We start from the raw sequence: 51,860 nt of genomic DNA, 5'->3' as shown, positions 1-51,860 counted from the left end.
GGGTGGGGGCCCTTCCCGTTTGCGTACGTCAGTGGCCCGCGGCGTGCGAGGCGGAGCCCGACGGGGAAGCGCCCGCGCTGCCCGAAGGGGACCCGGACGGGGAGCCCGAGGCGGAACCGGAGGCGCCGGCCGACGGGGAGCCCGACGGGGACCCGGACGGGGAGCCCGACGGCGTGCCCGAGGGGGAGCCGGACGGGGAGGCGCCCGTGGCGGGGGCCGCGGTCGGGCCGAACGGGGCCCACGCGCCGGTGGCGGGGACCACGAAGGCCTGCAGCTCGACGCCGCCCGTGCTGCTCAGCTGGAAGACGACGTCCTGCACTTCGCCGTCCCTGGCGGCCACGGAACCGTCCTCGATCACGGCGGAGGCGTTGCCCTTGCCGCCGATCACCACGTAGCCGAGGGCCGGCACGGTGATCTTGCCGGAGCCCTCTGCGGGCTTCAGCGCGACCTTGCCCTTGCCACCCGGGAGGGTGATGGCGTCCAGGGTCTGCGCCTTGGTGCCGTTGTTGAAGAGCGTCGCCGAGACGACCGCGGGGCCCTTCTCGCCCTTCTGGCCCTGGGTGATCACCAGTGCGTTCTGGACCTCGATGTCGCCCTTGGCGGCGGCGGCGTTGTCCGGCTTGATCTGGAGGGTCTGCGCGTCGTTGCCCGCACCGCATGCGGCCAGCGAGGCGATCGAGAACACGACGGCAGTGGCGGCGAGGGCGCCGCGTCGAAGGCTGCGGCTCACGGCGGCGGCAACTCCTTGGACGAACGGAAGGGGCGGGTGGTCGCTCGGAGCGGCCGAGGTAAAGCCGCTCTAAGGGTGTGTCAGCGCGCTTAGGTTACCGAGCCGCCGCCCCGCCCCCGCACCCGACCCTCCGCAGCGGAGCCGCCACCCTGGCAGCGCCCCGCGATCTTGCATTCCGCTCGCCGTTCACCATCCCGTCCACCATCTCGTCCACCGCGCCGATCTTGTGGCGCTCGCATATCGCGCGCCGGACCCCGTTGATCAATTTCGGGATTCCCTCGAACGCCTCTCCGTGATCAATTCGGGATTGGGCCGGAACCCGCCCGGCAGGGGCGGTCGCCAGTCGATCGGAGTAGTTCGGTTTCTCGACTCGGAAACCGGCAAAACGGGACGTACGTCACACGGATGGGGGTGCCGGGCAGGTGTGGCGTGGCCCTTTCGCCCGGTCCGCGCAGCGCCCCCGACCTGCGAATACCCCCTTCCGGAAGCCCTCCGCAGCACGTTCCTGTTGCTGTTGTCAAGCCCCGAGATGTGCCCTGACCTGCGAAAACGCCATTCATAACAGTCAGTTCTCGTGTTACCCTGGATAGCCACGGAAGGGGTACCTGTCACATGACGTTCAAGGTTGGCGACACCGTGGTCTATCCCCATCACGGGGCCGCGCTGATCGAGGCCATTGAGACTCGTCAGATCAAAGGCGTGGACAAGACCTACTTGGTGCTCAAGGTCGCCCAGGGCGACCTGACGGTTCGTGTGCCTGCGGACAATGCGGAGTTCGTCGGCGTTCGCGACGTAGTCGGCCAGGACGGGCTGGACCGGGTCTTCGAGGTGCTTCGTGCACCGTATGCCGAAGAGCCGACGAACTGGTCCCGGCGCTACAAGGCAAATCTGGAGAAGCTCGCTTCTGGCGATGTCATCAAGGTCGCCGAAGTGGTGCGTGACCTGTGGCGTCGTGAGCGCGAGCGCGGGCTTTCCGCGGGTGAGAAGCGCATGCTCGCGAAGGCACGCCAGATCCTGGTGAGCGAGCTCGCGCTCGCTGAGAACACGAACGAGGACAAGGCCGAGGCCCTCCTCGACGAGGTGCTCGCGTCCTGACGCGAGACCCCGTGCACAGCTTGCCGCGGTGCCCGATGACAAGGTCTCTCCTCCACGAGAGGCCTGTTGCCGGGCGCTGCGGCATGTCTGTATCCGTACCTCTTGTCCTTACTGCCTGACTGCCACCATCGCCGCCGTCGCGAGGGCGTGCCGGGCCCGGGCAGCCTGCTCGACCGGTCGTCACGGAAGGGGCGAGGGCGTCGCACCCGGCACCCTTCAGGCCATACCCATGACGGCCGAAGTCACAAACCTGGCTCGGAGCTACTGATGTCTGACGTAACGCGTCCCCACCGCACCGCCGCGGTGATCCCGGCCGCCGGCCGGGGGGTACGCCTCGGTCCGGGCGCCCCCAAGGCCCTGCGGGCCCTCGGCGGCACCCCGATGCTCATCCACGCCGTCCGCGCGATGGCCCGCTCCCGCGCGGTCTCCCTCGTGGTGGTCGTCGCCCCGCCCGCCGAGGCCGCCGAGGTGCGCCTGCTGCTCGGCGAGCACGCGCTGCCCGAGCGCACCGAGCTGCTGGTCGTCCCCGGCGGGGACACCCGCCAGGAGTCCGTACGCGCCGGACTGGACGCGCTGCCCGCGGACGTCACCTCCGTACTCATCCACGACGCGGCCCGCCCGCTCGTCCCCGTGGACACCGTGGACTCCGTCGTGGAGGCCGTGCGCGACGGAGCGCCCGCCGTGGTGCCCGCCCTGCCGCTGGCCGACACGGTCAAGGAGGTCGAACCCGGCAGGCCCGGCGAGGCGGAGCCGGTCCTCGGCACGCCCGAGCGGGCCCGGCTGCGCGCCGTCCAGACCCCGCAGGGCTTCGACCTCGCCACCCTCCTGCGTGCGCACGCCGAGATCGCCGTCGACGGCGAGGGCGCCACCGACGACGCGGGCATGGTGGAACGGCTCGGTGTCACCGTCGTGGTGATCCCCGGCCACGAAGAGGCCTTCAAGGTCACCCGTCCGCTCGACCTGGTCCTCGCCGAGGCCGTACTCGCCCGCAGGAGGGCCACCGATGGCTACTGAGCCGACCGCTTCGACCACTGCTGCCGCCCCGCTGATCCCGCTCGTCGGCATCGGCACCGACGTGCACGCCTTCGAGACCGGCCGCGAGCTGTGGTGCGCCGGCCTGCTCTGGGAGGGCGAGGACGGCCTCGCCGGCCACTCCGACGGTGACGTCGCCGCCCACGCGGCCTGCGACGCGCTCTTCTCCGCCGCCGGTGTCGGTGACCTCGGCGCGCACTTCGGCACCTCCCGCCCCGAGTGGTCCGGCGCCGCCGGCGTCACCCTTCTGGCGGAGGCGGCCCGTATCGTCCGCGCGGAGGGCTTCGAGATCGGCAACATCGCCATCCAGGTCATCGGTGTCCGCCCGAAGATCGGCAAGCGGCGCGAAGAAGCACAGAAGTCGCTCGCGGCCGCGGCGGGCGCCCCCGTCTCCGTTTCCGGCACCACCACCGACGGGTTGGGGCTCACCGGCCGCGCCGAGGGCCTCGCCGCCATCGCCACGGCCCTCGTGTACCGGACGAACCGGGCCTGAACCCCCGTAGCGGCCGCACATCTGCGCAACAAAGGTGCCCCGGGTCCCGAAAGGGTCGCGGGGCACTGCTACAGGGCCACTACCCTGGATGCCGTGACTATTCGCCTGTACGACACCAGCGCCCGGCAGATCCGCGACTTCACCCCGCTCACTGCGGGCTGTGTCTCGATCTACCTGTGTGGCGCCACGGTGCAGGCCGCCCCGCACATCGGGCACATCCGCTCGTACCTGAACTTCGACGTCATGCGCCGCTGGTTCGCCTACCGCGGCTACGACGTGACCTTCATCCGCAACGTCACCGACATCGACGACAAGATCATCGCGAAGGCGGCCGAACAGGGCCGCCCCTGGTGGTCCATCGGCTACGAGAACGAACTGGCCTTCAACTCCGGCTACGACGCGCTCGGCTGCCTGCGGCCGACCTACGAGCCGCGCGCCACCGGGCACGTCCCCGAGATGATCGAGATGATGCGCGGGCTCATCGAGCGCGGTCACGCGTACGAGTCCGAGGGCAACGTCTACTTCGACGTGAAGTCCTTCCCCGGCTACCTCTCGCTCTCCCGCCAGGAGCTCGACAACATCCGCCAGCCGGAGAGCACCGGCGAGACCGGCAAGCGCGACGCGCGCGACTTCGCCATGTGGAAGTCCGCGAAGCCCGGCGAGCCCTCCTGGGAGACCCCGTGGGGCCGCGGTCGCCCCGGCTGGCACCTGGAGTGCTCCGCCATGGCGCACAAGTACCTCGGCCAGGCCTTCGACATCCACGGCGGCGGGCTCGACCTGATCTTCCCGCACCACGAGAACGAGATCGCCCAGGCCCAGGCCTTCGGTGACGAGTTCGCCAAGTACTGGGTCCACAACGCCTGGGTCACCATGTCGGGCGAGAAGATGTCCAAGTCGCTCGGCAACTCGGTGCTCGTCTCCGAGATGGTCAAGCAGTGGCGCCCGATCGTCCTGCGCTACTACCTGGGCACCCCGCACTACCGGTCGATGATCGAGTACAGCGAGGAGGCCCTGCGCGAGGCGGAGTCGGCCTTCGCCCGGATCGAGGGCTTCTACCAGCGCGTCGTCGAGAAGGCCGGCGGTCCCGTCGAGCCGGCGGTCGAGGTCCCGCCCGCCTTCGCCGAGGCCATGGACGACGACCTGGGCGTCCCGCAGGCGCTCGCCATCGTCCACACCACCGTCCGCCAGGGCAACAGTGCGCTCGCCGCCGACGACAAGGACGCGGCCATCGCGCGCCTGTCCGAGGTGCGGGCCATGCTGGGCGTCCTCGGCCTCGACCCGCTCGACCCCCACTGGGACGGCGGGAACGGCTCCGACCGGGGCGAGGAGCTCCACGGCGCCGTGGACACCCTCGTACGGCTCGTCCTGGAGCAGCGCGAGTCCGCCCGCGGCCGCAAGGACTGGGCGACCGCCGATGCGATCCGCGACCAGCTCCAGCAGTCCGGGCTGGTCATCGAGGACAGCCCGACGGGCCCGCGCTGGACGCTCGGCCCCCGCTGAGCCCGGCCCCGGCCCGAGACCGGCCGACCGAGCTTGGTGTGCCGCCCGGCGCTCCGGGCGGCACACTCTTCATACGTACATACCGCAGCACCAACGAAAACAGGTAGAAGTCATGGCCGGGAACAGCCAGCGCAGGAACCGCCGCACGTCCAACAAGAAGGGCGCGACGGTCGGCAGCGGTGGCCAGCGGCGCAAGGGCCTGGAAGGCAAGGGCCCCACGCCCAAGGCCGAGGACCGCAAGAAGCACAAGGCGAACCGCATCAGCAACGCCATGGCCCGGCAGGCCGCCAAGCGCCGCCCGGCCCCCCGGCGCGGTGGCCCCAAGGGCACCAGCGAGATGGTCGTCGGCCGCAACCCGGTCTTCGAGGCGCTGCGCGACGGAGTTCCCGCCACCACGCTGTACGTCCAGCAGTTCATCGACAACGACGAGCGCGTCCGCGAGGCCCTCCAGCTCGCGGCCGAGCGCGGCAACATCAACCTGATGGAAGCCCCGCGCCCCGAGCTCGACCGGATGACGAACGGGCTCAACCACCAGGGCATGGTCCTCCAGGTCCCGCCCTACGAGTACGCGCACCCCGAGGACCTCACCGCGGCCGCCTACGACAACGGCGACGACCCGCTGATCGTGGCCCTCGACGGCGTCACCGACCCGCGCAACCTCGGCGCGATCGTCCGCTCCGTCTCCGCCTTCGGCGGCCACGGCGTGGTCATCCCCGAGCGCCGCGCCGCCGGCATGACCGCCGGTGCCTGGAAGACCTCGGCCGGCACCGCCGCCCGTACCCCGGTCTCGCGGGTCACCAACCTGACCCGTGCCCTCCAGGACTACAAGAAGGCCGGCATCACCATCGTCGGCCTCGCCGCCGAGGGCGAGCACTCGGTCAACGACCTGGAGGCGCTCGGCGGCCCGGTCGTCATCGTCGTCGGTTCCGAGGGCAAGGGTCTCGGCCGGCTCGTCGGCGAGAACTGCGACTACCTCGTGCGCATTCCGATGCCGGGCGGCGCCGAGTCGCTCAACGCCGGTGTCGCCGCGGGCGTCGTGCTGTACGAGGCGGCCCGCCGCCGCGCCGTCCGCGGCCGCGTCTGATCCACCCCCAACTGATCCACTTGGCTCAGGGAATGTGACCCGTGAGCGTGTCACCCCGCCCGATTCGGGCGGGGTGGCTTGATCTTGACGGGTCTCGGACACATCACTGACGTCAAGGCAGTGTCCTAAACACTGATCACTCGGTTAGATGAGTGTGGACACCAGAACGTCAGGGTTCGACGACCAGCCCGCGCTGAGCATGGTCAAGGTGCCGTGCGATCCCGCACAGGTCATCGTCAACCACGCCAGCTTCCGCGTGCGGCTCGCACCGAGCCCGAGCGCGCGTTCCAAGCCCGCGAAGGCCCCCGGCCGCGCACCCGTCCTGGGTGGCGCCGTGGTGGCGGCCGCCGGGGCCACCCGCCGCCGGGCCCCCGTGGTCTGGAGCGGCAAGTCCGACGCCGGCGACGCCGCGGCCATGGGCGGACTGCTCCAGGCCGTCCGCGAGGCCGGCCGGGGGCACGACGAGTACGACGGCGGCGCCACCCAGGTCATCCCGCGCATCGACCTGGCCCACGACCTGGCCGAGGACACCGTCGCCACGCCGACCGTCATCGGCCAGCGCAGCTACGGGGACCCGGCCGAGACGCGCCCGCTGACCGCCGTACGGGACCTGCCGTACCAGGAGCCGCCCGGCTCCGGGTCCGGCGCGGACTCCCGCCGGGCCGGCCCCGACACGCGCGGGCAGGCCTCGTACTATCCGGGCCGCCGGATGAACCTCGGCGTCGTGCTGCTCCCGCTGCGCGTCTTCCTCGGTTTCATCTCCATCTACGCCGGCATGGGCAAGCTGTGCGACCCCGTCTACTTCGACGGCGGCGAGCGCGGCTCCATGGTCACCTGGCTGCACACGCTGAACCCCTGGGCCCTCGCCGAGCCGCTGCGCGACTTCGCGCTGGCGCACCCGGTGGGCGCGGGCCTGAGCGTGGCCTTCGTCCAGGTCATCGTGGGCGTGCTGACGGTGTTCGGCCTGTGGCAGCGGTTCGCCGCCTGCTTCGGGGCGCTGCTGTCCGCCGCGCTGCTGATGACGGTGAGCTGGAAGACCGTCCCGGCCTACGACGCGCCCGACATCATCTACCTCGCCGCCTGGAGCCCGCTGATCATCGCGGGCGCCCCGGTCTACTCCCTCGACGGGAGGCTCGCCGGCGAGGCCTGGCGGACCCTCGGGCCGCGTTCCGAGATCTGGCGGCTGCGGCGGCGCGTGCTGCGCCGCGGGGCGGTCATGGCCAGCGTGGTGTGCGGGCTGACCCTGCTCATCGGCTCGCTCCTCGGCGGGGCCGTCCGTTCCTCCACCGTGGTCACCGTGCCCGGGCCGGGCGAGGCCCCCAGCAACTACCTGCCGGGCCGCCCGCTGCCGCAGGAGCCGGCCCGGCCGAAGCCGGGACAGCAGCAGTCCTCGCAGCCGCCGACCAAGTCGGCGTCGCCCTCGGCGAGCGCGACCGAGCCCGCCGCGAAGTCCGGGAAGACGGCCTCCGGCAGCCCCACCAGGGGGACTTCGGGGACGCGCTCCGAGTCGCCCGCCGCGACGCGGGGCACCACCGGCAAGCAGACCCCGCGCAGCGCCCCGCGGCAGTCCTCCTCGCCGCGGCAGCCGTCCTCCTCGGCGGGGAGCAGCACGGGTGGCGGGGCTCCGGCTCCGAAGCAGCCGGGACTGATCGGCGGCCTCATCGGCTGACGCCGGTACGGGAAGAGCGGGGCCCGGCACGCACGAGCGTGCCGGGCCCCTTCGCGTGTGCCGCGCGCTCCGCGTGTGCCGGGCCCTTTGCGTGTTCCGGGCCCGCGGAGCCGCGTACGGGCGGCGGGGTGGGGGCGGCGGGGTTGGTGGGGTGCGGGCCGGGAAGGGCTTCAGCGGCCCGTCTGCGCCGCCAACTCCCGTGCGGCCTCGGTGAGGTCCTTCGCCGTGTCGATCGCCCGCCAGTAGGCCCCCTGGGGCAGCGGGAAGCCCGCGAGGCGCCGCTCACGGGCCAGCCGCGGGAAGGTCGTACGCTCGTGGTCGCCCAAGTCCGGGAGCAGCGCCGCGAATTCGGCGCTGAAGACGTACACCCCGGCATTGACGAGGTACGGCGACGGCGGGGCCTCGATGAAGTCCAGTACGTGCCCGAACTCATTGGTCTCCACGACGCCCCACGGGATCCGCGGCCGGGCCAGCGCCAGCGTGGCCACCGCGTCCCGCTCGGCGTGGAAGGCGGCCATCTCGCGGAGCGAGAAGCGGGTCCACACGTCGCCGTTGGTCGCGTACCAGGGCCGGTCGGGGTGCGGGAGGCGGCGCGCGGCGTACTTGAGGCCGCCGCCGCGGCCCAGCGGCTCCTCCTCGACCACCGTGGTCACCCGGAGCGGCAACCGGGCCCCGGCCAGCCACTCCTGGAGCACTTCGGCGAGGTGTCCGCAGGAGACCACGGCGTCCGTGACTCCCTCGGAGGCCAGCCACGCCAGCTGGTGCCCGATGATCGGCACGCCCGTCCCGGGGATCTCGACCATCGGCTTCGGACGGTCGTCCGTGTACGGGCGCAGCCGCGAACCCTGGCCGCCCGCCAGGACGACGGCCTGGGTGGGGGCGGCGGGGAACGCGGCTGCGGAGGGGGCGGAAGAGTCGGATCGGTGGTCGTCGGTCATGGCGGCCAGCGTAGGGAGGTGGCGCGGGTCAGCCCATGGAGGCGACGCCGGAGGCGTACGAGGTGTCGCAGACGGGACGGGCGAAGGACTGGGCCTTCGTCGGGCCGTACGCGTCGACGGCGGCCCGCCCCAGCGCCCGCGCGATCCCCACGCAGTGCTCGGCGAGCGAGGGCCGCTTGTTCACCTCTTGCTGGAGGTGGGTGAGGACGTCGTCCGGCCGCCCGCCCTGCTGCAGTTCGCCGACGAGCTGCTCGCGCAGCACCTCGTGCGCGGCGCGCGGCTTCGCGGGGACGGAAACGTCCTCGGCGGCGGCGGTCAGGACCTGGGAGGACGAGGTGTCCGCCCAAGGGACCATGGTGACCGCGAGGGTCCCGGACAGCACCAGGACGACGGGCAGGACCAGGGCGAGGGAACGGCCGATACGGCGGGCAGTGTGGGTCACGAGGGCGAGAGTAGCGCTCGGTGAAGATTTGGCGACATTTAGTCACCCTGTCGGGGGATGGTTCGACGTGGTTTTTCGAATTAGGGGTTGACGGTTGGGGCCGAATGGCCCGGTCTGCCGGGGTTCCGGCCGCCACGGACCCCGGGCAACGGACGCCGGAGGGGCGCCCCTTGACGGGACGCCCCTCCAAACCTGCTGAACCGCGCGGGAGCTGCTACTTGGACAGCCGCTCGCCGGAGGAGGTCGAGAAGACGTGGATCTCGTCCGCGCGCGGCACCACGTGGAGGCTGGAGCCCTTCTCCGGGACCTGCCGGCCGCCCACGCGGACCACGAGGTCCTGCGAGCCCTCGGCGGTCGCGGTGGAGCCGTAGACGTAGCCGTCGGCGCCGAGTTCCTCGACGACGTTCACGACCATGGTCAGACCACCGGTCTCGGCGACGTCGAAGTGCTCGGGGCGGACGCCGACCGTGACGGTGCGGTCGCCCGCGTCGGCGGCGGCGGACAGCGCCTCGCGCGACACCGGGACGACGCTGTCGCCGAACTTCACGCCGCCGTCGGTGATCGGGACCTCGACCAGGTTCATGGCGGGGGAGCCGATGAAGCCGGCGACGAAGAGGTTGGCGGGGCGGTCGTACATGTTGCGCGGGGTGTCGACCTGCTGGAGCAGCCCGTCCTTGAGCACGGCCACGCGGTCGCCCATGGTCATGGCCTCGACCTGGTCGTGGGTGACGTAGACGGTGGTGATGCCGAGGTCGCGCTGGAGCGCGGCGATCTGGGTGCGGGTGGAGACCCGGAGCTTGGCGTCGAGGTTCGACAGCGGCTCGTCCATGAGGAACACCTGCGGCTTGCGCACGATGGCGCGGCCCATGGCGACGCGCTGGCGCTGACCGCCCGAGAGCGCCTTCGGCTTCCGGTCGAGGTACTGGGTGAGGTCGAGCATCTTCGCCGCGTCCTCCACCTTCTTGCGGATGGTGGCCTTGTCCTCACCGGCGATCTTGAGCGCGAAGCCCATGTTGTCGGCGACGGTCATGTGCGGGTACAGCGCGTAGTTCTGGAACACCATCGCGATGTCCCGGTCCTTGGGCGGCAGGTGCGTGACGTCGCGGTCACCGATGCGGATGGCGCCGCCGTTGACGTCCTCCAGGCCGGCGAGCATGCGCAGCGAGGTGGACTTGCCGCAGCCGGACGGGCCGACGAGGACGAGGAACTCGCCGTCGTGGATCTCCAGCTCCAGCTGGTCGACGGCGGGCTTGTCGCCGCCGGGGTACAGCCGGGTCGCCTTGTCGAAAGTGACAGAAGCCATGGTGATGAATCCCTTCTACCGGCAGGAACGTGCCGGACGATCCGAGTGGAAGGTCTAGTCCAGTAATCGGACTTCCGCCCGACGCTACCTGCCGGAACGGCTTCTGTCAGCACCTGGGGCGTGCGTCGGTGCTCACGTGGGCGCGTTCAATGCGATGGCCCGGGGATTCGCGTGCTGTGTAGAGTGATGGCGGCTTCGCGCGCAGTACACACGGGCAGGCCGTGCCTCCTTAGCTCAGTCCGGCCAGAGCAACGCACTTGTAATGCGTAGGTCGTCGGTTCGAATCCGACAGGGGGCCCCAGACAGCCCCAGGTCCCGATCTTCGTGACCTGGGGCTTTGCGTTTACCGGATCTTGCGACGGCGCCGTGCGCGGGCCGCTCGGGTCCTCTCGGTCTCAGTTCTGGTCTCAGACGTGGGGTCCGGGCCGGGCATGAAGGTCTCGCCCATCCGGCGCATGGCCTCGCGCGAGAGCTCCGATCGCCCCTTCACGTAGCGCCGCGTCTGACTGATCTGGGTGTGCCGAAGGATCTCCATGATCGTCGGCATGTCCACGCCCAACTCATTGAGGATCGTCCCGGCCGTGTGACGGCTCCCGTCGTGCTGGCGACGGTCACTGATGCCCGCCTCGTCGAGCAGCTCCTTGAACTCGGCCCAGTCGGCCCGAGGGTCGAGCGGCCGGCCGTCGGGCCGTGTGAACACCGCTCCGCACTCCTCCCACAGCTCCCCGGCGGCCCGGCGCTGCTCGTCCTGCTTCGCCTTGTGCTCCAAGAGGTACGGCAGGAAGGGCGGCGGGATCGGGACGGGGTTCTGGCTCTTCTTCGTCTTGGGCCGTGTGAAGGCGAGCCCTCCGCCCTTCCGGTCGGGGCAGGTGCTGGCGTGCCGGCGGCAGGTCTTGGGGCACGGCTGCGGGCAGCCGCGCTTGTACCCGTTGTGTGCCGAGCAGTCGGGCGGGCAGGCCTCGAACCGGTGGAGCCGGGCGCCGCAGCCGTGCGCGTCCTTGCAGCCGTGCTTCCAAGTGAGTCGCTGGAGCTGCCAGGCCGGGTGGAACAGCCCCTGCTCCAGGTCGACGTAGGGCCAGCGCAGCCCCAGAGCCTCGCCCTGCCGGAACCCCATGCCGACGCCGATCGCCCACCGCATGAACGTGGGCCGCTTCGCGGCGGCTGCGAGGAAGGCCTTGGACTCCTCCCGGGAGAACGGGTTGGCCTCGGTCTCATCGACGGACGGCGGGTCCACGAGCGTGGCGACGTTCTCGTTGATGATCCGGCGCCGGTGGGCGATCTTGAGGGCGCGGGACAGGATGCGGTGCACCTTGACCACGTGCGACGGGGCGTGGCCCTCGTCGAGCATGACCGCGTACATGGCCTCCAGATGCTCGGGCGCGAGCTTGTCGAGACGGTGCTTGCCGACCCCGGGGATGATGTCGTTGCGGGTCTTCGACCAGTAGTCGTCCAGCGACCGCGGCTTCAGCTTCAGGCTCGCAATTGTCGTCAGGTAGGTGTCCATCCACTGGGCGACGGTCGGCTTCCGACCTGCCTTCGTGGCCCGGCCCTCGTCGCGCTGCTTCTCCAACTCGCGGACCTTCCTGGCGACCTCGGTCTTGGTCCTGGCCCGGCGGTGCCGGCGGTCGGGCCCTCCGTCGGGCTTCACGCCCATCGTGACGCGGCCGTGCCACCACCCGTCGCTGCCCAGGTAGATGGACGACTCCATGTTCGGCTTGCGGGGACTCATGTGCTCCTCCATGCGGAAGGCGGCCCCCGGGGATGTCCCGGGGGCCGCCTCTGGCTGCGCTGAGATCAGATGGACTGCGGCTGGAGCTGGGCGGCGAAGGCGTCGAGGTCGGCTCGGCGGATGCGGCGGGCCCGGCCCAGCTTCACGAAGGGCAGCTCGCCCGTGGCCATCAACTCGTAGACGGTGGAGCGGCCGAGCGAGAGCAGCTCGGCGGCTGCCTCAACCTTGTAGAGCACCCGGTCGATGGGCTGTGCGGCGGTGGTCACTGCTCATGTCTCCTTGGTGATCGAGCGTGGGCCGTTCCCGGCCCCTGGGGATCCGCAACAGCCGCAACACCGCAACATGCCTGGTCAGAGGCTTGCGTTTGTTGCGGATCGCGGATTTGTTGCGGATGGGCGCCGCCACACGTCGGTGTGGCGGCGCCCGCGGGGCTGTGCTGGTCAGCCGGCGATGTGGAGCGGGAGTGTGGCGGTTTCCGGGGGCGTGTTGCGGATGCCGGTGGGGGTATCCGCAACGGATTCGCCCCCTGTGACCTGCGGTGTTGCGGATGTTTTGGATGTTGCGGACCTGAGCGGGGGCGAGGGGCAGTAGCGGGTCCAGGCGTCGGATAGGTCCTCGGCGAAGTAGCCCTTGGGCGTCCCGGAGGGCAGGCGGAAGGTCCGGGGCTTGATGGGCTTGTTCGCCGGGGTGACGTACTGGCCGAGCATCTTGGCCAGGGTCCGGGAGGTGATCGGCCGGTCGTCGACGTCGGCCCACGGGGAGTCGTCCAGGGCGAGGAGGCATTCGAGGATCACGGCGGTGGGCATGCGGTCGGCTCCGCAGAACACCTTGTCCCGCAGGTCGGTCAGCAGCCGGATCCCGAGGGATGCCTCCTCGCTGTCGTGGGCTGCGTTGATCAGCTCCACGCACGCGGCGCGGGCCCGCTCGGGCCAGGCGCCGCCGGCGGCGTCCGCGACGGCGAGGAGGGGCTCCCACACGTCGGCGGGGCGGTCGGTGACGCCGTCGGGCATCTCGGGCCAGGCGTCCGAGACCTGGTCGCGGACGGTGTCGGCCCACTGGGCGAGGCGGTCGCGCAGGGCGTGGCCCTGCTTCTCGTGGGTGCGCCGGCGGTAGGGCTCGCAGGTCTCGTTCGGGGCGCGCTTGCGCATGCGGATGATGACCGAGCGGGTCAGGATCGTGTCGGGCAGCGAGCCGAGCCCTGCCATGGCGACCGCGCAGAACGAGGAGAACCAGCCCGCGGTCTGGTTGGCGCCTTCCCCGACGCAGCGCAGGGAGTTCCCGCCCCGCCGGTAGCCGGAGTTCAGGAACCCCCGCACGGCTTCGTTGTCCCCGGCCTTGGGCCCGAAGACGGTGTCGATCTCGTCGAAGAGCAGCGTCGGGGGCCCTTCGGGAGCATCGACCAGGCGGAAGAGCGCGTTCGGGGACGCGTTCACCGTGGTCGCGGCCCGCGGGGTCAAGGTCTCGATGATCTCCAGTGCCCGGGACTTCCCCGACCCCGGCTCCGGGGACAGGAACGCGATGCGGGCGGTCCCGTCGAACGCGTCGATCAGGTGGGCGTGCGCGTCCCACAGCGCGACCGCGACGTAGGCGGCCTCCCTGGGGAAGACGTTGAAGCGCCGGTGGAAGGTCTCAACCTCGTCGAGCAGGGCGGCGCCGTTGATGGTGGGTCGGGGCTGGCCGTTGGTGGTGGTCATGGTGTCTCCTGCAGGGGCGGGGTCGGTGAAGCAGCCGCAGCCGCCCCAGTCGGTGGCCAGCGCATCGTGGTCTGCCTGGCCGCGGGTGATGCGGGCTTTGAGTTCGATCAGGGGCAGCGGGCGGGTGGTGCCGCCCGTGCGGTCGCGGAGGATGGCGACGTTTTTGCCCAGGTGGCTGCGGAGGGCCTGTTCCTGCTGAGCCTCGTCGTCGAACCGTTCGGGGTTCGTGGCCAGCAGTCGTGCCCATTGGGCTTGGCCTCCGCGTACGCAGGCGCCGCCGCAGTTCGCATGCGGGTATCCCTGCTCGTACATCCGTGGCGGGGCCAGCCCGCAAGCCTCGGCCTCGGCGATGAGTTGGTCCTTGTCGCGGTAGGGCGGCTCGCACAGCGGAGCCAGTGCGACCCAGGGCAGGTATGCCTTCTGTATGGCCGGCAGGCGGTGCGTTTCGGTCCAGTCGATCCCGACGTAGACCGTGGCCTGGGCGGGGTCGGTGTTCTCCTCCAGCCAGGTTCGGCAGGGGATCTGTTTGAGGAACTGGCTGCATGGCGCGATGCGGGTGTTGCCGATGATCCGTCGGTCGCGAAAGACTTCCCAGGGGGTGCGGCCGTCGGCGACTTTGACGATCCTGGCTCCGAGCTGGGCCACAGCGTCGTCGAGGAACCGGTAGACGTCGGGGTCTTCCACCTTGGTATCGGCGAACAGGAGGACCACCTCGTCCGGGCCGTGTTCGTCGATGACGCGCTTGGCAGTCGCCCATGAACCGATCCCGCCGCTCAGCATGACGACGTGCCGAATCGGGGCGCTCATGCACCTTCCCTCCGTCCGTCCAGGAAGGTGCAGGGGCCTCCGCGCGCGGGGTGGTCGCTCGGGTGCAAGTCAGGTCCAGAAGGGACGCCTTCGGCGACGCCCTTCGAGGCGCCCCCAGCAGTTCTCGGCGGGGCGTGCTCCGCGGCTCCGGGCCGGTGGGTGGTGGGGGTGGGGCTTTTCAGGTCGGAGGTTTCGGGGTGGTTCATGCGGCGGCCGGCCGCGGGCGTGCGGTTCGCAGGGACCAGTTGAGTGCGCTGCGGATCGTGGTGCGGCACTCGGCTGGCGGCAGATCCGCGGCCTCCCCTGCGACCTGAAAAGCCTCCTCAACCGTGTTCCGGGGGAGGTCTCCCCACGCGACGAACCGCCCCACGGCCCGTACGGACTTCAGGAGCTGGTCGTTCCTACCGCCCTCGGACGTGCTGGCCACGGCGGCCGTCTCGCGCTCCAGCACCACATCGGCCAGACGTCGGCCGCTGGTGTGCGCGGGGGTGAGGGCGGCCGGGACGGCAGCGGGCTGCGGGGCCAGGGCATCCAGAAGCCATTCCGGCAGCGCTGCGGGGGCGATGCTGTCGAGGACGATGTAGGCGCCGTCGGGGGTGTTGCTGCCTGGAGCGACGACATAGCCGCCCCAGCCCCGGGTGTCGATGTGCCTGCCGAGCCGTCCCCGGGTGCTGCCGAGACGGACGCCGTCGGGCTGGGTGAAGTACAGGTGCTGTCCGCCGCGGGCGGTCCGGACCCGGTAGGTGGTGGGGACAGCCTCTCCGGCGCGCTCGCAGAGCGCTTCAAAGAGGTCGACGCCGTCAGGCGTTCCCTTCTCGTCTTTGTCCTTGAGGGTGTCCAGGTCGACCACCAGCAGCCCGGACGGGCCGGTGGCGATCCCGATGTTGTAGGGGGCGTGGGTCCAGGCGGCGGCGATCAGGTCGTGATCGGTCGTGGCCCGCTGCTCAGGGGTGCGATGGCCGGTGGCGCAGCGGCCGGTGCCGGGGCAGGACCGTTCGGGGTGACCGGCGGGCCGCTTGTCGTCGGGCCGGAGAGGGAAGACGTGCCAGCCCCGTTCGGCGGCGCTGATCGCGTGGGCGAGCCTGTCCAGGCCCGCGAGGTCGACGAGTGGCGTAGGGGTGGCCGTCATGCCGACACCGCCGTGGTGTGAGTGAGGAAGGTATCGCCGAGCCACTCCGAGTAGGCCGACGGGTAGTGGTCGGATCCGTAGATGACGTCGATACCTGCGACCGTGAATCCGGCTCGGTGGTAGCCCACGGCGGCGCCTCCGCCGCATGAGTACGGGTCGAGGAGTAAGGGCTGGTCGTCGTTGTGGTCTCGCCGGGTGTCGGCGGTGTGGGGCATGCTGGATTCCTCCAGTTCGATGCAACGGCCTGGATGAGGGCGGCCCCGGTCATTGGCGTGAGGGGGCCGCCTTCGGCGTTCAGCGGTGGTTGACGGTGCCGTTGGCGCGGCCGAAGAGGCCAGTTGCCGTGACGTGTTGGGTGATGTGAGTCGTCGGGCGAGCGGCGCCGCGTCGCGGTCGGGCCACGGCGATGACGGCTCCGGCGGCGATGAGGGCGACTGCCGCCCAGAGGGCTTCGGTCAGGGCGATCAGTCCCGGTGCGGCGTAGGCGAGTCCGGCGGAGGCTGCCGCGATGCCTCCGCCGACGGTCGGCGCGAGCAGGGCGGTGGTCTTCGCCCACGCCGGTATCGGCCGCGCGGGCAGGGTCTCGGGGAGGGCGGTGTAGGCGAGGGTGCGGGTGCCGTCGGGGAGAGTGACGTACTGGACGCCGGGTGGTATTTCGGCGGGCAGCATCCGCGGTTCGGGGACGGCCGGCGGGTAGAGGATCGCGTCCCCGTATCGGAGCGGTTCGGGGACGGTCGGGTGGGTGGGTTCGTAGGTCATGGCGGACTCCAGGGGAAGACCAGCAGGGCCCGAGCCGAGGTGGCTTGGGCCCTGTGTGGGCAAGGTGTCTGGGGTGTCAGGGTGGGTGTCTGGTGGGGGTGTCTGACGCGTCAGACACCCGTCTGACACCCCTCGCGCGCACGTATGACCTGTGGATTGGGGCTGTTGGCCTGGCAGGGGTGTCGGACGCGTCTGACGCGTCAGGCCGCTACGTCGTAGGGGACGATCCGGTAGCGGCCGACCTCGCTGGTCTCGGCGAGACGGCCCGCGAGGACGAACTGGGCGACCTGTCCGGAGACCCAGGAACGGCCCCGTCCGTAGCGGTCGCAGTAGGCCATGAAGTCCGCCGGGCCGACCACGTCCCGGCCCTCTTCCTCGAACTCTTCGAGGACCTCCTCCATCGCCGCCCGCGCCTCTGCGGTGCTGATCTTCGGACGCGGTTCGTCGGCCGGCGGTCGGGCGGCGAATTGGACGACCTGCTCGACTTCGGGGAGTTCCTGCTCCGCGTCGATGAACTCCCCCTCCTCGTAGTCGTCCTCGTCCGCTCCGTTCGACGGGTGCCGGTCGTAGTCGTCTTCGCCGGGGTAGTAGCCGTCCTCGTACTCCTCGTCCTCTTCCGGGTCGTGGCCGTTGGGCATGGTGGTCTCCGGCTGATCGGTGGTGCCGGGCATCGGGTAGCGGGTGCGGCCGGTGAACGCGCGGTCGGCGGAGCGGGCAGCCGCCCCGGCGGTGACGGGGTCGATCGCGGCCCGGGCGTCGGCGAAGGTGACGACGACCCAGTTGAGGTAGTCGACGCTGGACAGGTAGTCCCGCATCGGGGTGGCCCACTGGTCGTCGGGGACGCCGTTGGCGACCAGGTAGGAGTAGCCGGGCTTCTTGTCCTTCCACACGTGCGGGGCGGCACCCGCGTCGAGGACCTCGTCGTCGAGGGCGAACCGGGCGTCCTGCTCGGTGCGGACGCCGTGGCACCAGGAGGAGCCGAGGGAGGCGCGGGTGTCGGTGGAGACCTGGTTGCCGGAGGCCCGCTGCATGGAGAGGACGAGGGAGACGCCGGCGGAGCGGGCTTCCTGGGCGAGGCCGGTGAACACGTCGTCGTCGATCTCACGGATCGTCTTCGCGGCCTCTTCGAACCAGGCGACGAGGTAGGGCATGCCGGGGGCGCCGTCGGCCTGGGTCTCGGCGCAGGCCGGAACCCACTGCTTGTAGCCGTACTTCGCGAGCCACGCGGTGCGGGCGGGGATGACGGCGGTGAGGGCTTTGATCATGGCTTTGGTGGAGGGCATGTCGAGGGCGGCCCAGTCGATCGCGGGCAGGAGCGGGCCGAGGGTCTGCTCCTTCTTCGCCGGGTCCGATGCCCACACGATCACGTCCCGCCGGGTCAGGATCTCCGCGAGCGCGGTCAGGCCGCCCTCGGACTTCCCGGAGCCGGTCATGCCCATGAGCAGCAGCATCATGGCGTTGCGGGCCTCGTCCGGGTCGCCGGGGAACCACATGTCCGCCGGGGTCCCGTCCTCGTAGATTCCGACGACGACGGGGTAGCTGATCGACTCGCCGGGGGCGCTGGGGCCGGGGCAGGGGACGGTGTTCTTGAGCAGGTCGAGCGGGACCACGGTCAGCATGACCCTGGACGCCGAGTCGGGGTTCTCCTGGATCCGGATGGCCGTCTTCGGCACGTCCAGGGCCCCGGCGATGCGGGTCAGGTTCTTCGAAACGTCGTCGGGGGTGAGTTCGCCGCGGGGGAGCTGGAGGTCGAAGGAGGCTTTGTTCGGGCCTACCTCCGTGCGGAGGACCTGGGCCTTGGCCAGGCCGACCTTCTCCAAGAACCCACCATCCGCCGACTGGCCCGCGCCTTCGACGTTCTTGCGGAGGATCTGCCGGATGTTCCACGACAGAGCCAGGGCCGGGGCGCCGATGAAATACAGCTCCCCCAGCGGCCCCGCCCCGGGTCCGGCGATCGCGGCCGCGGTGAACCAGGTGGATGCGGCGGCGACGGTGACGGCGGAGTGCAGGCGGCGCTGCTGGGTGGTGGACTTGCCCGCCCACCAGGTCAGGCCGGTCAGGGCGACAGAGGCAAGGGTGAGGCCGGCGGTGACGCCCGGCTCGCCCGACCAGAAGTAGTGGGCGGGCAGGGAGGCCAGGCCCGCCCCGGTACCGGCGAGCCACGGCGGCAGGTGGGGCTTGGCGCGGTGGAGCAGGTACTCGCCGATCCCGCCGCCCTCGCCGTGGGCGTCGTACTGCTGCTGCCGGGTGTCATCGGGTGAGGTGGTTCGGGGCATGCTCTGACCTCCCTGCGATCAGGTGTCGTTAGCCGTTGAAGTCGAAACGGCGGCCCTGGCGAGGCCGGCGGTTCGGCGCGAGCTGGGGATCGAACTCCCGCTGGAACGCCGCATAGGTCGCGGCGAGGTTCTTCGCGGTGCCGAGGGCGTCCTCGGCGGCCTTCTTCATCCGCCGCGACACCCTGCGGGCCCGCGCACGGGAGCCGAACGGGCGGCCCTCGGGGTCGGGGATCTCCTTCAGCACGGCGTTGAGCATCTCGGCGGCGTTGGCCAGCTCGAACGACATCTGCAGGAACAGCCCACGGCCGCCCTCGCAGTAGTTGCGGATGTCCACGTTGGAGAAGAACTCCGGGTCACCCAACGGGGAGTGCATCCGCCCGCCCCGCTGGCCCTGGCCGCCCTGCTGGCCACGGCCGTTGCGCGGGCCCCCGCCGCCGCTCTGCACGCCCGGGTCGCTGATGTGGAAGTGGTACTCCCGCGACTTGCTGCGGTTCGTCGTCCGGGACCGGTTCGTCCCGCCGGGGGCGCCGGCCGGGCCCGGCTGCTGCCACGGACCCTGCTGCTGGCCGCCGGCGGCGTTCTGCGGACGGCGGGGGCCGGGAGTGCTGCCGTTGTTGGGCATCCAGGTGTTGTTCGACATCAGCGGGTCCCCTCAGGAGCGGTGACGGCAGTGGTGGAGCGGCGGCTGATCAACCAGATGACCTGGGCGGCGAGCGTGGTCAGCGACCACAGCCCCATCAGCGCGGGCACGAACGGTCCGGCCCACAGGGCCAGGGAGAACCAGGTGAGTCCGGCCGTGGCGAGGGCGGCCAGGATGGTCAGCCACGAGGCCTCGGCGCGGGTCCGGCCGGGGCGGCCCTTGGCCTTCCACCCCAGGACCGCCAACGGGGCCGCGGCGGCCGGGGCCGCGACGAGAGCGGCCCACGGCGTGATCAGGTGAACGACGCCGGTCACGGGCAGTAGCAGGAGCGCGAGGCCGGTCGGGGCCCAGGTGCGGCGGTGCTTCCACACCCAGCGGCCCGTCGCAGCCGTGGCGCGGGCGGTCAGGGTGGGCTCCTCGGAGACGACCACGATGACCTGCGGCCCGTGGCGGTGGCCGCGCTGGCGGGGGATGTGCACGGTGGGCGCGGCGCCCTTGGCGGTGTGTGTGCGGGTACGGCGAGACACAGCAGAACTCCTTCAGGCAGCAGTCAGGGTTCGGGCGGCGCGCTGTTCAGGGAAGTCGTGGCAGGCGTTGCACATGCCGAGCGAGGTCGGGATCACGTACGGGAGGTGGTCGCGGCAGACGGGGCACCGGCGGCGGGCGGCATCCGCTTTGGCCAGGGCCGCCCACCGATTCGATGTCATCGGCCGGACCGGCTTCGCGAGGTCGATCCGGTAGAGGTAGGCGACCAGCGGGCCCCGCCGCCGGCGGGGCCGCTCCAGTTGGGCGACGACGTCCTGGCCGCCGGGCCGCAGCCCGGCGGCGCGGAGCTGACGGCGAGTGGCCAGCCCCTCAGGGGCGAGCCGCCAGCGGTAGACCGGAAGGGCGCTCATCAGCCGAGAGCCGGAGCGGCGGCGTTGCCGTCGCGGTGCTCCTGGTAGCGGGCCGAGGCCCAGCCCACCGACCAGCCGGACAGCTCCGCAGCGACCCGCACCGGCACCCCGGCCGCGAACGCGGCAGCCACGGTTGCGCGGGCCTGCTCCTCCGGCAGCTTCACCTGCGGCGGGCCCGCGGCGAGGAGGGCGGCGCGTTCACGCTCCATCCGCTCCTGTTCACGAGCCTGTTCACGGCGCTCACGCTCGGCCCGCTCCCGGGCCTCCAACTCGCGCTGCTGCAAGGCTTGGCGTTCAAGGCGTTCACGCTCGGCCTGCTGCTGTTCACGGATCTGTTCACGGCGTTCAGCCGCTTCCCGCTCCGCCCGCTCAGCAGCCTCCAGTCGTTCGGCTTCTTCGCGCCGGATGCGGTCCTGACGGGCGGCCTCCTCACGGGTCAGGTGGGCCTCGTGTTCACGCTGTTCACGGGCGATGGCTGCCTCGTGCTCGCGTTGTTCACGAGCGGCCCGGAGCCGGTTCTCCTCCCGCTCCGCCGCCGCCTCTTCCTGGGCGTCCTGCTCGGCGCGCTTGCGGGTTTCCACGGCCAGGACTGCGGCGGTCAGGGCCCGCCTGTAGGCGAGGCCAGCTTCCGCAGTGACGATCAGGAGGAGCGGTGCGACGGAGTGCACGGCGACCCCGACAAGGTCCCCGGCCAGCGCGGATACGCCTACGTTGAGGGCGAGGGTCATGGTGCCGGTCATCCACCGCAGGGCGACCGGCCAGGCACCGCCGTGCCCGCCGAGACGGGCGAGGACGGAGTCGAGCCGGACCACGATCACCACCGCCGCATCCACGACGAGCGGCAGGATCGGAGCCGTCCACCGCCATGCGGCCGGCGTGTGGGCGGCCATGAGCGGGGTGACGGTGAGGACGGAGTAGAGCATCGCTCCGCCGACGATCAGCCACGTCCCCACGGACAGCGCACGCTCGGATGAACGGATCTGAACACGGTTCACGACCCGACCTCCGCCTGTGAACGCACGTCATCCGGGGCGGGGATCGTGGTGAAGCAGATCAGCTTCACGGGGCCGCCGGAGTAGTTGGTCACGGCCTTCATGACGCTGGTGCGGCCGTCGCTGTGAACGCTGTGCTGCACCGCTCGGGGGCGAATCCGGAGTGCCTGACACCAGGTCTCGAACCCGTCGGCATCGTCGTGGAAGGACAGCTCCAGCAGGTCGGGGTAGACGGTGGAGATCGACACGCACGGCGCCGGCAGGTGCCGGTACTCGTCGGCGAAGATGCGCAGCGCCATCAGCGGCGCGGCCATGGACGAGAGGGGCATCGGTGTGTTCATGCGGCACCGCCCGCCATGCCCGCGGCGGCCACGGCCTGATTGGTCAGGTCCCGCCGGGCCGCGAGGACCTTGCGGCGGGCCCGACGGATCCGCCGCTCGTCCACCTCGGACGGCGTACGGTCCAGCACGGTGATCTCCGCGTCGAGGAGGTCGACCTCCGCCAGGATCAGCGGCAGCTCCCACTCAATCGCATCCAGCTCCGCGTCCAACGGCTCCAAACCGTCGGACCACGGCGTAACAGCGTCCTGAAGTGCAACGATGGACTTCATTGGGTCTAGCTCCTTCGGTAGAGGAACGGGCCCGAACAGCAGCCCCGGTGTTCCCGCACCGGGGCTGCACGTCGTTGTGGAACAGGAAGAACTCCGGCTCCCCTCAAACCCCGCCCGTACGGCGCTATGCACCGGACGGGCGGAGGAGGCAACCGGTCCGGCTGAGCCGGAAGGTCGAAGATCAATTTGGTGTCCACTGTTGAGTTCTTAAGGAACCGCCGCTTCCTTCGAGCTGGTCCTTTCGGAGCTCTCCGGGCGCCGAGAGCAGCCCAAAGAAGGCCCTCCCTGGTTCGCTGTCCTAGGACTGTGAACCGCTGTGGATGACTATGGACTCGCAGTCCCAGGACTGTCAACAGTCCTGGGACTGTGTTTGACTGGACCCATCGAAGGGAGTTCGCGTGGCACCCAAGTGGCGAGAGCTGGCCGACAAGCTGGCTGAACAGATCAGGCGAGGCGACTACGCCCCTGGCCAGCAGCTACCGCACATCCGAGACCTGGTGGATGCGGGCGAGGGCTCGAAGTCCACCGTCCACGCGGCGTACAAGGCCCTCGAAGCCGAAGGGCTGGTGACCTCTTCACGGGGCCACGGGACGGTCGTACGGGAGCAGGCGCCGCTGAAGCGACTCGGCATCGCTCGGTACGACAAGGCGAAGTGGCGAGATGGCGACGAGGTCGCGTTCATCGCCGACCGCGTCGCTTCGGGCCGGGCCTACAAGCGCGGCGAGCAGACGCAGAGCGTCAGCCGCGTGCCGGCGCCTTCGCTGGTGGCTGCGGCACACGGGCTTCCCGAGGGTGCTGAGGTGTACGCGCGAGCCAGGCTCGTGAAGGAAGGCGACCAGCCGACCCACACGCTGACCAGCTACTACCGGCCCGAACACGTCGAGGGAACGCGCATCGTTGACCCGAGCCCGGGCCCGGCCGGCCGGGGCGGCGGCTTCCGAGTTCTGTACGACGCCGGCTACGAGATCGACCACATGCGTGAGGAACTGTTTGCGAGGGTTGCGACACAGGAAGAGGCGGCCCTGCTCCAGCTGGCGCCCGGTGAATGGGTCGTTGAATTGCACCGGACCACGTACACAGCGGACGGCACGGTCGTGGAGTTCGCTGTCGGCACGCATGCTGCCACGCGGTTTGCATGGGCCTACGACTTCAAGGTTCCCGACTCGGCTCAGGAGGCAACACTATGATCTCCGCGCAGAACTGGGCCGACGCCGAGCAGCTGTGGGACTTCCAACAGATGCACCACGAGCCGCGGCCCTGCTCCGTGGCCATCGGCCTGGGTAGTCATGATCTCGGAGTCGCTGATGCCACGGTTGCCCTGTACCAACGGGACATGGCGCCGCTGATCGTCTTCACCGGAGCCACAAGCCGTACGACCCGCGAGCGGATGCCTCGGGGAGAGGCGGAGCACTACCGCGAGCGAGCTCTGCAGTTGGGCGTTCCTGACTCCGCGATCCTTGTGGAGCCAAAGGCGCGGAACACGGGAGAGAACATCCGCCTTTCCCGATCGCTACTTGTTGAGCGCGGAGTCCACGTTGAATCGGTGCTACTGGTCAGCAAGCCCTACGAGGAACGGCGATCCTATGCGACAGCCTGCAAGATCTGGCCAGAGGTAGGGATCGTCAGTGCGTCTACGACGATGACGCTCATTGAGTACGTTGACTCGATCCAGGATCCGCAATTGGTCTTTGACATGCTCGTTGGCGCGCTTCAGCGGCTGTTGATCTACCCACAGCAGGGATTCTTGATCCACCAAGACGTGCCGCCTGCTGTGTCCGCGGCGTACGACCGGCTCCGCTCCGACGGCTTCACCAGCCGTCTCATCACGGGACCTTGATCGAGATACGGGCGTCGGATCCAGTACAGACCTCCGACGCCCACTCGTATCGCTTCTTGACCCGGTTAGAACTGAACCGGCGCAGGGTTTGGTAGCGGAATTCGCGATTCAGCTCCTGCCCCCTCTCTCGATCAGGGAAAGGGTCAGTCCCGCACCGCTGACCAAGAGCCCAACCACGCTAGCTGTACCAGCGGCGAGTGTGAGGCTAGTTACGGCCAAACCTCCAGTTTTCCCGACGTCAACTCCGAGGCTTACCGTCGCGATTACGAGGACTGTCATTAGCATGAGGGCAGTGGCTAGGAGTGCTTTGCTGATTCCCACCCGTGCATCCGCCAGTGCGGTTTCTCGTGTTTGCTGCTCATGATTTTGTGTTGCGCGCGGGCCGAAGGCGGCAAGGATGGCGACTGCTGCCAGCGTGAAGCCCAGCAGTCCGCTGGACGAGCCAGTGAGTGAAGTGTAGATTTCCTTCCTCTTCTCCGCGGCAACCGCAGCGAGTAGGAAAGGTTCGCGCCTGACCAAATCTGTGACGATTAGCGCAAGTTCGACACCGATGAAAAAGAAAATCGGGACGAACCAGATGTGCCTATCGATCCACCGCAATGCCCCCATGGTCATGCCCCCCTGGCGTGTTTTCTCACTTACTGCGCATCTTCTCACCCTGCACTGCGGAGGCGAGCTTTCCGTCGCGCAGAAACTCCTTGTAGGCTTGGTCGAGCTCCAAGAAAACGTCGGCAGGCTCTGGCATGGACGAGACGGTGGCGCTCTGCCGGAATTCGACCGGGACTTGAAGCCGTTCGTGCAGCAGGTTGATGGTCTCAACGCGGCCAGAGGAGCGACTTTTACCCCGAATGACCATGTTGCTAACGAAATCGTCTGCCCTGTTCTGCGAGGGAGAAGACCTGCTCCTCTGTCTCGCCATCAAGGTAGCGGTCTCGAGGTCCATACCTGCCCATTCCCAGCGTGAATCGAATGGAAGGGGCCTTGTCTCCAAAATTCTCCGGAATTAGGGTGCCGAAAACACCGCCGCTGGACGCCTCTCCTCCCCTTCTGGTCATCGCCACTTCTACGGACCTCAGTTGTCCTTCCATTGCCTTGAGCTTTTCTCGGGTGTCTTCCCTGTAGAGGGCGTCGAATTTCACGTGAGAGTTCAGCTTTCGGCGCAAGAATGACGAGAGGCGTGAGATCCTCGGCACGTTTTTCGCGTAGTCATGGGCGCATGTTCCGTCCGGCCAAATGGACACATGGCTCACATCGGCCGGATATTCGCTATCCCTCAACGAGATCGGACTGACGCTTCCTTGGCTGTCCCACTTGAAGGGTCGATCGTCGGCGCCGCGCAGGGCAAAGAGCCTGAGATTTGTGGGGCTAGTCCCAAGGCCGACGTCCACGACCTCGACTGCAGTAACAGCGTCGCCAGAATCCAGGATGGCGAATTCACTGTCGGCGGAGATGGCAGCCGCCAGCGCAGTAGCGACGTCAGTCGGGATGAAATCGGGCTTGCCCGCGACAGAGCCCCAGCGATGGAATATGAGACTACGCTTCAACATGGCGTCATGCTAGCCCCCGAGTGAACTCCCGACTACCGATTGTTCTGCCTGGTCCCCCAGCGTGATGAGTTGGGCGGATCCAAGCGCGTCCTCTCCTCCCAAGTATGGGGTGAGGGTCTGACAACTCCTCGGGCCATCGCCACGGGCACAGGCTGGGTCTGTCCGGCGAGCATGGGGGCTCCGGACGTATCAAGATCAGTACGCTCTCAAGCTCTCAACCAGGTTCTCCCTGTGGTGAGTCCAAGCTGCAATGGATGGCGCCGTTCCCCGAGCGGGTCTCAGTCGCGGGCTCAGTTGGGACTTGATCCCTGACTATGCAGAGGAGTCCGCCTACGTACGCAATGGGGCCTGACCAGGGGCTTGGGTACCACTGGGACGCCTACGGATCGCGGTGGAAGGCGATCGGACAACTTGTAATGCGTAGGTCGTCGGTTCGAATCCGACAGGGGGCCCCATCGGAACCCCGGCTCAGATCCGTGAGCCGGGGTTTTCGCGTTTCCGGGGTCAGTGGCGGCCCGAGATGCGGTCGGCCAGGCGGGCCAGGGGGGCGGTCGTCGGGGTGTGGCCGGCGGTCTCGCGGCGGTCCGCCTCGCGGTAGGCGGCGTAGAGGGCCTGGACGCCGAGCCAGCGGAAGGGCTCCGGCTCCCAGCGGCGGACGCGGTGGTTCACCCAGGGGAGGGTGGTCAGTTCGGTGGACTCGCCGAGGACCAGGTCGCGCAGGGTGCGGGCCGCGAGGTTGGCGGTGGCGACGCCCGAGCCGACGTAGCCGCCGGCCCAGCCCAGGCCCGAGGTGCGGTCCAGGGTGACGGTGGCGCACCAGTCGCGGGGCACGCCGAGCACGCCGGACCAGGCGTGGCTGATCTCCGTACCGGCGAGCTGCGGGAAGAAGGAGGTCAGGAGGGTGGTCAGGGCGGAGACGGTGGCCGGCTGGGTGCGGCCGTCGTTGTCGGTACGGGAGCCGAAGCGGTACGGGACCCCGCGCCCGCCGATCGCGATCCGGTCGTCGGCGGTGCGCTGGGCGTACATGTACGCGTGGGCCATGTCGCCGAGCAGCGTGCTGTCCGACCAGCCCAGCCGGGACCAGGTCTCGGGCGGGAGGGGGGCCGTCACGATCATCGAGGAGTTCATCGGGAGCCAGGAGCGCTTCTGGCCCTTGAGGGCGGCGGTGAAGCCCTCGGTGCAGCGCAGTACGTAGGGGGCACGGACCGTGCCGTACGGGGTGACGGCGCGGCGCGGGGCGATCTCGGTGACCGGAGTGGACTCGTGGATGACCACCCCGAGGGCCTCGACGGCGGCGGCCAGGCCCTTGACGAGCTTCAGGGGGTGGATGCGGGCGCCGTGCGGGCTCCAGCTGGAGCCGACGGCGTCGGCGATGTCGATGCGGGCGCGGGTGGCGGGGGCGTCGAGGAGCTCGCGGTCGCTCTCGCCGAAGTCGACCTCGTGGGCGTGGAAGGCCTTCAGTCGGGCGAGTTGGGCGGGGGTACGGGCGACTTCGAGGACGCCGCCGCGGTGGATGTCGGCGTCGATGCCCTCCTTTGCGGCGACGCCGATGACCTCGGTGACGGTCTCGTTCATGGCGTGCTGGAGGCGACGGGCGGCGTCGGTGCCGTGGAGGGCGGCGTACCGGTCGCGGCCGGCGATGCCGTTGTAGAGCCAGCCGCCGTTGCGGCCGGAGGCGCCGTAGCCGCAGAACTTCTGCTCCAGCACGGTGACGCGGAGGTCGGGGGCGGCCCTCTTCAGGTAATAGGCCGTCCACAGGCCGGTGTAGCCGCCGCCGATGATGACGACGTCGGCGGTGGCGTCACCGGTGAGGGGCGCGCGGGGTGGGGCGGGCGCGGTGCCGGCTCGCTCGGACGCGTACCAGAAGGAAATACCGCCGTTGATCGTCATGGGGGAGTTGGTACACCTCGTTCCGGAAGGGTGTCCAGGGACGGGATGTCGCGGCTACGGGCCGTTTGGGTGGCGGGATGGTTGATGCGGTTCGGGCTGGCTCGCGCCGTGTGCCGGGCGCTGCCCGGACCCGCGCCTCAATCGCCGGCGAGGCTGGATGTGCGGGCCCGCACCTCAGTGGACGGCGTGGCTGGGGTGTGCGGCGGGGTCGGCTCGGGTCGGTGCGTGGTGCCGTGCCGGGGTGTCTCCTCGGCTCGGCGCGCGCGGGTGCCTCCCGGCATGACGGGGTGGTCGCGCCTCGTCCTGCGGGGACACCCCGGCACGTCCCCACTCCCCTCCGCCGTCCAAGCCGCCGGGAGCCATCCGCCCACGGGGTCGACCCGGTCGGGCGAGGTACGTAACGGGATGCCCGGCACGGTCGAAGTCGGCCGTGGGGCGGGGACACGCAGGAGGGTCCCCGCAGGACGAGGCGCGACCACCCCGTACGGCCGTGACGCTGCCGCGCGCGCCGAGCCGAGGAGACCCTCGTGCGGGGCCCCGACCCACACCAGGACACCGCCAAGCACCCCGCAGGGGACGGGCCGAGGAGACCCTCGTGCGGGGCGCCGACCCCCACCCGTACACCGCCGAGCACCCCGCAGGGGACGGGCCGAGGAGACCCTGGTGCGGGGCCCCGACCCACACCCGTACACCGCCGAGCACCCCGCAGGGGACGGGCCGAGGAGACCCTCGTGCGGGCCCCGACCCACACCCCGAGCCGCCCGCAGGGCACCCCGCGCCGGGGCGCCGGGCCGTACACCGCCGAGCAACCCCGCAGGGGCACCGCAGGGGCACGGCTACCGTCGGGGGATGGTCGAGATTCCGGATGGGTTCATCGAGGCGCAGATTCCGTACAACGGCGACGCCGGGCGGGAGTTCATCGCCGAGTTGCCCGCGCGGGCAGCGCGTTTTCTGGAGCAGTGGGGGCTGCGGCGCACCGGGCCCGCGATGCACGGGATGACGGCCCTGGTGCTGCCGGTGGTGCGGGCCGACGGGAGCGCGGCCGTGCTGAAGCTGGTGGCGGTGGACGAGGAGAGCGCGGGGGAGCCGGTCGCGCTGCGCGCGTGGGCCGGGCGGGGCTGCGTACGGCTGCTGGCGCACGACGCGGACACCGGCACCCTGCTGCTGGAACGGCTGGACGAGGGGCGGGACCTGGCGGCGCTCGCGCGGACCGACGCGCGGCGGGCGGTGACGGTGGTCGGGGAGTTGCTGGCGCGGCTGACGGCCGTGCCGGCCCCGGCCGGGCTGCGGGGGCTCGCGGAGATGGCCGCCGGGATGCTGGAGGAGGTGCCGCAGGCGCTGGGGCGGTTGGTCGAGGAGCGGGACCGGCGGTTGCTGGCGGACTGCGCGGCGGCGGTGGCGGAGGTCGCCGGGGAGCCGGGGGACCGGCTGCTGCACTGGGACCTGCACTACGGCAACGTGCTGGCGGGCGGCCGGGAACCGTGGCTGGCGATCGACCCGAAGCCGCTGGCGGGCGATCCGGGTTTCGAGCTGCTGCCGGCGATCGTCAACAACTTCCGGGCCGGGGACGTGCGGTGGCGGTTCGACCTGCTGACGGAGGCGGTCGGGCTGGAGCGGGACCGCGGACGGGCGCGGGCCTGGACGTTGGGCCGGGTGCTCCAGAACTGCCTGTGGGACGTGGCGGACGGTGAAGAACGTCTGGACGAGGACCAGTTGACGGTTGCCGAGGTGCTGCTGGAGCGCTGATCGGCCGCCGTTCTAGGCTGCGGGCATGATCCGTAGTGCTGAAGTCACCGACGTCCCCGCCCTTCAGACGATGATCCGCGAGCTCGCGGAGTACGAGAAGGTGCCGCACGAGGCGCGGGCCACCGAGGAGCAGCTGCGGGAGGCGCTGTTCGGGGTGCGCCCGGCGGTGTTCGCGCACGTCGCGGAGACGGAGGAGGGGGAGGTCGTCGGCTTCGCGGTGTGGTTCCTGTCCTTCTCGACGTGGCGCGGGGTGCACGGGATCTACCTGGAGGACCTGTACGTACGGCCGGGCGTGCGCGGCGGCGGTCACGGCAAGGCGCTGCTGCGGGAGCTGGCGCGCACCTGCGTGGAGCGGGGCTACGAGCGGCTGGAGTGGTCGGTCCTCGACTGGAATTTGTCTGCCATCGACTTCTATCGATCAGTTGGAGCGGTGTCAATGGACGAGTGGACCGTGAACCGCCTGACTGACGACGCGCTTCGCAAGCTGGGCGGGGCGGAGTAGCCGCCGGACGCCCGCCCGGGACCGTGAGAAGGCGGCACCGGGCGGGTTGGCTGTACGTCTATCCGACGGCCGGGACCGGGTGCTCCGGGGAGTCGAGCCAGGCCCAGGCGGTGCCGTCGGGTTTCACGGTGAGTCCGAACCGCTCGAAGTCCGCACGGCCCTGGTCGTCCCACCAGGCGTGGGCGGCCGTGAGTTCGCTCCACAGCTCCCGCGGACCGGACTGGTAGACCTCGAACTCCTCCGCGTCGGGTACGAAGTCGATCGACGCCCAGGAGGTCACCCGCGTGTCCCGGAGCCAGAGCGTGTAGCGCCCGCCGTCGAGTTTCTCCGGGTAGGGGAACATCCCCTGCGTTTGGAGCCCGATGGCGAACATGGGGAGCCAGTCGGCCGCGTCCTCCGGGGAGAGGGAGGTGGTCGTCCGGCGGCCATCGGCCGGCCACGGCTTGCCGCCCAGGTACGTCTTCACGTGCGTTCGGTAGGCGCGTTGCTGCCGGAGACGCATGAAGGCGGAGGAGCCGACGAACGGGCCGGACGCGCTTCCGTCCCCCTGGACGGTCAGGCGGACCACGGCCTCCCCGCCGTACTCCGTGGCGTACGGGGAGACGATGATCCCGCCGGGTCGGGTCTGCCGGATGATGTCCGCCGGGATCTCCCGGAGGGAGGCCGTGATCAGAACATGGTCGTACGGGGCGCCTGCGGGCCAGCCCTGGGAGCCGTCCCCGACGATGGCGACCGGGTTGTGGCCGGCGGCGTCCAATCGGGCTCGGGCCGTGGCCGCGTTCTCAGGGTCGAACTCGATGGTGGTGACGTGCTCCGAGCCGACCCGTTCGGAGAGCAGAGCCGCGTTCCAGCCGGTCCCAGTACCTACTTCCAGGACCGTGGAGCCCGGCTGGACGTCCAAGGCCGCCAGCATGGAGAACACCATGGCGGGCTGGGAGTTGCTGCACGTCGGGATGTTGCCCCGGTCGGTGCCTGTGTGGTTTCCGTCGTCCCACTGGGTGGTGAGGGAGGTGTCCGAGTAGACCGCGCGGAACCACGCCTCCGGGTCAGTGCGGCGGTCGATGCTCGCCACTGGTCCACCGTCGGCTGGGCCGACGCCGGGCCAGATCACATCCGGGACGAACGACTCCCGGAGCACGGCTTGGTAGGCGGGGAGCCAGTCGGAGGTCAGGGCACCGGCATCCGTGAGCCGGGAGGCCAACCCCTGGGGGCCGGCCTCCGGCGTGGCGCGTTCGGTCACTTGGTGCCGCTGCCCTTCGTGTCGCTGTGACCGGAGTCCTGGCCCTCGGAGCCGCCTCCGCCGTGCCCGGCGCCCGACTGGCTGTCGTCCTGCTGGCTTCCGCCCTGGCCCGAGCCAGTGCCTCCGCCGTGCTGTCCGCCCATGAACGTGCTCCTTCTCGTGATGGATGAGTGGTGCTGTGAGCCGCCCCGGCCGATCGGTGGATCGGTCACCGGGGCGGAGTCTGTGGGATGGGGTCAGTCGGACCCTGGGGTGAGGGCCCTGGGAGTGCGCTCCGGCCGGGCCTGAATCTGCCGTTCTCCGGCCTCTGCCAGGAACTCCAGAAGGGGGCTTCCGGAGTCAGGTGGCGGGAGAGCTGGGCGGCCCATGCGCCGCGCTCCCGGAGGTCATGGAGTTGGGCCGCTATGTCGTCCCAGGACTCGGGGGGCGGCTCCGGCAGGACGCTCACTGCGCCGTCCCCTGACTCCGCCGGTTCGCTTCGGCCACCTTGGCGTTCAGCCGCTGGGTGCTGCCGGTGGCTGGGCGGTACTCGGGACAGACCGGTCGGCCGCACTCGCACGGACGCCACTTCAAGGCGTTGCCGGGACTCGGGTCCGGGCCCTCGAACCGTGCCCCAACGGGTTCCGTACCGTCCGGATGGCTGTCGCGTGCGCTCATCCGTTCCCCCGCTTCACGACCTGCGCCAGCTTCATGGCGACGTCGGGGCGGACACTGCGCAGCCTCACCAGCCCCGGACCGGGCGGTGCCGGGTCGATGCCCAGCGAGGGGAGAACGATTCCAGCGGCCATCAGCGATTCGCGCAGCGACTCCACGACCGTGCTCGGGGTCACTGTCTCCAGTTCGTGCGAGCTGTCCATGAGAGGGACGCTAGGGCCGGTTGCCAGGCCCTGTGGGGGCTGATTCGCCGAGATTCTCGGGCCGGTCCGTGATCTTCCGGTGGATTCTCAGGCGGTGTCGAGAGCCCGCCGGGCGCGGGCGATCACGCGGTGGGCGTCGGCGCCGTAGACCGCGGAGTCGGAGAGTGCCTGCCAGACCTTCCGGTAGACGCCGACGCTGTCCGCGTCGTCCAGCCAGAGTTCCGCGTGCCAGTCCTCCGCGATCACCAGGCGGTCGTCGTACAGCCAGAAGCCGTTGGCCGGCGGGATCTTCAGGGAAGCGCCGAAGGGGACGATGCCCAGGGAGACGGTGTCCAGCCCGAGGACGCCCGTCAGGCGGTCGAGCTGGCCGGCCAGTACGGGAGGAGGGCATACGAGCGCCCGGAGCGCGGCCTCCCACATCACGATGTGGAACGTGCGCCCCGGCTCGTACAGCATCTCCTGACGCTTCACGCGGGCGCGTACGGCTTCCTCGGTGTCCCGGACGGACTGGTGGAGGTCGGCGTAGCGGGTGAAGACGTGGCGGGCGTACTCGGCGGTCTGGAGCATGCCCACGACCGTGGAGCTCTGCCAGACGTGGAACGTCCTCGTGCGTTCGTACTCCGCCGTGAGCGTGTCCTGTACCGGCTTGTGGCCCGCCGCGAGCTGTCTGCGCCACGCGCGGGACCGGGACTCCAGGCTCCCGAGCCGGGTGATCAGCTCCTCCGCCGCCTGCGGATGGCCGGTGGCGTCCGCCCACGCCAGCAGGTCGTCCGACGTCGCGGTCTGGCGGCCGGTCTCCAGCTTGCTGATCTTGGACTGGGTCCAGCCGAGCAGGACCGCCAACTGGCGGCCGGTGAGACGCCGATCGGTGCGCAGCTCGCGCAGCCGCGCACCGAGGGCAACCCTTGCTTGTTGGAAGTCGGTGCTCACTCGGCGGACGGCACCTGTTCCGCGAAGGTCTCGTACGGGACGGCGTGGTGCCACGCGGCGTCCCGGACCTGGCACGCGCGGGCCACCTCGACGGGGTTCGTGACCAGCTCGACGCCGGTCATCACGTCGTCGTCATCGAAGTGGAGCCGGACGATGACACGGGAGTCGAAGAGCCAGAAGTCCTCGTCGGGGAGTTGGAGCGCTTCGGCCTCGGAGCGCCACAGGTTGCGGATGTCTTCGCCCACCGCGCTGTTTCGACGGGCGTTGTCGAGCAGGTAGCGCTGACCGGGGGTGGGCGGGTCGTCGGCGATCCGTACCCGCTCGAAGCGCTTGCCCAGGGCGGACTGTTCACGCCGGGACACGCACCAGGGGTCGTTCAGGTCCCAGCCGGCGTCCTCGCCCCGGACGAACCGCTGGTAGGTCTCGGTCTCCTCGTCGGACTGGTAGCGGCGCCGGGTTTCGAGGCGCCAGGCCGTGTGCGAGAAGGTGCGGAACATCCCGGCGAACTCCTCGAAGCCGATCAGCACAGGCGTCCTTTCCGCGTCCCGGGGCGCGAAGTCGGCCAGGAGAACGCGCGGGACGACCACGAACCCCTCCCCATCCTTGACGTTCCGGAGCTGCGCCACGTCCTGGGGGTCGGTCACCGCGTCGCCCTGGACGAGGACCTCCCCGGTGTCCAGGTCCTCGTACAGGGTCGGGCATCCGTCGTTGCCGGAGTTGGTACCGATGAACCGGAGTCGCCGTGCCATTGCCGTTTCCCCTCCCACCAGCGGACAAGTCCCGACCAGGATGGGGCGGACGCATCTTCCCTGTCCTGCGTGATTCGCAATGATTCTCGGGGCTGACGCAAAAAGGCCCCAGCTCCCTGGCCTGGATGCCCCGGCGGAGGCTGGTGTCGAGGAGGTGGACACCGGCGGCGGCGACGGCGATGCGGACCTGGCCGGGGGCGGGAACGGGGATGTCCGTGTGCTCGTAGGAGAGGTTCTCGGCGGGGCCGAAGGCGTGGAGGCGGATGGCGCGCATGGTGGGCATGACGACCACGGTGCGACCTCGAGCGGGGTTGAGGTCAAGGGCCGCCGCTGTCGGCCGTTGTCAGTGGGCTGGTTCACGATGGGGGGATGGTGCGCAAAGGACAGCAGGGGCAGCAGCAGACGGTGAAGGCGGCGCGGCGGCCGGAGCTGCGGCTGCCGGAGCTGACCGGGTGGGGCGGGGGCGAGCTGGAGCCGGACGGGGACTACGACGGCCTGGAGTTCGCGGACCTGGACCTTGCGGGGCAGGAGGGGATCGGCGCCCGGTTCATGGACTGCGCGCTGCGGCGATGTGCGCTGGACGAGGCGGGGCTGGCGAAGGCGCGGATCCTGGATTCGGTGCTGGAGGGGGTCCGGGGGGTGGGGACCGACCTGTCGGGGGCCTCGTTGCGGGACGTGGAGCTGGTGGACGCGCGGATGGGCGGCGTGCAGATGCACGGGGCCGTGCTGGAGCGGGTGGTGGTGCGCGGGGGCAAGATCGACTACCTGAACCTGCGGAAGGCGCGGCTCAAGGACGTGGTCTTCGAGGGGTGCGTGCTGGTGGAGCCGGACTTCGCGGGGGCGGTCCTGGAGCGGGTGGAGTTCAGGGACTGCGGGCTGCGGGGGGTGGACTTCAGCGGGGTCCGGATGGCGGATGTGGACCTGCGGGGGGTTTCGGTGCTGGAGATCGCGCGGGGGGTGGAGGCGCTGGGCGGGGCGGTGATCAGTCCGGGCCAGCTGTTCGAGCTGGCTCCGGCGATGGCCGCGCAGCTGGGGGTGCGGGTGGTTCCGTAGCCTGCGGCGCCGTTGCCGAGGTGCCGCCCCGGGCCCGCCGGGGGCTGTCCGGACCCGCGCCTCGAACGGCCGGCGGGGCTGACAGAGCGGGCCGGGCGGAGGCGGGCGGCTGCGGCGAATGGCTGAGCATCCGGACAGCTCGACGGGCAGTCGTCGGACGAGGTGCCTAACGTCGCAGGCAGACACATCGGTGCACGAGCCTGTGGAGGTGTCATGTCCGATCGGGGCCGCTGGCTGGCGGGCGCCTGCGTGAGTACGGTCGCCGTCGGCCTGCTCCTCATGGGGGGCATCCTCGGCACACCGCCGTCGCGGGTCGTGGCCAGGGGCAGCGCAGGGACGGAGGTCGGCGAGCCCGGCGCGGTCGCCGTGGGCGCGTACCTCCACTACGGCTCGCCCGGCGTCGAGCGGATGGAGGAGCTCTCGCGCTGGCTCGGCGGTACCGAGCTGCGCGCCGGCCACACCTATCTGCCCGGCGACACCTGGGCGAACATCGAGGGGGCACCCGATTCCCTGCGCAGCTGGGCGCGGTGGCGCAACGAGAGGGCCGATCGGCTGTTCGTCCTGAACGTGCCCATGCAGGAGCGCAACGAGGCCGGTGTCCCCGACGGCCGGGTCGCCGAGCTGATCCGCGCCGGCGCCCAAGGGGCGAACGACCACCACTTCCGGCAGCTGGCCGGGCGTCTGGTCGACCTCGGGGTGCCGGACACGGTGATCGTGCTCGGCTGGGAGATGAACGGCTTCAACTACACCCACCGCTGTCGGCCCGACCCGGAGAACTGGAAGACGTACTGGCGGCGCATCGTGGCCGCCATGCGCTCGGTGGAGGGGCAGCGGTTCCGTTTCGACTACGCCCCCAACCGCGGTGGTGACGCGATCGCCTGGACCAGCTGCTATCCCGGCGACGACGTGGTCGACATCGTCGGGATGGATTCCTACGACCAGGAGCCCGGCCGTACTTTCGACGAGCAGGTCACGCAGCCCTACGGACTCCAGCAGCAGGTCGATTTCGCGAAGGCGCACGGCAAGCGGATCTCGTACCCCGAATGGGGGTTGTTCCGGCACGGCGACAATCCCGAGTACGTGCGGCACATGCTGGCCTGGTTCGCCGAGCACGAGCCGCTCTACCACAGCATCACCGACTACTGCCCGCACGGCGTGTGGCAGTGCGGGCAGAACCCGCGTTCCACGCAGGTGTTCCGGGAGTCCCTGTCCGCCGGACCGGGCACCTGAGCGGGCGGCGGGCCGGGCGGTGGGCCGGGCGCCGGGCCCGGCCGCCGGGCCGCGACCCTGAGCCGGTCTACGCCGGGACGCGGGGGAAGCGGGCCTGGAGGGTCCAGATGGCCGGGTTGTCGGCCAGGCCGTCGTGCATGTCGATCAGGTCCGCGATGAGGTCGTGCAGGAAGTCGCGGGCCTCGCGGCGCAGCAGGCGGTGGCTGAAGGTCAGCGGGGCCTCCTCGGCCGGCATCCAGTCGGCCTCGACGTCGACCCAGCCGAAGCGGCGTTCGAAGAGCATCCGGTCCGTGGACTCGGTGAAGTCGAGCTCGGCGTACTGCCGGTTGGCGGAGCGGTTGCCGCGGGGGTCCTTGTCGAGCTGTTCGACGATGTCGCACAGGGCCCAGGCGAAGTCCAGTACGGGCACCCATCCCCAGGCTGTGGACACTTCCCGGTCGGCGTTGGTGTCGGCGAGGTACACGTCCCCGCAGAACAGGTCGTGCCGCAGGGTGTGGACGTCCGCGGAGCGGTAGTCGGTCTGCGGGGGGTCGGGGAAGCGCCGGGAGAGGGAGTAGCCGATGTCGAGCACGTAGCTGATGGTGTCACGCGCGCCGGGGCCGCTCACCTCCGGTGTCAGGACAGCAGGCGCTGTTCCTTGGCGACCGAGACCGCGCCCGCGCGGGTGTCGACGCCGAGCTTGTCGTAGATCCGGCCCAGGTGGGTCTTGACCGTGGCCTCGCTGATGAAGAGGGCGCGGGCGATGTCGCGGTTGCCCAGGCCCCGGGCCAGCTGGCCGAGGATGTCCAGTTCGCGGTCGGTCAGGGTGGGGCGGGTGCCGCGCATGTGGGCCATCACCCGGCTGGCCACCGGCGCGGACAGGGTGGTGCGGCCCTGGGCGGCGGAGTGGATGGCGGCGAAGAGTTCCTCCGGGCGTTCGGCCTTGAGGAGGTAGCCGGTGGCGCCCGCGCCGATCGCCCGGGTGATGTCCGCGTCCGTGTCGTAGGTGGTGAGGACCAGGACGTGCGGGGGCCGGGGGAGGGCCGTGATGCGCCGGGTGGCTTCGACGCCGTCGATGCCCTCGCCCAGCTGGAGGTCCATCAGGACCACGTCGGGACGGAGCTTCGCGGCGAGGGCGACCGCCTCCTCACCGCTGCCCGCCTCGCCGAGGACCTCGATGTCCGGCTCGCTGCCGAGCAGGGCCAGCAGTCCGGCGCGCACCACGACGTGGTCGTCGCAGAGGAGGATCGTCGTCATGGGGCCGGCTCCAGGGGGATGGCCGCGGAGAGGACGGTGCCCTCGCCCGGCGTGGATTCGATCGTCAGGGTGCCGCCGAGCTGGCGGACGCGGGCCCGCATGGCCGGGAGCCCGTGCCCGCGCTCGGCGGCGTCGGTGCGGGGTGCGGTGAAGCCGTGGCCGTCGTCGGCGATGTCCAGGACGACCTGGTCGCCCAGGAAGCTCAGGGTGAGTGCGGCCGTACGGGCGCCGGAGTGCTCGCGGACGTTGGCCAGCGCGCCCTGGGCTATGCGCAGCAGCGCGGACTGGACGCGGTCGGGGAGCGGGACCGGCGTGCCTTCGAGGTGGAAGCGGACCTCGATGTCCGGGCCGGCGTCCAGGGAGCGCAGGGCGTCCGAAAGGCCGGCGCCGTCGGCGAGCTCGGGCGGGGCCAGGTCGTGGACGAGCCGGCGGGCCTCGGAGAGGCCGTGTGCGGCGATGCCGGTGGCGGTACGGACGTGCGCGCGGGCGGTGGCCGGGTCGGTCTCCCAGGTGCGGTCCGCGGCCTGGAGGAGCATCTGCTGGCTGGAGAGGTTCTGGGCGAGGGTGTCGTGGATCTCCATGGACAGCCGCTGCCGTTCGGCGAGCGTGCCTTCGCGGCGCTCGGTGGCGGCCAGCTCCCGGCGGGTGCGGATCAGGTCGTCGATCAGCGTGCGCTGGGCCCGGGCCTGGCGTTCCATGTGGACGAAGACGGCGGTGGCGAGGGCGGCGACGGCGGGCGGGGCCAGCAGGAGGTTGGGGTCGAAGGACTTGGCCAGCTGGAGCTGGGCGATCACCACGAAGGTGGTGAGGAGGGCCACGAGGACGACGGCGGCGCGCGGCGGCAGGGTGCGCAGGGCCGTGAAGAACAGCGGTACGGCGCACCAGGCGAAGCTCGGCGCGAGGACGACCAGGACCATCCAGGTGGTGACGACCAGGCCCAGCCACAGGAGCCGCCGGGCGGTGGGGGCGGCGCCGAGCGCGGGGCCGAGGACGTAGAGCAGGGCCAGGGTGATGCTGAGGGCGATGATCCACGGAGTCCGGGGTTCGCCGGGGTGGCGCAGCAGGAAGCGGACCACGGAGGCGCCGAGGAGCAGGAAGAAGGCGGTGTGGGCGACCGTGGCCAGTGTTCGGGTGTCCGGCCTGCTGGCGGGGTGGCTCACCGGTTGCTCCTGGTGTGCGAGGGGTGCGTTCATTGTCGCCCGCAGGCGCTGCCGCCGGGGCGCTGCCCCGGACCCGCGCCTCGAACGCCGGCGGGGCCGGAAGGGCCGAGGCTGAAGGAGCGGACGCCCGCGGGGCCGGAGAGCGGGTCCGGCGCTGTGGCCAGCCAATACCTCGCCGCAGGCGATGCGCATCGACCGATCGGATGACCCCCGGGTCAGCCGGTGCGGTGGGTGGGGCGAGCCGGTACGGGGACGGGGCGCGGGGGGTTTCGGACCGAGGCTTGGAGCAGTGCAGGAGCCGGTCGGACCGGCCCGGCCCCGACCGACTCGAAGCCGTCACCGCGGCACCGTTCTCAGGAGCAGAGATGAAGACCCGCACCCGCGTTCTCACCGGTACCGCCCTCGCCGTCGCCCTGGGCGCCGGAGCCTTCGGTGCCGTGAGCGCCAGCGCGACCCCCGCCGCCGAGACCGCCCAGGTCTCCGTGGCCGGGAAGAAGGACGGCCCGAGCGGCAAGAACTTCACCACGACGACGCACCTCACCGTCGACGCCGCGACCCGCGCCGCCCAGGCCGCGCTGAAGGCCGCCGAGTCCGAGAACCAGAAGGTGACCGTCGCCGTCGTCGACCGCAACGGCAACACCATCGTCACCCTCCGCGGCGACGGCGCCGGCCCGCAGTCCTACGAGTCGGCCCAGCGCAAGGCCTTCACCGCCGTGTCCTGGAACGCCCCGACCTCGGTGCTCGTGGGCCGGCTCGCCCAGACCCCGAACCTGAAGGACATCCCCGGCACCCTCTTCCTCGGTGGCGGCACCCCGGTCCAGGCGGACGGCGCGCCCGTCGCGGGCATCGGTGTGGCCGGCGCCCCGAGCGGTGACCTGGACGAGAAGTTCGCCAAGGCCGGTGTGGACGCGCTGAACAAGTAGGACGCGCGGTCGTCCGGCCCGGGGGGTGCCTTGCCCGGTCGTGCCCGGCTCGCGGTGCCCGGCAGGACCGGCAAGCCCCCGCCTAGGATCGAGTGCGTGGAACACCGTGCTCTCTCCCGCCTCGCCGCCCCCGCCGTTGCCGCCCTGCTCGCCCTCACCACGGCGTGTACGGGCGACACCGTGCAGGGGCGGCCGGGTGCGTCGGGGCTGCGCGATCCGTACTTCCCGCGGGCCGGGAACGGCGGCTACCAGGTCGACCACTACGCGCTGGACCTGGACTACGACCCCGCGGACGGCCGGCTGCACGGTACGGCCGTGATCACCGCCCGCGCCGAGCAGGGGCTCAGCTCCTTCAACCTGGACTTCAGCGGTCTGAAAGTCGAGGGCGTGACCGTCCAGGGGGAGGGGGCCCGGTACAACCGGACCGGCAACGAGCTGACCGTGCGCCCCGCCGAGGACCTGAAGAAGGGTGAGGTCTTCCGGACGGAGGTCGACTACAGCGGGAAGCCGAAGCCCCTCGTGGATGCGGACGGCTCCAGGGAGGGCTGGATCACCACCGAGGGCGGCGCCGTAGCCGTCGGCGAGCCGGTCGGTTCGATGACCTGGTTCCCCGGCAACCACCACCCCAGCGACAAGGCCGCGTACGACATCACCCTGACCGTTCCGCGCGGCTACGAGGCCGTGTCGAACGGCGAGCTGCGTTCCCGTACCGAGGACGCGGACGGGCGCACCGCCTTCGCGTGGCACAGCCCGGAGCCGATGGCGAGCTATCTGGCGACCGCGGTGATCGGGCCGTACAAGGTGACGACCGGCCGGACGCCCTCGGGGATCGGCCTCTACAGCGCCGTGGCGCCGGGGGAGGGGGCCGCCGGTTCGGGGCCGCTCGCGCGGCTGCCGGAGATGGTGGAGTGGGGCAGCGGCCGGTTCGGCCCGTACCCCTTCGCGAGCGCGGGCGCGATCGTGGTGCCCGCGGGGACCCTCGGCTACGCGCTGGAGACCCAGGGCCGGCCCGTCTTCCCCGGTGCGCCGACCGAGGAGGAGCTCGTCGTGCACGAGCTCGCTCACCAGTGGTTCGGCGACTCGGTGTCGCCGAAGTCCTGGAAGGACATGTGGCTCAACGAGGGGTTCGCGACCTACGCCGAGTGGCTGTGGGCCGAGGACCACAACGGGTCCACGGCGCAGGAGTACTTCGAGGCCTTCCGGACGGGTGACACGGACGTGGACCGGGACGCCGACGTCGACTGGCGGGCCTTCCCGCCGGCCGCTCCGCCCGGGCCCGAGGACATCTCGGCGGAGCCGGTGTACTACGGCGGCGCGATGGTCCTGCACCGGATCCGCCAGGAGGTCGGCGACGAGAAGTTCTTCGCCCTGGTGCGCGGCTGGGTCGCCGACCACCGGCACGGGAACGCGAGCACGGCCGACTTCACCGCCTACGCCGAGAAGAAGACGGGGCACGACCTGAAGAAGGTCTGGGACGCGTGGCTGTACGGGAAGGCCCGCCCCGAGTAGCCACGCCCCGCGCTGCGCTGCACTACGTCGCGCTGCTCCGCCCCGCCCCGCCCGCTCCGCCCCGCCCCGCTACGGGGCTTCGAGCGGCTTGCGCAGCACGGTGCAGTCGCGGCCCATCTCGCGGTCCTTGGCCCTGCGCAGCGGGACGTACCCCTGGGACTGCCAGAAGGCCAGGGCCTTGGGGTTGTTGTCCAGTACGGCGATCCGCACGCCCGCGCGCCCCGCGGTGCGGAAGCGGTCCTCGACCAGGGTGGCGACGGCGCGGCCGTACCCCTCGCGGTGGGCGGTGGCGTCGATGAGCAGCAGGCCGATCCACGGGTCCGGGTCGTCGGCGGCGGGTGCCTGCGCGAGGGTGGCGGCCAGGCCGACGAGGCGGCCGGCCGAGCGGGCGAGGAGTACCTCGGCGCTGTCGTGCGCCAGTTCGTCGGCGAGTGCGGCGGCGACCTGTTCGACCGTGATGCGGTCCGGGTCGGGGAAGTCGCCGCTGAGTTCGAAGAACGCGTGGTTCGTCGAGTAGAGGGCGGCGATCTCGGTGAGGACCGGGCCGGGGAGGGCGCCGTCGACGGGGACGAGCGGTTGCAGGATCACCCGTCGAACGGTAGCGAAGAAGCCCCCTCCCCGGACGGCCGGGAGGGGGCTTCGCCGGCGCCGGTGGCGGGCAGTTCCGGGACGTGCCGGACCTGCCCGACACGGCCGCGGACCGGCCGCGGGCTCAGCGCGGACTCACTGTGGAGTCGGGCTCGGAATCAGACGTTGACGCCGAAGTCCTGCGCGATGCCGGTGAGGCCGGAGGCGTAACCCTGGCCGACCGCGCGGAACTTCCACTCGGCGCCGTTGCGGTAGAGCTCGCCGAAGACCATGGCGGTCTCGGTCGCCGCGTCCTCGGAGAGGTCGTAGCGGGCGATCTCGGCGCCGCCGGCCTGGTTCACGACGCGGATGTACGCGTTGCGGACCTGGCCGAAGTTCTGGCTGCGCGCCTCGGCGTCGTAGATGGAGACCGGGAAGACGATCTTGTCCACGTCGGCCGGGAGGCCGGCGAGGTTGACGTTGATGGCCTCGTCGTCGCCCGCGCCCTCGCCGGTGCGGTTGTCACCGGTGTGGACGATGGTCTGGTCCGGGGTGGACTTGTTGTTGAAGAAGACGAAGTGGCCGTCGGAGACGACCTTGCCCGTCGGGTTGACCGCGATCGCCGAGGCGTCGAGGTCGAAGTCGACACCGGTCGTCGTACGGACGTCCCAGCCGAGGCCGACCGTGACGGCAGCGAGGCCCGGGGCCTCCTTCGTGAGCGAGACGTTGCCGCCCTTGGACAGGCTGACAGCCATGGGAATGTCCCTTTCCTCATCCAACATGCACGTACAGGCGGTCAAACTACCGCTGCCCCCTATAACGCGACGAGAGGCCGGTCGGGTTCCCGTCGTGAATTGTCCGTGACGGCGAATCTCCGCGAGCCGGAACGAGGGGCCGGTAAATGCGGGTGACGGCAGCGGTGCCGGGGGCGGATCATAGGGGCATGCCTGGTCCCTATGTCATCCGCGGTTCGGTCGTGCTCCCCGAGGGAGAGCTCGCCTGGCGGTTCTCGCGTTCCTCCGGACCGGGCGGTCAGCACGTGAACACCTCGGACTCGCGCGCGGAGCTGCTGTTCGACCTGGCGGCGACGAAGGCGCTGCCCGAGGTGTGGAAGGAGCGGGCGCTGGAGCGGCTCGCCGGGAGGCTGGTGGACGGGGTGGTGACCGTACGGGCCTCCGAGCACCGCTCGCAGCTGCGCAACCGGGAGATGGCGCTGGTACGGATGGCTTCGCTGCTGGCCGAGGCGACGGCGCCGCCGCCGAAGCAGCGCCGGGCGACGAAGATGCCGCGCGGGATCAACGAGCGCCGACTGCGCGAGAAGAAGGCGCGGGCCGAGACCAAGCGCGGCCGCACCGGCCGGGACTGGTAGCCCCGCCGTGTCCGCCCTGCCAGGCTTACGAGCCCTGCCCGCTCAACGAGCCACGCCCGCCTTACGAGCCCTGCCCGTTCTGCGCGCGCAACGCGTCCTACGCGCCCAGGTGCCGGTAGCGCCCGCGGAAGTACGTCAGCGGCGCCGAGTCCGGGGCGGGCAGGCCGGCCGTCAGGACCCGGCCGACGACCAGGGTGTGGTCGCCCGCCTCGACGCGGTTCTCCGTACGGCATTCCAGCGTCGCCAGGGCGCCGGTCAGCAGGGGCGCGCCGGAGGCCTCGCCGCGTACGTAGGGCAGGTCGGCGAAGAGGAGCCGGTCGCTGATGCGGCCCTTCATCGAGAAGCGGCCCGCGACCTGGAGCTGGTGGTCGGCGAGCACGGAGACCGCCCACAGCGGCTGTTCCGCCAGCAGGTCGTCCATCCGGGAGCCCTCGCGCAGGCTCACCAGGACCAGTGGCGGGTCCAGGGACACGGACATGAAGGCGGTCGCCGTCATGCCGACGTCCTCGCCGCGCGGGCCGTCCGCCGTCAGCGGGGGCTCGTGCGCCGTGATCAGGCACACGCCTGCCGCCAGCCGGGACATCGCGGCCCGGAACTCGTCATTGCTCACCCCCTCAGCATGGGGGGTTCCGTGGGACGCGGTGGGTACGGGGGTCGTCTTCAGCACGCTGAAACGCTAATCTCGCCCTTCCGCGCCGCACATCGGGCCCTGGTCCGAGTCGCGTCCCCGCCCCTTGGCCTAGGCCCCGGCGTATCGTTTGCTCTCGGGAATGTGAGGGAGCGCTCCCAGTCATGCACCGACCCACTGCGCACCGATATTCACCTGATGTGACTTGAGTCACAGAGGGCAAGATTTGTTGACCCTGTGTACCTGGCGCACAGCTCACTGTGATTCAGTGGACGGGACACCGCAACGAAACGCCGATGACAAACCTGGAGTTGCTGTCGAGGTCTCGGGGAGAGCGAGTAATGGAGACCGAGTCGGAGCCGTACGTCCGTCTTGCGACCCTGCGGCAGCTGCACCGGGTGGTGGCCGAGCTCAATACGGCCAGGAGCCTGGCGGACACTCTGCAGACCGTCGTGGACGGCATCGTCGTGGGCCTCGGCTACGAACTCGCCTGTGTCAACCTCGTTCGCCCGGACGGTGATCTCGTCGTCGCCGCCTTCGCCGGCGACCCCGCCGCGGAGGCCCTCATCACCGGCCGGGTCGGCTCCCGCGCCTCCTGGGAACGCCGCCTGACGATGGGTGAGAACTGGGACGGACTCAGGTTCATCCCGCACACCGAGGGCTGGGTCCTCATGGAGGACGACGTCCCCCAGTGGCACACCGACGGCCCCGATCCGCGCTTCGAGGACGAGTGGCACCCCGAGGACCGGCTCTACGCCCCCATGTATGCGTCCGGCGGGGAACTTCTGGGTGTCATTTCGGTGGACAGACCGCGCAACGGCCGCAGGCCCGGCGCCTGGGGCCGCGAGGCGCTCCAGATGTACGCCTTCCAGGCGGCGATTGCGATCAGCAATGCCAGGCTCCGTGCGAACATGCAGCGCGCCCTCGTCCGGCTGGAGCGCGAGCAGCAGGCGCTGCGGGCCAGTGAAGAGTCGTTCCGCCAGGCCTTCGAATACGCGCCCAGCGGTATGGCCATCGCCGAAATGGGCGGGGACCAGCACGGCCGGCTGCTGCGGACCAATGACGCGCTGTGCCGGCTGCTCGGCCGGCCCGCCTCCGTGCTGCGCCGCTACTCCTTCTCCGACCTGGTCCACCCCGAGGACATCGGGACGCTGCTGCGGACCTCCGCCGAGGGCGGCCGCGCCGAGCTGCGCCTGGGCCGCCGCGACGGCACGTATGTATGGGTCTCGCTGCGCAACTCGGTCGTCGCCGACGCCGCCGACGGGCCGCGGTTCCTGCTCACGCACGTCGAGGACATCGAGGAGCGCAAGCGGCACGAGCTCCAGCTCGCCCACCGCGCCAGCCACGACTCGCTGACCGGCCTGCCCAACAGCGCCGAGCTGCGGGCCCGGCTGGGCGCGCGGCTGTGCCGCAGGCCACAGTCCGTACGGGCGACCGCCGTCGAGGCCCTGGACGCGGCCTTCGAGGGGCGCGACGGCTACGACGGGCACACGGGGCACGACGGGCTCCCGGTGGGGGCGGAGGCGGGTGGTGCCGGTGAGCACGGGTTTCATCCCGACGGCCCCGACCGGTTTCCCGGGGCCGATCCCTTCGAGTTCCCGGGGGCGCCGCCCGCGCCGTCGGACGGACCGTACGACCACCACGTGCACACGGTGGCGCCCGCGACAGACATCGACGACGGCACGAAGGGGCTCGCGGTCCTCTTCTGCGATCTCGACGGGTTCAAGTCGATCAACGACCGGTTCGGGCACCACACGGGCGACGCGGTACTGATCGAGGTCGCCCGGCGGCTGACGACCGGCGTCAGGGACGGTGACACCGTCGCCCGGCTGGGTGGTGATGAATTCGTCGTTCTGGCGGACGGCCTGGGCGCGGCGGACGCCGCCGACCTCGCGGTCCGGCTGCGCAACGCGATCATCCCGCCGATCCGGGTGGACGGCCGTGCGGTGCGGGTCGGAGCCAGTTTCGGCATCGGTTGGGCGAGTTGCGGGATGTCCGCGGACGAGGTGCTGCGCTCCGCCGACCAGCGGATGTATATCGAGAAAAGGTCCCGGTCGAAGGCCCATCGCAGGGCCGGCTGAGGCGGTCTGCCGCCCGTGGGTGCACGTGTTCGGGGTAGGCTCCCGGGGGTCGAAAGGAGTGACCTGCGATGACGACGCCCGCGAACAACGGCCCGCACGGTGGGGCGAACAAGCCCGAGGACGACGATCCGTTCGGCTACCTCTACGAGGACGGCCAGGCGGCCGGCGCCACACCGCCCGGCCAGGGCGGCGCATACGGCTACCCGGGACCCGCGGCAGGCGGTCCTTCCGGCGCGCAGCCCGGGGTTCCCCGGACCTCCCACCACCAGGTGCGGACGGTCGGCGAGCGCCGCAACGCCGGCCAGCGCGGCCAGGTGCCCGCGCAGCAGCCCCCCGCGTACCCGCAGTACCAGGCCCCGGAAGCGCTCCAGGCGGGCGGCTACGGCGTCCCGCAGCAGGCGCAGCACCCGACCCAGACGGTCGACCGGCCGGGCGGCGGTCACGGTGGCGGTGGTTCCAGCCGCCGGGGTCTGCTGATCGCAGCGGTCGCGGTGGTCGCCGTGGTCGTGATCGGCATCGTCGCGGCGCTGCAGTTCGGCGACAAGGACAAGGGCAAGGACGACGCGGCCACGACGGGCGGCCAGCAGTCGGCGGCCCCGCAGGACCCGGCCAGCCCGACGCCGAGCTCGAAGCCGTCGCAGGCTCCGCTGCCGAAGGCCGACTTCGCCGGCAGCGGCATGTCCCTCACGGGCGGTGCCGTGCTGCAGAACACGGTGCCGGGCGCGAAGAGCGAGGGCGGCCAGTACGTGGGCGGCCTCAACGCGCAGGGTGCGGCGGCCACCTGGTCGCTGGACGTCCCCAAGGCGGGCAAGTACAAGCTGAAGATGACCTACGGGGTGCCGGGCAAGGACGCCAACACCACGCTGACCATCAACGGCGAGGCGCAGACCCGGCCGGTCAACATGGCGAACTTCTCCAAGGCCGCCGCGGGCGACTGGGCCAAGGGCTGGACCAACACCTACTCGCTGGTGGAGCTCAAGCAGGGCGCCAACACGATCAAGATCTCGTGCGAGGCGGGCAACCAGTGCGAGGTCGTCCTCGACCAGCTCTGGCTGGAGCAGGGCTGATCCGCCCCGCGTCCCCGCCGGCCCGCTAGGCCGTCGTGACCTTCACCGACCCCCGTACCTCCTCGTAGGTGCGGGGGTCGAATGCTCCCGCCACCGGGGCCAGGACGGTGGCCGCCGAGAGCGCGACCGCGCGGGTGAGGCGGGCGGGCCAGTCCAGGCCCTCGGCCACCGCCGACAGCAGGCCGGCGACCGCGGAGTCGCCTGCTCCGGTGGGATTGCCGGAGAGCGGGCGCGGCGGGGTCGCCTGCCAGGTGCCCTCGGCGGTGGCGGCCAGCAGGCCGGCCGGGCCGAGGGAGGTGACCACCGCGTGGGCGCCCCGGCGGCGGGCGTCGCGGGTGGCGGGGAGCGGGTCGCGGGATCCGGTGAGCTCGGCCAGTTCGGCGGCGTTGGGCTTGATGATCTCGGGGCGGGCGGCGACCCCGCGGCGCAGGGCCTCGCCGCTGGTGTCCAGGAGGACGGGGACCCCGGCCGCGCGGGCCGAGCGGACGAGCAGGGCGTACGCGCCCACCGGCACGCCCGGCGGGAGGCTGCCGCACAGGGCCACGGCGCGGGCGCCGTGCACGAGGTCCTCGTAGCGCGCGAGGAAGCGCGACCATTCGGCGGCGGTGATGTGCGGGCCCGGCTCGTTGAACTGGGTGGTGTCGCCGGAGGCCGCGTCGACCACGGCCACCGTGCGGCGGGTGTTGCCGGCGCAGGGCACCAGGCCGTCGACCACCCCGGGGGACTGCGCGAGGAGTCCGCGGACGACGGAGCCGACCGGGCCGCCCGCGAAGCCCGTCGCGGTCACCTCGTGGCCGAGGGCGGCCAGGACGTGCGCGACGTTGATCCCCTTGCCGCCCGGGCGTTCGGCGACGGCGGACACCCGGTGCGAGGCGTGCGGAAGCAGCCGCGGCACCTGGTACGTGACGTCGAGTGCGGTGTTGAGCGTCACGGTAAGGATCATGGGCACTCCCGGGTCTGTTGCTGCCGGGATCATGCCAAACACAAGGCGGTCGGCCCAGTCCTCGGGCCGGCCGTTTTCCCTGCGCACAGCCGCTTGGCCGTCAGATCGCCGGTCGTGCGGCCGGGCTGACGATCCATTCGCCGCGCCGCATGACGCCCTTGACGTCGAACGCGGCGTCCAGGACGACGAGGTCCGCGTACTTGCCGGGCTCCAGCGAGCCGATCTCGTCGTAGAGCCCGATCAGCTTGGCCGGGTTGGCGGAGATCGCCTGGACCACGGACTCCACCGGCAGCTTGTCGAGGGTCACCGAGCGCTTGAAGGCGGTGTCCAGGGTCAGCGTCGAGCCGGCGATCGAGCCGCCCTCCACCAGCCGGGCCACGCCGTGCTTGACCTCGACCTCCAGCGGGCCCAGGTGGTAGGTCCCGTCGCCGAAGCCGGCCGCGTCCATCGCGTCGGTGATGAGCGCCACGCGGTGCGCGCCCGCGTGGTGGAAGGCCAGTTCCAGGGCCGCCGGGTGCAGGTGGGTGCCGTCGTTGATCAGCTCGACGGTGATCCGCTCGTCCTCCAGCAGCGCGGCGATCGGGCCGGGTTCGCGGTGGGCGAGGGGCGGCATCGCGTTGAAGAGGTGGGTGGCCACGGTCGCGCCCGCGTCGATGGCGGCGCGCGTCTGCTCGTACGTGGCGTCCGTGTGGCCGATCGCGGCGATGACCCCGTGCTCGGCGAGCAGCCGTACGGAGTCCAGGCCGCCCGGCAGTTCGGTGGCGAGGGTGAACATGCGGGCGGCGCCGTGCGCGGCGTCGATCAGCTTGCGGACCTCGGCCGGGTCGGGGTCGCGGAGCAGGTCCTCCTTGTGCGCGCCCTTGCGGCAGGGGTTGATGAACGGCCCCTCGAAGTGGATGCCGGCGATCTCGCCCTGCTGGGTCAGCTCGGCGAGCAGGGCTGCGCGGCGGGCCAGCTCGTCCAGGTCCCCGGTGACGGTGGAGGCGACGAGGGTGGTGGTGCCGTGCTCACGGTGGGTGCGGACGCCCTTCAGGACGTCCTCGGCGGTTCCGGAGGTGAAGGAGGCGCCGCCGCCGCCGTGGTTGTGCATGTCGACGAAGCCGGGGACGATCCAGTGCCCGGTCAGGTCGACGGTCGTGGTGGCGTCGTGGGCGCTGCCCGCGATGCGGTCGCCGTCGACGATGACCCGGCCGCCCGCGACCGTGCCGGTGGGCAGCACCACCCTGGCGCCCGAAAGAACGGTGCTGTGTGCGCTTCCGGACATCAGGCCGGTACCTCCGTGGCGAGTAGGTCCCAGGCGAGCAGCCCTGCGCCCAGGCATCCGGCGGTGTCCCCGAGGGCCGCCGGCACGATGTGGGGGAGCCGCTGGAACGTCACGCGCTCCTCCACGGCCGTCCGTAGTGGTGTGAACAAGGTTTCCCCGGCCTCCGCCAGCCCGCCACCGATGATCAGCGTGCGCGGGTCCAGCAGGGTGATCGCGGTGACCAGTCCGTCGGCGAGGGCGCCGACGGCGGCCAGCCACACCTCCCGGGCACGCGCGTCGCCGGACTCGACGGCCTTGGCGCAGTCCGCCGCGTCGGCCTCGGGGTCGCCGGAGGCGGCCGCCCAGGCGCGGCTGACGGCCGCGGCGGAGGCGAGGGTCTCCAGGCAGCCGTGCTGGCCGCAGCCGCATGCGGGGCCGCCCGGGCGCACCACGATGTGCCCGATCTCGCCCGCGTAGCCGTGGGCGCCGGCCTCGATGCGGCCGGCGATGCCGATGGCTCCGGCGATGCCGGTGCCCAGCGGGACGAAGAGGAAGCGGTCGGCGCCCCGGCCGGCGCCGATGCGGCCCTCGGCGAGTCCGCCCGTGCGCACGTCGTGGCCGAGGGCCACCGGGATGCCGCCGAGGCGTCTGCTGAGCAGGCTCCGCATCGGTACGTCCCGCCAGCCCAGGTTCGCCGCGTAGACGGCGATCCCGTGCTCGGAGTCGACGATGCCCGGGACGGCGACGCCGGCGGCCGACGCGGGCCGTCCGAAACGTTCCCGGCCGGTGTCGAGCAGCTCGGCGGCGAAGTCCTGGATCGTCTCGACGACGGCGTCGGGGCCCCGGTCGCGGCCGGTGGCACGGCGCGCTTCGTGGAGCAGGGTGCCGTCCTCGGCGACGAGGGCAGCCTTCATCCCGGTGCCGCCCACATCGAGGGCGATGACGTGTTTCACGGGTTTCACAGAGACAGTCTCGCGTGCTCGGCGGGGAAAGGTCTAGTCCAATGAGGGAGATTGTTGAGCGGCCATACAAAATCGGGACTCCGGCCGGGAGTCCGATGTGGACGAGCCGCCAAAGTGGTGTAGACCTTACGTGGATCGTACGTACAACAAGGGGTGGATGGAGAACTGTGAAGGGCCGTTACCTGAGCCTGGCCGCGTCCGGCGCCGCGCTGTGCCTGACTGCCGTGACGCTGACGGGCTGCGGAGCCCTCGGCGGACTCACCGGAGACAACGAGGTGACCCTGCGGGTCGTGGCGGCCGACTACGGGGACAATCCGCAGAACTCCTCGGCGGCCTACTGGAAGGACCTCGCCGCGGGCTTCGAGAAGGCCAACCCGGGCACCAAGGTCGAGGTCAGCGTCTACTCCTGGTCCGAGGTCGACGCCAAGGTCGCCGAGATGGTCAAGGCCGGCAAGGCCCCCGACATAGCCCAGATCGGCGCCTACGCCGACTACGCGGCCGCCGACAAGCTGTACTCGACGGCCGAGCTGCTCTCCGTGAAGACCGAGGCCGACTTCCTGGGCCCGCTCGCGGACGCCGGCAAGGTCAAGCAGGTCCAGTACGGAATGCCCTTCGTGGCCAGCACCCGGCTGCTCTTCTACAACGAGAAGCTGCTGGCCGACGCAGGTGTGATCGGCAAGGACGCCAAGGGCTGGCAGCCGAAGAGCTGGGCGGACCTGGAGGCGGCCGCCAAGAAGCTCAAGGCCGCGGGCGTGCCCACCCCCTTCGCGCTGCCGCTGGGCCGCGAGGAGGCCCAGGCCGAGACGATGATGTGGATGCTCGCGGGCGGTGGCGGCTACACCGACAACGAGGAGCAGTACTCCATCGACTCCGCGGACAACGTCAAGGCGCTGGAGTTCCTGCGGGACAAGATGGTCGGCCAGGGGCTGACCGGCCCCGTGGAGCCCGGCAAGCTGGACCGGCAGGCCGCCTTCGAAGCCTTCACCAAGGGTGAGGTCGGCATGCTCAACGGGCACCCGACGCTGCTCAAGCAGGCCGAGGCCAAGGGTGTGAAGTACGGCATGGTGCCGCTGCCGACCGCCACCGGGTCCGAGGAGCCTTCCATGGGCGTCGCGGACTGGGTGATGGCCTTCAAGAACGGCCACCGCGAGCAGTCCGGCAAGTTCCTGGACTTCCTGTACCAGCCGAAGAACGTCTCGGCCTTCACCGAGAAGTACGACCTGCTGCCCGCCACCACCAGCGGCTACCAGGCCAAGCAGGCCGCGTCGGCCGGCAACGCCCCGCAGCTCAAGCCCTTCCTGACGGCGCTGCCCGGCTCGCGGCTCTACCCGGTCGGCAAGAAGTCCTGGGCGGGCGTGAGCGAGGACATCAAGCAGAACATCGGCAAGACCGTCCAGCCGGGCGGACAGCCGGCGAAGGTTCTGGAAGAGATCGCGACGGCCGCACGGGCGGCCGACCCGCGCTGACCCGAGCCGCGCCGCGCCCGCCCGCGCCCGCCGGAGCGGGTGGGCGCGCCGGGTGTCAGACGGCGGCGTTAATCTGGCGGTATGACGGACGAGGGGCAGCTGACGGCCACGGAGGCCGCGGTGCTCGCGTACGAGGGACGCACCTGGCCCGGGCCCGGAGCCAAGGAGCGGGCCATACGCGAGGGCCTGGGGATGACCCCCGTCCGCTACTACCAGCTGCTCAATGCGCTCATGGACGACCCCCGCGCGCTGGCCCACGCCCCGGGCACGGTCAACCGGCTGCGCAGGATCCGCGAGGCCCAGCGAGCCCGGCGATAGCCGTAGCCGTCGCACCGCTGGGCCGTTAGGGTCGTGCTTATGGGGAGCCATCCGCACGATCTGCCGATGCCCGTCACCGCAGCGGGACGCGAGGGACTCGAAGCCCTCCTCCGCACACCTCGCCGGTCCGTGGTCGCCCTGGACTTCGACGGCACCCTCGCCGACATCGTTCCGGACCCGGACCAGGCCAGAGCCCACCCGGGCGCCGTCCCGGCCCTGTCCGCACTCGCCCCCGAGGTCGACTCGGTAGCCGTGATCACCGGCCGCCCGGCGGGCGTCGCCGTCCGCTACGGGGGCTTCGCCGGGGTCCCCGGACTGGAGCACATGGTCGTCCTCGGTCACTACGGAGCCGAACGCTGGGACGCCGTCAGCGGCATCGTCCACGCCCCCGCCGAGCACCCCGGGGTGGCGGCGGTCCGGGCGGAGCTTCCGGGGTTCCTGGACTCGATCGGTGCCTGGCGCGGCACGTGGATCGAGGAGAAGGGCCGGGCGCTGGCCGTCCACACCCGCCGGGCGGAGAACCCGGCGGCGGCGTTCGCTGCGCTGCGGGAGCCGCTGGCCGATCTGGCGGCACGGCACGGGCTGATGGTCGAGCCGGGCCGGGCGGTGCTGGAGCTGCGGCCGCCGGGCATGGACAAGGGCGTCGCCCTGACCGAGTTCCTGGCGGAGCGGGACGCTGAGGCGGTGCTGTACGCGGGCGACGACCTGGGCGACCTCGCGGCGTACTCGGCGGTCGAGAAGCGCCGGGCCGACGGCCTGCCGGGGGTGCTGGTGTGCAGCGGCTCCGCGGAGGTGCCGGAACTGGCCTCCCGCGCCGACCTCGTCCTCCCGGGCCCGGCCTCGGTGGCCCAGTTCCTGGCCGACCTGGCCACAGCCATCCGTACCTGACTGTTCAGCCCCTCCGGCGTTTGAGGAGCGGGGTCCGGGGCGGAGCCCCGGCAGCGGCGCCGCACCCTCCCGGGGCCGCCCGCCCGCTCAGGCCGCCGAGA

The 51,860-nt window shown here is 71.2% G+C and carries 54 protein-coding genes, 1 tRNA gene and 2 pseudogenes; 21 read left to right on the top strand and 36 right to left on the bottom strand.

Annotated elements, in window-relative coordinates; genetic code table 11:
* Positions 1-28 precede the first annotated feature (28 nt).
* Positions 29-730 (bottom strand): DUF461 domain-containing protein, encoded by a 702-nt coding sequence (locus tag IE257_RS30815; protein ID WP_189973145.1) that lies wholly within the window; start codon positions 728-730, stop codon positions 29-31.
* Positions 731-1,342: 612 nt separating this feature from the next.
* Here IE257_RS30815 and IE257_RS30810 point away from each other — a divergent pair.
* The 6 genes from IE257_RS30810 to IE257_RS30785 all read left to right on the top strand — a co-directional run bounded on the left by IE257_RS30810 (position 1,343) and on the right by IE257_RS30785 (position 7,603).
* The gene (locus IE257_RS30810; RefSeq protein WP_003953493.1) at positions 1,343-1,825 is read left to right on the top strand and encodes a CarD family transcriptional regulator; all 483 of its coding nucleotides are present in this window, start codon (positions 1,343-1,345) and stop codon (positions 1,823-1,825) included.
* 267 nt (positions 1,826-2,092) lie between these two features.
* Entirely contained in the window at positions 2,093-2,839 is a 747-nt protein-coding gene (ispD, locus tag IE257_RS30805) for a 2-C-methyl-D-erythritol 4-phosphate cytidylyltransferase (protein ID WP_189973144.1), read from the top strand.
* On the top strand, positions 2,829-3,350 hold the full coding sequence (gene ispF / locus IE257_RS30800; protein ID WP_189973143.1) for a 2-C-methyl-D-erythritol 2,4-cyclodiphosphate synthase: 522 nt from the start codon (positions 2,829-2,831) through the stop codon (positions 3,348-3,350). Before ispD ends, ispF begins: the two co-directional genes overlap by 11 nt.
* 93 nt (positions 3,351-3,443) lie before the next feature.
* Positions 3,444-4,850, top strand: coding sequence for a cysteine--tRNA ligase (gene cysS / locus IE257_RS30795; protein ID WP_189973142.1), 1,407 nt, complete (start codon positions 3,444-3,446; stop codon positions 4,848-4,850).
* 112 nt (positions 4,851-4,962) lie between these two features.
* On the top strand, positions 4,963-5,934 hold the full coding sequence (gene rlmB, locus IE257_RS30790) for a 23S rRNA (guanosine(2251)-2'-O)-methyltransferase RlmB (protein ID WP_189973141.1): 972 nt from the start codon (positions 4,963-4,965) through the stop codon (positions 5,932-5,934).
* Between the two features lie 148 nt (positions 5,935-6,082).
* Positions 6,083-7,603 (top strand): DoxX family protein, encoded by a 1,521-nt coding sequence (locus IE257_RS30785; RefSeq protein ID WP_189973140.1) that lies wholly within the window; start codon positions 6,083-6,085, stop codon positions 7,601-7,603.
* A gap of 170 nt (positions 7,604-7,773) precedes the next feature.
* On the opposite strand, the gene IE257_RS30780 is transcribed toward IE257_RS30785, so the two are convergent.
* The 3 genes from IE257_RS30780 to IE257_RS30770 form a co-directional block, all read right to left on the bottom strand.
* Positions 7,774-8,541: a nucleotidyltransferase family protein gene (locus tag IE257_RS30780; RefSeq protein ID WP_189973139.1), complete on the bottom strand. Its 768-nt coding sequence runs from the start codon at positions 8,539-8,541 to the stop codon at positions 7,774-7,776.
* Positions 8,542-8,569: 28 nt separating this feature from the next.
* A complete protein-coding gene (locus IE257_RS30775; protein WP_189973138.1) occupies positions 8,570-8,983 on the bottom strand; it encodes a hypothetical protein in 414 nt (137 codons plus the stop codon).
* Between the two features lie 214 nt (positions 8,984-9,197).
* Positions 9,198-10,286 carry an ABC transporter ATP-binding protein gene (locus tag IE257_RS30770; protein ID WP_189973137.1) on the bottom strand — a complete coding sequence of 363 codons (1,089 nt, stop codon included), beginning with the start codon at positions 10,284-10,286 and terminating at the stop codon, positions 9,198-9,200.
* A gap of 223 nt (positions 10,287-10,509) precedes the next feature.
* Between IE257_RS30770 and IE257_RS30765 the strand changes: the two genes are divergently transcribed.
* Positions 10,510-10,587, top strand: a tRNA-Thr gene (locus IE257_RS30765).
* 42 nt (positions 10,588-10,629) lie between these two features.
* Here IE257_RS30765 and IE257_RS30760 read toward each other — a convergent pair.
* The 13 genes from IE257_RS30760 to IE257_RS30700 form a co-directional block, all read right to left on the bottom strand.
* Positions 10,630-12,015, bottom strand: coding sequence for a tyrosine-type recombinase/integrase (locus IE257_RS30760; protein WP_189973136.1), 1,386 nt, complete (start codon positions 12,013-12,015; stop codon positions 10,630-10,632).
* 65 nt (positions 12,016-12,080) lie between these two features.
* The gene (locus IE257_RS30755) at positions 12,081-12,281 is read right to left on the bottom strand and encodes a helix-turn-helix domain-containing protein (protein ID WP_189973135.1); all 201 of its coding nucleotides are present in this window, start codon (positions 12,279-12,281) and stop codon (positions 12,081-12,083) included.
* Between the two features lie 174 nt (positions 12,282-12,455).
* Positions 12,456-13,709 carry a DUF3631 domain-containing protein gene (locus IE257_RS30750; RefSeq protein WP_189973202.1) on the bottom strand — a complete coding sequence of 418 codons (1,254 nt, stop codon included), beginning with the start codon at positions 13,707-13,709 and terminating at the stop codon, positions 12,456-12,458.
* Between the two features lie 1,009 nt (positions 13,710-14,718).
* Positions 14,719-15,645, bottom strand: coding sequence for a bifunctional DNA primase/polymerase (locus tag IE257_RS30745; protein WP_189973134.1), 927 nt, complete (start codon positions 15,643-15,645; stop codon positions 14,719-14,721).
* A complete protein-coding gene (locus IE257_RS30740; RefSeq protein WP_189973133.1) occupies positions 15,642-15,860 on the bottom strand; it encodes a hypothetical protein in 219 nt (72 codons plus the stop codon). Before IE257_RS30740 ends, IE257_RS30745 begins: the two co-directional genes overlap by 4 nt.
* A 79-nt stretch (positions 15,861-15,939) precedes the next feature.
* On the bottom strand, positions 15,940-16,404 hold the full coding sequence (locus IE257_RS30735; protein ID WP_372453139.1) for a hypothetical protein: 465 nt from the start codon (positions 16,402-16,404) through the stop codon (positions 15,940-15,942).
* Between the two features lie 200 nt (positions 16,405-16,604).
* Positions 16,605-18,680: a plasmid transfer protein TraB gene (gene traB / locus IE257_RS39025; protein ID WP_268251447.1), complete on the bottom strand. Its 2,076-nt coding sequence runs from the start codon at positions 18,678-18,680 to the stop codon at positions 16,605-16,607.
* Positions 18,681-18,708: 28 nt separating this feature from the next.
* Positions 18,709-19,320, bottom strand: a complete 612-nt coding sequence (traA, locus tag IE257_RS30725; RefSeq protein ID WP_189973132.1) for a plasmid transfer protein TraA — start codon at positions 19,318-19,320, stop codon at positions 18,709-18,711.
* On the bottom strand, positions 19,320-19,847 hold the full coding sequence (locus IE257_RS30720) for a hypothetical protein (RefSeq protein ID WP_189973131.1): 528 nt from the start codon (positions 19,845-19,847) through the stop codon (positions 19,320-19,322). The genes traA and IE257_RS30720 overlap by 1 nt, the downstream gene beginning before the upstream one ends.
* Before the next feature lie 12 nt (positions 19,848-19,859).
* A complete protein-coding gene (locus tag IE257_RS30715; RefSeq protein ID WP_189973130.1) occupies positions 19,860-20,216 on the bottom strand; it encodes an RRQRL motif-containing zinc-binding protein in 357 nt (118 codons plus the stop codon).
* Complete coding sequence (locus IE257_RS30710) at positions 20,216-21,211, bottom strand: DUF2637 domain-containing protein (RefSeq protein ID WP_189973129.1); 996 nt, start codon at positions 21,209-21,211, stop codon at positions 20,216-20,218. Before IE257_RS30710 ends, IE257_RS30715 begins: the two co-directional genes overlap by 1 nt.
* Positions 21,208-21,549 (bottom strand): hypothetical protein, encoded by a 342-nt coding sequence (locus tag IE257_RS30705; RefSeq protein ID WP_229920752.1) that lies wholly within the window; start codon positions 21,547-21,549, stop codon positions 21,208-21,210. The genes IE257_RS30710 and IE257_RS30705 overlap by 4 nt, the downstream gene beginning before the upstream one ends.
* Positions 21,546-21,818, bottom strand: coding sequence for a DUF6284 family protein (locus IE257_RS30700; protein WP_189973127.1), 273 nt, complete (start codon positions 21,816-21,818; stop codon positions 21,546-21,548). Before IE257_RS30700 ends, IE257_RS30705 begins: the two co-directional genes overlap by 4 nt.
* Before the next feature lie 398 nt (positions 21,819-22,216).
* Between IE257_RS30700 and IE257_RS30695 the strand changes: the two genes are divergently transcribed.
* Both IE257_RS30695 and IE257_RS30690 read left to right on the top strand, forming a co-directional pair.
* Positions 22,217-23,005 carry a GntR family transcriptional regulator gene (locus IE257_RS30695; protein WP_189973126.1) on the top strand — a complete coding sequence of 263 codons (789 nt, stop codon included), beginning with the start codon at positions 22,217-22,219 and terminating at the stop codon, positions 23,003-23,005.
* Positions 23,002-23,655: a YdcF family protein gene (locus IE257_RS30690; protein ID WP_189973125.1), complete on the top strand. Its 654-nt coding sequence runs from the start codon at positions 23,002-23,004 to the stop codon at positions 23,653-23,655. Before IE257_RS30695 ends, IE257_RS30690 begins: the two co-directional genes overlap by 4 nt.
* Before the next feature lie 108 nt (positions 23,656-23,763).
* On the opposite strand, the gene IE257_RS30685 is transcribed toward IE257_RS30690, so the two are convergent.
* The 4 genes from IE257_RS30685 to IE257_RS30670 form a co-directional block, all read right to left on the bottom strand.
* Positions 23,764-24,270 (bottom strand): hypothetical protein, encoded by a 507-nt coding sequence (locus IE257_RS30685; protein ID WP_189973124.1) that lies wholly within the window; start codon positions 24,268-24,270, stop codon positions 23,764-23,766.
* A 19-nt stretch (positions 24,271-24,289) separates the two neighbouring features.
* On the bottom strand, positions 24,290-24,511 hold the full coding sequence (locus IE257_RS30680; protein ID WP_189973123.1) for a hypothetical protein: 222 nt from the start codon (positions 24,509-24,511) through the stop codon (positions 24,290-24,292).
* A 4-nt stretch (positions 24,512-24,515) separates the two neighbouring features.
* Positions 24,516-25,202: a hypothetical protein gene (locus IE257_RS30675; RefSeq protein WP_189973122.1), complete on the bottom strand. Its 687-nt coding sequence runs from the start codon at positions 25,200-25,202 to the stop codon at positions 24,516-24,518.
* Positions 25,203-25,706: 504 nt separating this feature from the next.
* Positions 25,707-27,092, bottom strand: coding sequence for an NAD(P)/FAD-dependent oxidoreductase (locus IE257_RS30670; protein ID WP_189973121.1), 1,386 nt, complete (start codon positions 27,090-27,092; stop codon positions 25,707-25,709).
* An 849-nt stretch (positions 27,093-27,941) separates the two neighbouring features.
* Between IE257_RS30670 and IE257_RS30665 the strand changes: the two genes are divergently transcribed.
* Positions 27,942-28,838, top strand: a complete 897-nt coding sequence (locus IE257_RS30665) for an aminoglycoside phosphotransferase family protein (protein ID WP_189973120.1) — start codon at positions 27,942-27,944, stop codon at positions 28,836-28,838.
* Positions 28,839-28,863: 25 nt separating this feature from the next.
* Complete coding sequence (locus IE257_RS30660) at positions 28,864-29,340, top strand: GNAT family N-acetyltransferase (protein WP_189973119.1); 477 nt, start codon at positions 28,864-28,866, stop codon at positions 29,338-29,340.
* Between the two features lie 58 nt (positions 29,341-29,398).
* On the opposite strand, the gene IE257_RS30655 is transcribed toward IE257_RS30660, so the two are convergent.
* The 6 genes and pseudogenes from IE257_RS30655 to IE257_RS39540 form a co-directional block, all read right to left on the bottom strand.
* Positions 29,399-30,580, bottom strand: a complete 1,182-nt coding sequence (locus IE257_RS30655; RefSeq protein ID WP_189973118.1) for a methyltransferase domain-containing protein — start codon at positions 30,578-30,580, stop codon at positions 29,399-29,401.
* Complete coding sequence (locus IE257_RS30650; RefSeq protein ID WP_189973117.1) at positions 30,577-30,723, bottom strand: hypothetical protein; 147 nt, start codon at positions 30,721-30,723, stop codon at positions 30,577-30,579. The genes IE257_RS30655 and IE257_RS30650 overlap by 4 nt, the downstream gene beginning before the upstream one ends.
* A gap of 510 nt (positions 30,724-31,233) precedes the next feature.
* Entirely contained in the window at positions 31,234-31,437 is a 204-nt protein-coding gene (locus IE257_RS30645) for a hypothetical protein (RefSeq protein ID WP_189973116.1), read from the bottom strand.
* 87 nt (positions 31,438-31,524) lie between these two features.
* The gene (locus IE257_RS30640) at positions 31,525-32,367 is read right to left on the bottom strand and encodes a helix-turn-helix domain-containing protein (protein ID WP_189973115.1); all 843 of its coding nucleotides are present in this window, start codon (positions 32,365-32,367) and stop codon (positions 31,525-31,527) included.
* Positions 32,364-33,116 carry a DUF6879 family protein gene (locus tag IE257_RS30635; RefSeq protein WP_189973114.1) on the bottom strand — a complete coding sequence of 251 codons (753 nt, stop codon included), beginning with the start codon at positions 33,114-33,116 and terminating at the stop codon, positions 32,364-32,366. Before IE257_RS30635 ends, IE257_RS30640 begins: the two co-directional genes overlap by 4 nt.
* Positions 33,109-33,390: pseudogene (locus IE257_RS39540) on the bottom strand (hypothetical protein); the annotation flags it as partial. The pseudogene IE257_RS39540 and the gene IE257_RS30635, both read right to left, overlap by 8 nt.
* Positions 33,391-33,485: 95 nt before the next feature.
* Between IE257_RS39540 and IE257_RS30630 the strand changes: the two are divergent.
* Both IE257_RS30630 and IE257_RS30625 read left to right on the top strand, forming a co-directional pair.
* Positions 33,486-34,169 (top strand): pentapeptide repeat-containing protein, encoded by a 684-nt coding sequence (locus IE257_RS30630; protein WP_189973113.1) that lies wholly within the window; start codon positions 33,486-33,488, stop codon positions 34,167-34,169.
* 213 nt (positions 34,170-34,382) lie between these two features.
* Positions 34,383-35,381, top strand: a pseudogene (locus IE257_RS30625) (glycoside hydrolase family 26 protein); the annotation flags it as partial.
* A gap of 85 nt (positions 35,382-35,466) precedes the next feature.
* On the opposite strand, the gene IE257_RS30620 reads toward IE257_RS30625, so the two are convergent.
* Genes IE257_RS30620 through IE257_RS30610 form a run of 3 tightly spaced genes read right to left on the bottom strand, consistent with a single transcriptional unit; the run spans position 35,467 to position 37,828 of the window.
* Positions 35,467-35,970, bottom strand: coding sequence for a hypothetical protein (locus tag IE257_RS30620; RefSeq protein ID WP_079405330.1), 504 nt, complete (start codon positions 35,968-35,970; stop codon positions 35,467-35,469).
* Positions 35,971-36,014: 44 nt separating this feature from the next.
* Complete coding sequence (locus tag IE257_RS30615; RefSeq protein ID WP_189973111.1) at positions 36,015-36,635, bottom strand: response regulator; 621 nt, start codon at positions 36,633-36,635, stop codon at positions 36,015-36,017.
* Positions 36,632-37,828 carry a sensor histidine kinase gene (locus IE257_RS30610; RefSeq protein WP_189973110.1) on the bottom strand — a complete coding sequence of 399 codons (1,197 nt, stop codon included), beginning with the start codon at positions 37,826-37,828 and terminating at the stop codon, positions 36,632-36,634. Before IE257_RS30610 ends, IE257_RS30615 begins: the two co-directional genes overlap by 4 nt.
* Before the next feature lie 332 nt (positions 37,829-38,160).
* On the opposite strand from IE257_RS30610, the gene IE257_RS30605 reads away from it, so the two are divergent.
* Both IE257_RS30605 and IE257_RS30600 read left to right on the top strand, forming a co-directional pair.
* Positions 38,161-38,718, top strand: coding sequence for a GlcG/HbpS family heme-binding protein (locus tag IE257_RS30605; RefSeq protein ID WP_053177276.1), 558 nt, complete (start codon positions 38,161-38,163; stop codon positions 38,716-38,718).
* 96 nt (positions 38,719-38,814) lie between these two features.
* Positions 38,815-40,227 (top strand): M1 family metallopeptidase, encoded by a 1,413-nt coding sequence (locus IE257_RS30600; RefSeq protein ID WP_189973109.1) that lies wholly within the window; start codon positions 38,815-38,817, stop codon positions 40,225-40,227.
* 69 nt (positions 40,228-40,296) lie between these two features.
* Here IE257_RS30600 and IE257_RS30595 read toward each other — a convergent pair whose 3' ends face one another.
* Positions 40,297-40,815 (bottom strand): GNAT family N-acetyltransferase, encoded by a 519-nt coding sequence (locus IE257_RS30595; protein ID WP_189973108.1) that lies wholly within the window; start codon positions 40,813-40,815, stop codon positions 40,297-40,299.
* 158 nt (positions 40,816-40,973) lie between these two features.
* Complete coding sequence (locus IE257_RS30590; protein WP_030718836.1) at positions 40,974-41,549, bottom strand: TerD family protein; 576 nt, start codon at positions 41,547-41,549, stop codon at positions 40,974-40,976.
* A gap of 188 nt (positions 41,550-41,737) precedes the next feature.
* Here IE257_RS30590 and arfB point away from each other — a divergent pair, with 188 nt between their 5' ends.
* Positions 41,738-42,163 carry an alternative ribosome rescue aminoacyl-tRNA hydrolase ArfB gene (gene arfB, locus IE257_RS30585; protein ID WP_189973107.1) on the top strand — a complete coding sequence of 142 codons (426 nt, stop codon included), beginning with the start codon at positions 41,738-41,740 and terminating at the stop codon, positions 42,161-42,163.
* Positions 42,164-42,260: 97 nt separating this feature from the next.
* On the opposite strand, the gene IE257_RS30580 is transcribed toward arfB, so the two are convergent.
* Entirely contained in the window at positions 42,261-42,830 is a 570-nt protein-coding gene (locus IE257_RS30580) for a flavin reductase family protein (RefSeq protein ID WP_229920750.1), read from the bottom strand.
* A 302-nt stretch (positions 42,831-43,132) separates the two neighbouring features.
* Here IE257_RS30580 and cdgB point away from each other — a divergent pair, with 302 nt between their 5' ends.
* Positions 43,133-44,872 carry a diguanylate cyclase CdgB gene (gene cdgB / locus IE257_RS30575; protein ID WP_189973106.1) on the top strand — a complete coding sequence of 580 codons (1,740 nt, stop codon included), beginning with the start codon at positions 43,133-43,135 and terminating at the stop codon, positions 44,870-44,872.
* A gap of 68 nt (positions 44,873-44,940) precedes the next feature.
* Positions 44,941-45,939, top strand: coding sequence for a CBM35 domain-containing protein (locus tag IE257_RS30570; RefSeq protein WP_189973105.1), 999 nt, complete (start codon positions 44,941-44,943; stop codon positions 45,937-45,939).
* A gap of 25 nt (positions 45,940-45,964) precedes the next feature.
* Here IE257_RS30570 and IE257_RS30565 read toward each other — a convergent pair whose 3' ends face one another.
* The 3 genes from IE257_RS30565 to IE257_RS30555 form a co-directional block, all read right to left on the bottom strand.
* Positions 45,965-46,882: a 1-phosphofructokinase family hexose kinase gene (locus IE257_RS30565; protein ID WP_189973104.1), complete on the bottom strand. Its 918-nt coding sequence runs from the start codon at positions 46,880-46,882 to the stop codon at positions 45,965-45,967.
* 100 nt (positions 46,883-46,982) lie between these two features.
* A complete protein-coding gene (gene nagA, locus IE257_RS30560) occupies positions 46,983-48,146 on the bottom strand; it encodes an N-acetylglucosamine-6-phosphate deacetylase (RefSeq protein WP_189973103.1) in 1,164 nt (387 codons plus the stop codon).
* Entirely contained in the window at positions 48,146-49,078 is a 933-nt protein-coding gene (locus IE257_RS30555; RefSeq protein WP_189973198.1) for an ROK family protein, read from the bottom strand. The genes nagA and IE257_RS30555 overlap by 1 nt, the downstream gene beginning before the upstream one ends.
* Positions 49,079-49,254: 176 nt before the next feature.
* Here IE257_RS30555 and IE257_RS30550 point away from each other — a divergent pair, with 176 nt between their 5' ends.
* The 3 genes from IE257_RS30550 (at position 49,255) to otsB (ending at position 51,759) form a co-directional block, all read left to right on the top strand.
* Positions 49,255-50,553, top strand: a complete 1,299-nt coding sequence (locus IE257_RS30550; protein ID WP_229920749.1) for an extracellular solute-binding protein — start codon at positions 49,255-49,257, stop codon at positions 50,551-50,553.
* An 81-nt stretch (positions 50,554-50,634) separates the two neighbouring features.
* Positions 50,635-50,871 (top strand): DUF3263 domain-containing protein, encoded by a 237-nt coding sequence (locus tag IE257_RS30545; protein ID WP_030031449.1) that lies wholly within the window; start codon positions 50,635-50,637, stop codon positions 50,869-50,871.
* Positions 50,872-50,910: 39 nt separating this feature from the next.
* On the top strand, positions 50,911-51,759 hold the full coding sequence (otsB, locus tag IE257_RS30540) for a trehalose-phosphatase (RefSeq protein ID WP_189973101.1): 849 nt from the start codon (positions 50,911-50,913) through the stop codon (positions 51,757-51,759).
* Positions 51,760-51,860 lie beyond the last annotated feature (101 nt).

The organism is Streptomyces avidinii, from assembly GCF_014650695.1.
In the GTDB taxonomy this organism is placed as follows: Bacteria; Actinomycetota; Actinomycetes; order Streptomycetales; family Streptomycetaceae; genus Streptomyces; species Streptomyces avidinii.
The sequence above is the reverse complement of the archived record's forward strand: the minus strand, read 5'-3'. Positions and strand labels throughout refer to the sequence as shown.

What these genes read in the sequence shown, in the direction of transcription:
- IE257_RS30810 (WP_003953493.1), top strand. Translation starts at nt 1,343, where the DNA reads ATGACGTTCAAGGTTGGCGACACCGTGGTCTATCCCCATCACGGGGCC.
- ispD (WP_189973144.1), top strand. Translation starts at nt 2,093, where the DNA reads ATGTCTGACGTAACGCGTCCCCACCGCACCGCCGCGGTGATCCCGGCC.
- ispF (WP_189973143.1), top strand. Translation starts at nt 2,829, where the DNA reads ATGGCTACTGAGCCGACCGCTTCGACCACTGCTGCCGCCCCGCTGATC.
- rlmB (WP_189973141.1), top strand. Translation starts at nt 4,963, where the DNA reads ATGGCCGGGAACAGCCAGCGCAGGAACCGCCGCACGTCCAACAAGAAG.
- IE257_RS30785 (WP_189973140.1), top strand. Translation starts at nt 6,083, where the DNA reads ATGAGTGTGGACACCAGAACGTCAGGGTTCGACGACCAGCCCGCGCTG.
- IE257_RS30780 (WP_189973139.1), bottom strand. Translation starts at nt 8,541, where the DNA reads ATGACCGACGACCACCGATCCGACTCTTCCGCCCCCTCCGCAGCCGCG.
- IE257_RS30770 (WP_189973137.1), bottom strand. Translation starts at nt 10,286, where the DNA reads ATGGCTTCTGTCACTTTCGACAAGGCGACCCGGCTGTACCCCGGCGGC.
- IE257_RS30760 (WP_189973136.1), bottom strand. Translation starts at nt 12,015, where the DNA reads ATGAGTCCCCGCAAGCCGAACATGGAGTCGTCCATCTACCTGGGCAGC.
- IE257_RS30750 (WP_189973202.1), bottom strand. Translation starts at nt 13,709, where the DNA reads ATGACCACCACCAACGGCCAGCCCCGACCCACCATCAACGGCGCCGCC.
- IE257_RS30745 (WP_189973134.1), bottom strand. Translation starts at nt 15,645, where the DNA reads ATGACGGCCACCCCTACGCCACTCGTCGACCTCGCGGGCCTGGACAGG.
- IE257_RS30740 (WP_189973133.1), bottom strand. Translation starts at nt 15,860, where the DNA reads ATGCCCCACACCGCCGACACCCGGCGAGACCACAACGACGACCAGCCC.
- IE257_RS30735 (WP_372453139.1), bottom strand. Translation starts at nt 16,404, where the DNA reads ATGACCTACGAACCCACCCACCCGACCGTCCCCGAACCGCTCCGATAC.
- traB (WP_268251447.1), bottom strand. Translation starts at nt 18,680, where the DNA reads ATGCCCCGAACCACCTCACCCGATGACACCCGGCAGCAGCAGTACGAC.
- traA (WP_189973132.1), bottom strand. Translation starts at nt 19,320, where the DNA reads ATGTCGAACAACACCTGGATGCCCAACAACGGCAGCACTCCCGGCCCC.
- IE257_RS30715 (WP_189973130.1), bottom strand. Translation starts at nt 20,216, where the DNA reads ATGAGCGCCCTTCCGGTCTACCGCTGGCGGCTCGCCCCTGAGGGGCTG.
- IE257_RS30705 (WP_229920752.1), bottom strand. Translation starts at nt 21,549, where the DNA reads ATGAACACACCGATGCCCCTCTCGTCCATGGCCGCGCCGCTGATGGCG.
- IE257_RS30700 (WP_189973127.1), bottom strand. Translation starts at nt 21,818, where the DNA reads ATGAAGTCCATCGTTGCACTTCAGGACGCTGTTACGCCGTGGTCCGAC.
- IE257_RS30690 (WP_189973125.1), top strand. Translation starts at nt 23,002, where the DNA reads ATGATCTCCGCGCAGAACTGGGCCGACGCCGAGCAGCTGTGGGACTTC.
- IE257_RS30685 (WP_189973124.1), bottom strand. Translation starts at nt 24,270, where the DNA reads ATGACCATGGGGGCATTGCGGTGGATCGATAGGCACATCTGGTTCGTC.
- IE257_RS30680 (WP_189973123.1), bottom strand. Translation starts at nt 24,511, where the DNA reads ATGGTCATTCGGGGTAAAAGTCGCTCCTCTGGCCGCGTTGAGACCATC.
- IE257_RS30675 (WP_189973122.1), bottom strand. Translation starts at nt 25,202, where the DNA reads ATGTTGAAGCGTAGTCTCATATTCCATCGCTGGGGCTCTGTCGCGGGC.
- IE257_RS30670 (WP_189973121.1), bottom strand. Translation starts at nt 27,092, where the DNA reads ATGACGATCAACGGCGGTATTTCCTTCTGGTACGCGTCCGAGCGAGCC.
- IE257_RS30665 (WP_189973120.1), top strand. Translation starts at nt 27,942, where the DNA reads ATGGTCGAGATTCCGGATGGGTTCATCGAGGCGCAGATTCCGTACAAC.
- IE257_RS30660 (WP_189973119.1), top strand. Translation starts at nt 28,864, where the DNA reads ATGATCCGTAGTGCTGAAGTCACCGACGTCCCCGCCCTTCAGACGATG.
- IE257_RS30650 (WP_189973117.1), bottom strand. Translation starts at nt 30,723, where the DNA reads ATGGGCGGACAGCACGGCGGAGGCACTGGCTCGGGCCAGGGCGGAAGC.
- IE257_RS30645 (WP_189973116.1), bottom strand. Translation starts at nt 31,437, where the DNA reads ATGGACAGCTCGCACGAACTGGAGACAGTGACCCCGAGCACGGTCGTG.
- IE257_RS30635 (WP_189973114.1), bottom strand. Translation starts at nt 33,116, where the DNA reads ATGGCACGGCGACTCCGGTTCATCGGTACCAACTCCGGCAACGACGGA.
- IE257_RS30630 (WP_189973113.1), top strand. Translation starts at nt 33,486, where the DNA reads ATGGTGCGCAAAGGACAGCAGGGGCAGCAGCAGACGGTGAAGGCGGCG.
- IE257_RS30615 (WP_189973111.1), bottom strand. Translation starts at nt 36,635, where the DNA reads ATGACGACGATCCTCCTCTGCGACGACCACGTCGTGGTGCGCGCCGGA.
- IE257_RS30610 (WP_189973110.1), bottom strand. Translation starts at nt 37,828, where the DNA reads ATGAACGCACCCCTCGCACACCAGGAGCAACCGGTGAGCCACCCCGCC.
- IE257_RS30605 (WP_053177276.1), top strand. Translation starts at nt 38,161, where the DNA reads ATGAAGACCCGCACCCGCGTTCTCACCGGTACCGCCCTCGCCGTCGCC.
- IE257_RS30590 (WP_030718836.1), bottom strand. Translation starts at nt 41,549, where the DNA reads ATGGCTGTCAGCCTGTCCAAGGGCGGCAACGTCTCGCTCACGAAGGAG.
- arfB (WP_189973107.1), top strand. Translation starts at nt 41,738, where the DNA reads ATGCCTGGTCCCTATGTCATCCGCGGTTCGGTCGTGCTCCCCGAGGGA.
- cdgB (WP_189973106.1), top strand. Translation starts at nt 43,133, where the DNA reads ATGGAGACCGAGTCGGAGCCGTACGTCCGTCTTGCGACCCTGCGGCAG.
- IE257_RS30570 (WP_189973105.1), top strand. Translation starts at nt 44,941, where the DNA reads ATGACGACGCCCGCGAACAACGGCCCGCACGGTGGGGCGAACAAGCCC.
- IE257_RS30565 (WP_189973104.1), bottom strand. Translation starts at nt 46,882, where the DNA reads ATGATCCTTACCGTGACGCTCAACACCGCACTCGACGTCACGTACCAG.
- nagA (WP_189973103.1), bottom strand. Translation starts at nt 48,146, where the DNA reads ATGTCCGGAAGCGCACACAGCACCGTTCTTTCGGGCGCCAGGGTGGTG.
- IE257_RS30545 (WP_030031449.1), top strand. Translation starts at nt 50,635, where the DNA reads ATGACGGACGAGGGGCAGCTGACGGCCACGGAGGCCGCGGTGCTCGCG.
- otsB (WP_189973101.1), top strand. Translation starts at nt 50,911, where the DNA reads ATGGGGAGCCATCCGCACGATCTGCCGATGCCCGTCACCGCAGCGGGA.